Source organism: Bacteroidales bacterium (assembly GCA_029210725.1).
Lineage (GTDB): Bacteria > Bacteroidota > Bacteroidia > Bacteroidales.
This window is the reverse complement of the sequence record JARGFM010000027.1, coordinates 1-47,137: the sequence shown is the minus strand read 5'-3', so window position 1 is coordinate 47,137 and position 47,137 is coordinate 1. Positions and strand designations below refer to the sequence as shown.

General features: G+C 48.8%; 42 protein-coding genes. 16 read left to right on the top strand and 26 right to left on the bottom strand.

All coding sequences use genetic code 11. From position 1 onward, the window contains the following. The 4 genes from P1P86_13380 to amrS form a co-directional block, all read right to left on the bottom strand. A partial coding sequence (locus tag P1P86_13380; protein MDF1576174.1) for a hypothetical protein occupies nt 1-479 on the bottom strand: 479 nt, incomplete at its 3' end. 405 nt (nt 480-884) lie between these two features. Beyond that, entirely contained in the window at nt 885-1,448 is a 564-nt protein-coding gene (gene amrA / locus P1P86_13375) for an AmmeMemoRadiSam system protein A (protein MDF1576173.1), read from the bottom strand. Then, complete coding sequence (gene amrB, locus P1P86_13370) at nt 1,445-2,275, bottom strand: AmmeMemoRadiSam system protein B (GenBank protein ID MDF1576172.1); 831 nt, start codon at nt 2,273-2,275, stop codon at nt 1,445-1,447. Before amrB ends, amrA begins: the two co-directional genes overlap by 4 nt. Then, nucleotides 2,272-3,291: an AmmeMemoRadiSam system radical SAM enzyme gene (amrS, locus tag P1P86_13365; GenBank protein ID MDF1576171.1), complete on the bottom strand. Its 1,020-nt coding sequence runs from the start codon at nt 3,289-3,291 to the stop codon at nt 2,272-2,274. Before amrS ends, amrB begins: the two co-directional genes overlap by 4 nt. A gap of 163 nt (nt 3,292-3,454) precedes the next feature. Here amrS and msrA point away from each other — a divergent pair, with 163 nt between their 5' ends. Next, entirely contained in the window at nt 3,455-3,994 is a 540-nt protein-coding gene (gene msrA / locus P1P86_13360) for a peptide-methionine (S)-S-oxide reductase MsrA (protein ID MDF1576170.1), read from the top strand. Here the strand turns inward: msrA and P1P86_13355 are convergent. Then, nucleotides 3,975-6,011, bottom strand: a complete 2,037-nt coding sequence (locus P1P86_13355) for a tetratricopeptide repeat-containing sensor histidine kinase (GenBank protein ID MDF1576169.1) — start codon at nt 6,009-6,011, stop codon at nt 3,975-3,977. The genes msrA and P1P86_13355 overlap by 20 nt on opposite strands. A gap of 127 nt (nt 6,012-6,138) precedes the next feature. Between P1P86_13355 and P1P86_13350 the strand changes: the two genes are divergently transcribed. The 5 genes from P1P86_13350 (at nt 6,139) to P1P86_13330 (ending at nt 10,269) form a co-directional block, all read left to right on the top strand. Then, the gene (locus P1P86_13350) at nt 6,139-6,795 is read left to right on the top strand and encodes a hemolysin III family protein (GenBank protein MDF1576168.1); all 657 of its coding nucleotides are present in this window, start codon (nt 6,139-6,141) and stop codon (nt 6,793-6,795) included. 82 nt (nt 6,796-6,877) lie between these two features. Beyond that, on the top strand, nt 6,878-7,069 hold the full coding sequence (locus P1P86_13345) for a cold shock domain-containing protein (GenBank protein MDF1576167.1): 192 nt from the start codon (nt 6,878-6,880) through the stop codon (nt 7,067-7,069). A gap of 109 nt (nt 7,070-7,178) precedes the next feature. Continuing rightward, nucleotides 7,179-7,997 (top strand): ThuA domain-containing protein, encoded by an 819-nt coding sequence (locus P1P86_13340; GenBank protein ID MDF1576166.1) that lies wholly within the window; start codon nt 7,179-7,181, stop codon nt 7,995-7,997. 257 nt (nt 7,998-8,254) lie between these two features. Further along, nucleotides 8,255-9,631, top strand: a complete 1,377-nt coding sequence (locus P1P86_13335; GenBank protein MDF1576165.1) for a TrpB-like pyridoxal phosphate-dependent enzyme — start codon at nt 8,255-8,257, stop codon at nt 9,629-9,631. Nucleotides 9,632-9,702: 71 nt separating this feature from the next. Then, nucleotides 9,703-10,269 carry a TIGR00730 family Rossman fold protein gene (locus P1P86_13330; protein MDF1576164.1) on the top strand — a complete coding sequence of 189 codons (567 nt, stop codon included), beginning with the start codon at nt 9,703-9,705 and terminating at the stop codon, nt 10,267-10,269. 6 nt (nt 10,270-10,275) lie between these two features. Here the strand turns inward: P1P86_13330 and P1P86_13325 are convergent, their stop codons facing one another. Together P1P86_13325 and P1P86_13320 are read right to left on the bottom strand one after the other, a co-directional pair. After that, complete coding sequence (locus P1P86_13325; GenBank protein ID MDF1576163.1) at nt 10,276-10,698, bottom strand: OsmC family peroxiredoxin; 423 nt, start codon at nt 10,696-10,698, stop codon at nt 10,276-10,278. Between the two features lie 95 nt (nt 10,699-10,793). After that, complete coding sequence (locus P1P86_13320) at nt 10,794-11,270, bottom strand: hypothetical protein (GenBank protein ID MDF1576162.1); 477 nt, start codon at nt 11,268-11,270, stop codon at nt 10,794-10,796. Nucleotides 11,271-11,429: 159 nt separating this feature from the next. On the opposite strand from P1P86_13320, the gene P1P86_13315 reads away from it, so the two are divergent. Next, nucleotides 11,430-12,089, top strand: a complete 660-nt coding sequence (locus P1P86_13315; protein MDF1576161.1) for a hypothetical protein — start codon at nt 11,430-11,432, stop codon at nt 12,087-12,089. Here P1P86_13315 and P1P86_13310 read toward each other — a convergent pair. The 3 genes from P1P86_13310 to P1P86_13300 all read right to left on the bottom strand — a co-directional run bounded on the left by P1P86_13310 (nt 12,086) and on the right by P1P86_13300 (nt 13,685). After that, nucleotides 12,086-12,466, bottom strand: a complete 381-nt coding sequence (locus P1P86_13310) for a hypothetical protein (GenBank protein MDF1576160.1) — start codon at nt 12,464-12,466, stop codon at nt 12,086-12,088. The two genes, P1P86_13315 and P1P86_13310, sit on opposite strands and share 4 nt — an antisense overlap. A gap of 61 nt (nt 12,467-12,527) precedes the next feature. Further along, the gene (locus tag P1P86_13305; GenBank protein MDF1576159.1) at nt 12,528-13,526 is read right to left on the bottom strand and encodes a glycosyltransferase family 39 protein; all 999 of its coding nucleotides are present in this window, start codon (nt 13,524-13,526) and stop codon (nt 12,528-12,530) included. Nucleotides 13,527-13,538: 12 nt separating this feature from the next. Next, nucleotides 13,539-13,685 (bottom strand): hypothetical protein, encoded by a 147-nt coding sequence (locus P1P86_13300; GenBank protein MDF1576158.1) that lies wholly within the window; start codon nt 13,683-13,685, stop codon nt 13,539-13,541. A gap of 215 nt (nt 13,686-13,900) precedes the next feature. Here P1P86_13300 and P1P86_13295 point away from each other — a divergent pair, with 215 nt between their 5' ends. Next, entirely contained in the window at nt 13,901-14,896 is a 996-nt protein-coding gene (locus P1P86_13295) for an aldo/keto reductase (protein ID MDF1576157.1), read from the top strand. Nucleotides 14,897-14,906: 10 nt separating this feature from the next. Here the strand turns inward: P1P86_13295 and P1P86_13290 are convergent, their stop codons facing one another. Next, the gene (locus tag P1P86_13290) at nt 14,907-16,283 is read right to left on the bottom strand and encodes a sulfatase (protein MDF1576156.1); all 1,377 of its coding nucleotides are present in this window, start codon (nt 16,281-16,283) and stop codon (nt 14,907-14,909) included. A 31-nt stretch (nt 16,284-16,314) separates the two neighbouring features. Then, nucleotides 16,315-19,125: a glycoside hydrolase family 2 TIM barrel-domain containing protein gene (locus P1P86_13285; protein ID MDF1576155.1), complete on the bottom strand. Its 2,811-nt coding sequence runs from the start codon at nt 19,123-19,125 to the stop codon at nt 16,315-16,317. A 129-nt stretch (nt 19,126-19,254) separates the two neighbouring features. Between P1P86_13285 and P1P86_13280 the strand changes: the two genes are divergently transcribed. Then, nucleotides 19,255-20,925 carry an FAD-dependent oxidoreductase gene (locus P1P86_13280; protein MDF1576154.1) on the top strand — a complete coding sequence of 557 codons (1,671 nt, stop codon included), beginning with the start codon at nt 19,255-19,257 and terminating at the stop codon, nt 20,923-20,925. After that, nucleotides 20,903-22,696 (top strand): FAD-dependent oxidoreductase, encoded by a 1,794-nt coding sequence (locus tag P1P86_13275; GenBank protein MDF1576153.1) that lies wholly within the window; start codon nt 20,903-20,905, stop codon nt 22,694-22,696. Before P1P86_13280 ends, P1P86_13275 begins: the two co-directional genes overlap by 23 nt. Before the next feature lie 62 nt (nt 22,697-22,758). On the opposite strand, the gene P1P86_13270 is transcribed toward P1P86_13275, so the two are convergent. Both P1P86_13270 and P1P86_13265 read right to left on the bottom strand, forming a co-directional pair. Continuing rightward, complete coding sequence (locus P1P86_13270) at nt 22,759-23,412, bottom strand: hypothetical protein (protein MDF1576152.1); 654 nt, start codon at nt 23,410-23,412, stop codon at nt 22,759-22,761. 161 nt (nt 23,413-23,573) lie between these two features. Beyond that, nucleotides 23,574-24,821, bottom strand: a complete 1,248-nt coding sequence (locus P1P86_13265) for a PQQ-like beta-propeller repeat protein (protein MDF1576151.1) — start codon at nt 24,819-24,821, stop codon at nt 23,574-23,576. Between the two features lie 50 nt (nt 24,822-24,871). On the opposite strand from P1P86_13265, the gene P1P86_13260 reads away from it, so the two are divergent. After that, nucleotides 24,872-26,254: a Xaa-Pro aminopeptidase gene (locus P1P86_13260; protein ID MDF1576150.1), complete on the top strand. Its 1,383-nt coding sequence runs from the start codon at nt 24,872-24,874 to the stop codon at nt 26,252-26,254. On the opposite strand, the gene P1P86_13255 is transcribed toward P1P86_13260, so the two are convergent. Beyond that, nucleotides 26,251-27,474, bottom strand: coding sequence for a DEAD/DEAH box helicase (locus tag P1P86_13255; GenBank protein MDF1576149.1), 1,224 nt, complete (start codon nt 27,472-27,474; stop codon nt 26,251-26,253). The genes P1P86_13260 and P1P86_13255 overlap by 4 nt on opposite strands. A gap of 270 nt (nt 27,475-27,744) precedes the next feature. On the opposite strand from P1P86_13255, the gene P1P86_13250 reads away from it, so the two are divergent. The 3 genes from P1P86_13250 (at nt 27,745) to P1P86_13240 (ending at nt 30,743) form a co-directional block, all read left to right on the top strand. Beyond that, nucleotides 27,745-28,989: a DEAD/DEAH box helicase gene (locus P1P86_13250; protein ID MDF1576148.1), complete on the top strand. Its 1,245-nt coding sequence runs from the start codon at nt 27,745-27,747 to the stop codon at nt 28,987-28,989. Between the two features lie 47 nt (nt 28,990-29,036). Continuing rightward, the gene (locus P1P86_13245; GenBank protein MDF1576147.1) at nt 29,037-29,342 is read left to right on the top strand and encodes a hypothetical protein; all 306 of its coding nucleotides are present in this window, start codon (nt 29,037-29,039) and stop codon (nt 29,340-29,342) included. Between the two features lie 267 nt (nt 29,343-29,609). After that, nucleotides 29,610-30,743, top strand: a complete 1,134-nt coding sequence (locus tag P1P86_13240; GenBank protein ID MDF1576146.1) for a DUF5009 domain-containing protein — start codon at nt 29,610-29,612, stop codon at nt 30,741-30,743. An 18-nt stretch (nt 30,744-30,761) separates the two neighbouring features. Here P1P86_13240 and P1P86_13235 read toward each other — a convergent pair whose 3' ends face one another. The 9 genes from P1P86_13235 to P1P86_13195 form a co-directional block, all read right to left on the bottom strand. Further along, nucleotides 30,762-31,508, bottom strand: a complete 747-nt coding sequence (locus P1P86_13235; GenBank protein MDF1576145.1) for a DeoR/GlpR family DNA-binding transcription regulator — start codon at nt 31,506-31,508, stop codon at nt 30,762-30,764. 1 nt (nt 31,509) lies between these two features. Beyond that, nucleotides 31,510-32,469, bottom strand: a complete 960-nt coding sequence (locus P1P86_13230) for an ROK family protein (protein ID MDF1576144.1) — start codon at nt 32,467-32,469, stop codon at nt 31,510-31,512. A 4-nt stretch (nt 32,470-32,473) separates the two neighbouring features. Continuing rightward, nucleotides 32,474-34,894, bottom strand: a complete 2,421-nt coding sequence (locus P1P86_13225; protein MDF1576143.1) for a glycyl radical protein — start codon at nt 34,892-34,894, stop codon at nt 32,474-32,476. A 1-nt stretch (nt 34,895) separates the two neighbouring features. Further along, the gene (locus tag P1P86_13220; GenBank protein ID MDF1576142.1) at nt 34,896-35,786 is read right to left on the bottom strand and encodes a glycyl-radical enzyme activating protein; all 891 of its coding nucleotides are present in this window, start codon (nt 35,784-35,786) and stop codon (nt 34,896-34,898) included. Between the two features lie 73 nt (nt 35,787-35,859). Further along, nucleotides 35,860-38,283, bottom strand: a complete 2,424-nt coding sequence (locus P1P86_13215) for a polysaccharide deacetylase family protein (protein ID MDF1576141.1) — start codon at nt 38,281-38,283, stop codon at nt 35,860-35,862. A 131-nt stretch (nt 38,284-38,414) separates the two neighbouring features. Further along, complete coding sequence (locus P1P86_13210; protein MDF1576140.1) at nt 38,415-40,616, bottom strand: transglycosylase domain-containing protein; 2,202 nt, start codon at nt 40,614-40,616, stop codon at nt 38,415-38,417. Between the two features lie 51 nt (nt 40,617-40,667). Beyond that, nucleotides 40,668-41,993: an amino acid permease gene (locus tag P1P86_13205; protein MDF1576139.1), complete on the bottom strand. Its 1,326-nt coding sequence runs from the start codon at nt 41,991-41,993 to the stop codon at nt 40,668-40,670. Nucleotides 41,994-42,004: 11 nt separating this feature from the next. After that, nucleotides 42,005-42,667, bottom strand: coding sequence for a class I SAM-dependent methyltransferase (locus P1P86_13200; protein ID MDF1576138.1), 663 nt, complete (start codon nt 42,665-42,667; stop codon nt 42,005-42,007). Nucleotides 42,668-42,771: 104 nt separating this feature from the next. Next, entirely contained in the window at nt 42,772-43,659 is an 888-nt protein-coding gene (locus P1P86_13195; protein MDF1576137.1) for a dienelactone hydrolase family protein, read from the bottom strand. Between the two features lie 181 nt (nt 43,660-43,840). Between P1P86_13195 and P1P86_13190 the strand changes: the two genes are divergently transcribed. Further along, the gene (locus P1P86_13190; protein ID MDF1576136.1) at nt 43,841-44,737 is read left to right on the top strand and encodes an MBL fold metallo-hydrolase; all 897 of its coding nucleotides are present in this window, start codon (nt 43,841-43,843) and stop codon (nt 44,735-44,737) included. A gap of 102 nt (nt 44,738-44,839) precedes the next feature. After that, the gene (gene nadE, locus P1P86_13185) at nt 44,840-45,817 is read left to right on the top strand and encodes an NAD(+) synthase (GenBank protein MDF1576135.1); all 978 of its coding nucleotides are present in this window, start codon (nt 44,840-44,842) and stop codon (nt 45,815-45,817) included. Nucleotides 45,818-45,894: 77 nt separating this feature from the next. Here the strand turns inward: nadE and P1P86_13180 are convergent, their stop codons facing one another. Together P1P86_13180 and P1P86_13175 are read right to left on the bottom strand one after the other, a co-directional pair. After that, a complete protein-coding gene (locus tag P1P86_13180) occupies nt 45,895-46,215 on the bottom strand; it encodes a nucleotidyltransferase domain-containing protein (GenBank protein MDF1576134.1) in 321 nt (106 codons plus the stop codon). Next, entirely contained in the window at nt 46,194-46,694 is a 501-nt protein-coding gene (locus P1P86_13175) for a HEPN domain-containing protein (protein MDF1576133.1), read from the bottom strand. Before P1P86_13175 ends, P1P86_13180 begins: the two co-directional genes overlap by 22 nt. Nucleotides 46,695-47,137 lie beyond the last annotated feature (443 nt).

Sequence of the window (47,137 nt, the reverse complement as noted above, 5' to 3'; positions counted from 1 at the left end):
GTGGGGTAGGCGTAATGGTAGTAATTCCCTCCGTAATAGGCCCTGTTATCATAGATCCTGGACTTCACGGGTGCACTGTAGCGTGCCTCGGTCGTGATCTTGTTATTGGGCCTGCGATAGGTACTGCGAGGATTGTTCGAAGTGGACATACTCACAGGTTTGCGAACCCGATTGGTTTGAACATTTCGTTCGGGCTCGACAGTCCGGGCATTCTGCTTACGAACCTGGGGGTTCTGTACTTTCTGAGCCGGCTGTGCCGGTCGGGCATTCTGCTTACGAACCTGGGGGTTCTGAACTTTCTGAGCCGCTTGGGTACTTTTCGCTTTTTGGGAGCTGCTTTCCCTGGTATAGGTCTTTGTAACCTTGGCCCGTTCTTTTCTTTCTTCAGGGGCGGAACGACGTGCTGATTGTGCCTGAATATTTGTTGAGGCAAAAACCAGTGCGATCAGCAATCCGATGGTATAGTTTCTGGTTTTCATGATTTCCCTGTTTTAAGTTTTACATCTTTGCTGCTTGTAATTCAAAATCAGTGCCAAATTAAGTAAGTGTATCTTGTACGCCTGGGAGATGGCAGGCGTAAAAGTCAGGATACCAGTATGATCGTGATAAAAAGAAAATCCCGGCTCATTTCGGAACCGGGATCCTCTTTCACAGATTCAGTTTTAGGGTTAGTGACTATTTTGTGCTAGTCTGTAACAGTTCTGTGTTAGCAAATATAGAGGTTAATTTTTAATATCCAAATCATAGTGATCCAATTCAAGCCTTATGTAATCAAGCTTCACCGCCAACTCTGCCCTGATCTCTTCCCGGTCGTTCTCCTTGAAGGCCTCCTGAAGCGGTCGACCATGCTGCTTGTTGAGACAGAACCACGATTTGCTCCGTGTTCAGATTCCTGCAAGGGTTTCTGAGCTGAATACAATGGCCTCGTACGTATAGAGTTCCGCATTTTTCCATCCATCCCAAGCCAGGCCGGCCTTGTATTTGGAACAGTTGCCCAGGAAATCCTCTGTGCTCCACTCCTGATTCGCGGCCACCTGAGGTAACAAGGTGCCTCTGCCGGACCCATGTTTCATATATATACCATGCCTACCGATAACAATTTCGGAAGGATCGTATATTCTCTTTCTCGGAGTCAGGATACTGATTTCTATGACTAGCCGGTGGAGTTCTTCGGGATGAATGCTGGTAAATCTTAAATCCTCACTGGCCGCGGAAACTGCCATTTTTTCGACATTTTTATACAGAGGTGCCTCTTCAGAAAAGGTTCCTATGCATCCCCTGAGATTCTGATCCACATACACGGATACAAATGCACCGCATTTGCTTTCAATTACATCTGTTATATCTGGCGGGGAACTGACAGGCCGGTTCATGGGATCGATCCTCACAGAAATGGCATCGAAGGCTATGTGGAGCAAGGTCTGCTTCTCCTTTCTGGTGATTCTCATGCATAGACGATTAGAGAAATGTAACTCACTACTTCAGGGGAAGGGGAAACCTCACCGGAATGACCTCTTGCCAGAACCTCGATCTTATAGCCGGGAGATTCTGAAGCGGCATACTCCATCAGTGCCATAATGGGGCCATAACCACATACAGATACATGCTGCTCTGCGACTGTGCGTTCAACACCGGGAGCATTTCGTTCCATGATGCGGTCCAGAATATACTGATCCTTTTCCCATCCTTCGGAAGGGGACAGAAAATGTGAAAAGTCACAGGATGCCAGAACCATGATTTTCCTTCCGGTTTGTGCCACTCCCCGCCTGATTCTTTTTGCAACAAGAGCCGCTTTTGTATGCGCCTGATCCAGCATACAAACCGGAACAATGGAAAAGGGATGGTCGTTCAGAAAATACTGGATAAAAGGAATGATCACTTCTGCCGAATGTTCCAGGGCATGGGCTCTTTGATCAAAGGGCAGGTCCATGGCAGCGGCAAACTCCCTGTCCAGGGGCACCTCTCCGACGGCATTGGACCAGAGGGCCGAGTCATCGATGGCGAGCGGGGCGCCATGACCCGAGTGATTCGGATGTACGATCACAAAAGTATCGGGGAATAAACGATGTCTTCTGATGAGTTGAAAAAACGGAATGGTCTGGTAACCTGAATAGAGATGGCCTGCATGGGGCAACACGGCACCGTACACACCTTTGGGCGACAGATCAGGCTCCGGATACCTGCCCGATTGTTCAATCTCCATGATCTGGTCAAAAATTCGGCTTTTGGAAGAGGGATAAAACCTCCCCTCGACTGCTGCATTTCGGCTTCTCATCTGGCTTCGTTATTAAAGACTCCAATAATTTCTTTTTTACAGCCTGTACAAAATCCCCCCGGTCCTATACCCTTAACAGTGGCCTTATACAGAAATCTTTCAATTAAAAGATTTCCGCATGAGGGACAATAAGTGTGGTTGTCAAGTTGCGGTGTATTTCCCGGGTACACATAATCAATCATTTCTCTGGCATGCTCCAGGAACTCTTGAATAGTGGAGAGAGGAGTGGGGGGGGTATGCATCTGATAATTGGGATAGTACCTGCTGACATGCAATATGGTCTCCCTTCCGCAATAATCTGATATCCATTTGATCATATCTCTCCACTCTTCCCTGTCATCATTATGGTCCGGTATTATCAGGAAAGTGAGTTCCAAATGTTTACCGCTTCTGGCAATGCTTCTGATGGATTCAAGCACAGGGTGAAGACTGGCTCCAGAACGCTCTTTATAGAAAAGGTTCCTGAAGGATTTAAGATCTATATTAAAGCCATCCATCAGGGGGAGCAGGTCCTCCAGGGGGGCGGGATTTATATAAGCATTGCTAACCATTACATTGCTCAAATTGTTCTCTTTGATCAGTGTCGCGCACCGGATCATATACTCATAAAAGACGGTGGGTTCATTGTAGGTATAGGCCAGACCAATATTATTCGGATGCAATAAGGCCTTTTTCACCATGTCTTCGGGCTTTTGGAAAGAATGCCGGGAAAATATCTTTTGATCAATCTGACTAATTTCGCAATTCTGACAGAAATCACAGTTCAGGTTACAGCCAAAACTCCCGATAGACAAAATATGACGTCCCGGTTGAAAATGGTAGAGAGGTTTTTTCTCTATGGGATCTGAGGAGATGGCAGAGAGGATTCCGTAACTCTCGGTAAAAAGGATTCCGCCCTGGTTCACCCGGGTGCGGCATTTACCATACTGACCAGGTTCAATCTTGCATCTGTGCGGGCAGAGCTGGCATTGTACCTCCTGATTATCCAGTTGCTTGTAGTATAAAGCCTCCTGCATGAGCTAAAGTTACGACGAAATTGCGATGAATTCCACCATTAAACAAAAACACCGCTATGTGGTTAATATATCATGTATATTTAAAAAGCTCAGGATGAGAAAATACTATTTGTCTGCATGCTTCAGTCTATTATTTATTATATCCCTTTTCGGAAACTCTGATATGAAAAAAAACTACGAAATTGCGACTTTAGGTGGCGGATGCTTCTGGTGTGTCGAAGCGATATTTGAACGTGTACAAGGAGTTCAACACGTGGAATCCGGGTATTCAGGTGGAAATGTACTGAATCCCGATTATAAAATGGTTACAAGTGGCAGTACCGGTCATGCAGAGGTGGTGCAGATTACCTTCGACCCGGAAACTGTCTCCTACCTGGAACTTCTGGAGATTTTCTTCAAGACTCACGATCCAACCACCCTGAACCGGCAGGGGGCTGATGTGGGCACACAGTACAGATCCATCGTTCTCTATCACAACGAAGAGCAAGAAAGGCTTGCCAGGCAAGTCATCCGGCAGCTAGATTCAGAGAGGATATGGACCGGTCCGATCGTAACCATGGTGGAGCCGTTTGAGGCCTTCTACAGTGCCGAGGCATACCATCAGGAATACTATGAAAACAATCCCAATCAGGGATATTGCCGGCTGGTTATCACGCCTAAACTGGAGAAATTTGAAAAAGTCTTCAGGGAGAAGCTAAAATAGGATCATCGGTGTTTCTGGCCGGGAGACTGACAATGAATGTGGAACCATTGCCCGGTTCACTTTCAACGCGGATCGTGCCCTTGTTTCTTTCCAGAAATTCCTTACATATCAAAAGACCCAAGCCTGATCCGGATTCGCCGGTTGTACCCGGTGTAGAGACCACCTCACTGGAAGTAAAGAGTTTCTCCTGTATTTCAGGCTGAATTCCTATGCCTTCATCCGAAATCAGGATTTTACATTCCTCCGGAGCAGCTTCCGATTTAAGCCGGATTTTCCCACCGGGAAAACTGAATTTAATGGCGTTGATGATCAGGTTCCTGAACACGGTACGGATCATGGCCTTATCGGCAAAAACCACACAAGCCTTGTCCATATTAACCAGACAATCTACTTTTTTATGGTCCAGGTTAGCCTGAAGCTCTCTGACACACTCCTGGAGCAGCCCTTCCACATGAATGGTTTCCGGTTCATATTTAAGGGCTTTCATTTGTGATCTGGCCCAGATCAGCAGATTTTCAAGCAGGTTCTGAATCCTTTGGGTTCCCTGAAGAATCTGAAGGAGATACTCTTTTTGAGTTTCTTTGGTAAACTCTTCAAAATTGTCATAAAGAAGTTCGGAGAATCCTGTAACGGCAGCCACCGGATTCCTGAGATCGTGTGCCACCACTGAGAAAATGCGGTCCTTGGATCTGTTCAGATTCTGCAGTTCGTTTTCAGATTCACTGATTTTTTGTATGGCATTTGAGAATTGCAGGTTTCGTTCTGCCAGCATCTGGTTGGTTCGTTTTTTGGACCGGAGGTTGATGGCAATGAAAATCGCCAGGGCGACTATGATCACAATGAATATAATGAATAGCTTATTCAGCATCTTTTGCACCTGTGATTCTGATTGCAGCTGCTGGATCTCTTTTTCGCTGATCTCCTGTTCATATCTGCTCCTGAGACGCATGATCTTCTCCGACTGGTCTTCATTAAAAAGCGCTTTGTAGAGCGTATCGTACCTTAACTGCCAGTTATAGGCAGATGCATAGGAACCCGGTTTCGCATGGAGCCTGGCCAGCTCCTCGTATACCTCCAGCTCCAGGGAGCGAAATTTACGCTGCTGGGCTATTCTGAGTGCCTGGTGCAGATACAGGAGTGCAGAGGCCTGGTCTCCAATCTCCCCATATAAGGATCCAAGGTTCACATATACAGTTCCCGCAGTATTCTGATCGTTTGCCCGGATGGCCAGATTCAGGGCCTTTCTGAAATAGTCCATTGCCAGCTCCTTCTCGTTCAGCTCATCGTAAGTCAGGGCCGAATTATTGTATACTCCCGACAGGATATAATACTCCACGGAGGAGGCAAGAGAATCGGGATCAAGCTCATTCATCACTTTCTGAAAATAGAACAGAGCCGAATCGTAAAGCTCCCGTTCGTAGAATATCATCCCTAAATTGCTTAAGGATCCATACTCTTCCGCAGAAAGCCCGATTTTACGGTAAATGCTATAAGCTTTCAAATAGTGCTTTTCCGCCTCATCCCATCGTTGCATATCATGAGATACATTACCCAGATTGTTCTCCATCTGGGCGATGCCCATCCGGTCATTCTCCCTTTCATAAGCATTCAGGCTCTGCATGTAGAAGAAATACGCCTCACTGAAATTGGCCATATCATAATAGAGGTTTCCCATCTTCAGGGCACAATCCCCTATCTGGTCGAAATCCTCCAGCCTGATAAACTCATCATAGGCCTTCCTGTAATATAGCAGGCTGCGCTCGGTAAGGAGTTTTAGTTCATAAATCTGTCCTTTACTCTTATAAATAAAGGGAAGAAGAGATTCCGGATCGTTTCTCTGGAGAATCAATTCTGCCCGGTTGGCAAAATAAAGTGCGCTATCCGGAAAATCCTTCTGCAGTGAAAGAGAAAGTTCATAATACGTAGTGGCCTGTTCATTATCGGTTCTGTAATCCTGGCCATGGAGATTCCCGAATGGCCAGGATACAATGCAGAACAAAACCAGTATTCGATTCATGGGCTGAAAGGGCTTCTCTGGTAGAGTATAGACAAATATACTTATTTTGGGATGAAAACAGGCATGGGGGGACCGCTGAAAACAACTCTTTAAGCAGGCTTGCTTACTTTTGGGAAAACCTGTTTTCATGGAAAAAAATCAGAAGTTTTCCCGTGGTGAAGAGCTGGCTAACGCGGCCTCTCATTTTTTGGGATCCCTGCTGTCAGTGGCCGCTTTGATATTGATGGTTGATTTCTCGATCCTCCATGGAACCATCTGGTATGTGGTAAGCACCTCCATTTTTGGAGTATCTATGATCGTGCTTTATTTCTCCTCCACACTGACCCATATCCTTCCCATGGGTAAAGCCAAGGACCTGTTTTTCAACTTTGACCGGATCGCTATCTATCTGCTGATTGCCGGGACCTACACGCCCATCGCTCTGCTCACTTTACACGGGCCCATCGGCTGGGTGATATTCGGGATTGAATGGGGACTGGCCATCCTGGGGACGGTCATGATCCTTATGCGACCCGGTGATTTTAATGACGGGGTGAGCACCTTTTATGTGGTTTCCTATGCGGTAATGGGCTGGCTGATCCTGATTGCTGTTGTACCGTTGATCCAGCGACTGCCCCTGATGGGGAGCCTTTGGATCCTCATAGGCGGTTTATGTTATACTCTGGGAATTCTCTTTTACAAGGTCATACGTTTTCCTTATCACCATCTTGTATGGCATCTGCTGGTACTGGCAGGAACTGTTTCACACTTCTTCGCTGTATTTTTCTATATGATCCCAAGGTAAATGGAGAAATGTTCATTCTCCTTGTGCTTTTGGTTTTAATTTATATTACTTTTGTAGTGTTATTAATTATCAATTTTTTACAATGAAAGAAGGTAAAGTAAAATTCTTTAACGAATCCAAGGGATATGGGTTTATTAAGGACGTCGAATCCGACGAAGAGTATTTTGTCCATGTATCAGGTCTGATTGACAAGATCAAGGAAGATGACAATGTAACTTTCGAACTTTCCGAAGGACGAAAAGGATTAAATGCAGTGAATGTCAAACTTATATAGTTAAACATATCATCTCATATTAATCTGAACCCTTCGCATTGGGGCGGGGGGTTTTTTTGTTTGTTGGTATATTCCGGTTATTTTTATGGCCAACTCAAACTTTCAACAAATGAAACTAGATCGCCGCCGCTTCCTGTCCAGTACGGGAGTCATTGCAGCAGGAGCCTCCCTGGGGCTTCATGCCAGCGAGCACCAGAAATCCAGAATCCTTCCTGTCCAGCAGGAGCTTCCATCGCTGGAAGGTCGTAAAGTTTTATACACGTATGGCGGGTGGAAAGGACATGAACCCGATCAATCCCTGGAACTTTTCAGACCCTGGATGGAGAAGGAGGGTGCCAAAGTGGATGCTTTTGATACTCTGGAACCTTATGAAGATGAAGCCTATATGAATGAGGTCGATCTGGTCATCCAGGTTTTCACTATGGCCAGCATCACCGGGAGTCAGGAAAAGGGACTTATTAAGGCGGTCTCTTCAGGTTGCGGCCTGGCAGGCTGGCATGGAGGGCTCTGCGATTCCTTCAGGCAGAATGTGGAATATCAGTTTATGACAGGAGGACAATGGGTGGCCCATCCGGGAGGGGTGATCGATTACCGGGTAAAGGTGACGGACCATGAGGATCCCGTCACCAGGGGACTGTCTGATTTTGATATGCACAGTGAACAGTATTATTTGCATGTGGACCCCAATATGAAGGTGCTTGCCACAACCACTTTCGGGGCCGATCATGCTCCCTGGATCGATGGCTGTACCATGCCGGTGGTCTGGAAGAAGATGCATGGCTCCGGACGGATATTCTATTCTTCGCTGGGACATGTCATGAAGGACTTCGAAGTGCCGGAAGCCCTGGAGATTATGCAGCGAGGCATCCGGTGGGCCTCTGCCAGCAGATATGCTCCTGCTGAAGCATGGAAGAACCCTGTCTATTAAATCTGATTAAATCAATCTTAGTTGTGATGGGATTTCTGAAAATAATGCTTAATTTTCAGGCTCACTTTTAAGAAAATGAAAACTGGGATCAATCATATTAGCTGGCGTTGGCTTTGGTGGAACTACCGGACAAGTGCTTCGTGGGCAGTGGTTGGGCTGTAAAACAGACAGATCACAGAACAAAATACGCGGGGCATGTTAGAGATAACTGCCCCTCTTTTTATTGCATAAATATTTCACCCTCTAAAAACACAGTTATGAACAAAAGCAAAAAGATCCTTCTTAGTGAAAAAGAGATGCCCAGGCAGTGGTATAATATTGCAGCAGACCTTCCGGGAACCATTAATCCCCCATTGGGGCCTGACGGAAATCCCATCGGGCCTGAAATGCTGGCACCGGTTTTTCCCATGAACCTGATTGAGCAGGAGGTCAGTACCCAAAGGTGGATTGATATTCCAGAAAAGGTGATGGAGATGCTAAGCATCTGGCGCCCGGCACCCCTGGTCAGGGCCTTTGCCCTGGAAGAGGCCCTGGGCACTCCTGCCCGCATCTATTATAAGAATGAGAGTGTCTCCCCGGCAGGCAGTCACAAACCAAACACCGCTGTGGCCCAGGCCTATTATAATAAGGAGTTCGGAATCAATAAACTGACCACCGAAACCGGAGCGGGACAGTGGGGGAGTGCCCTTTCTTTCGCAACCTCCCTGCTGGGAATGGAATGCAAAGTATTTATGGTGCGGGTAAGTTTTGACCAGAAGCCTTTCCGTAAGATGATGATGGAGGCCTGGGGCGGTTCATGCATTGCCAGTCCAAGTAATGAAACAAAAGCCGGGAGAGATGTCCTGGCTGAACATCCCGACACCCCCGGAAGCCTGGGTATCGCTATCAGTGAAGCGGTTGAGGCTGCGGTGACCGATGAAAGCGGTCAGACCCGCTACTCCCTGGGGAGTGTACTCAACCATGTGATGCTTCATCAGACCATCATTGGTCTGGAAGCGAAAAAGCAACTCGAAAAAATAGGGGAGAAGCTCCCCGATGTAGTGATCGGATGTGCCGGAGGAGGCAGTAATTTTGCCGGTCTGGCCTTCCCCTTTATGCAGGAGAAAATCCATGGTGCAAACATGGAGATTATTCCTGTGGAGCCCGCAAGTTGCCCCACCCTCACCAAAGCTCCCTTTGCCTATGACCATGGCGACCTGGCTAAATTAACCCCGCTGCTTGCCATGAATTCACTGGGACATGGATTTATTCCTCCCCCAATCCATGCAGGCGGTCTTCGCTACCACGGCATGTCACCGCTGGTGAGCCATGCGGTTAAAGAGGGACTGGCAACACCCGAGGCCATCCATCAGCTGGAGTGTTACGAGGCAGGAATACTCTTCGCCCGCACCGAAGGAATCATTCCGGCTCCGGAAACCACTCATGCCATCGCTTCAGCCATCCGGCAGGCCAGGCAGGCAAAAGAAGAGAGGAAAGAGAAGGTAATCCTGTTTAATTTCAGCGGTCATGGATTGATGGACCTGGTAGGTTACGACAAGTTCCTGAAAGGTGAGCTTCGGGACCATGAACTCTCCAACGAAGAATTTGAACAATTTACAGCCGTATTGAAGAATCACCCTTCACCGGTGATCTGAGTATTGATCCCAAAGATCCAAAAGCTGTCCCGAATCCGAAAACTGGATGGCTTTTTTATTAAATTCACCGCATGAAAAGGATCGCAGTTTATTGCGGGTCAAGCAGCGGAAATAATCAGGTCTACAGGGAGCAGGCAGCCGCTACCGGAAGATTCCTCGCCCGGCAGGGTATGGAACTGATCTTTGGTGGAGGGAAAGTGGGTTTAATGGGGATGCTGGCCGATGCTGCCCTGGAAGCAGGCGGGAAAGTTACCGGTGTCATTCCCCGTTTCTTAAAAACCAGGGAGGTGGCCCATGATAAACTGACCGAACTGATTGCCGTGGAAAGCATGCACCAGCGTAAAGCCCTGATATATGAGATGAGTGACGGGTTCATGGCCCTTCCGGGCGGATATGGCACAATGGAAGAACTCTTTGAGATGTTAACCTGGGGGCAACTTGGATTACATCCAAAGCCCGTCGGGCTATTAAATGTGGAGGGATTTTTCGATCATTTGCTCTATTCCCTGGACCATATGGTCCAGGAGGGATTTCTGCACGAGATCAACCGCAACATGGTCCTGTGCAGCCGGAAGCCGGAAGAACTGCTGGAGCTGATGATTGCCTATGAGGCCCCGAAGGTGCCCAAATGGCTGTAAGCTGAATTAGCCTTCCAGCGTGGCTGAAAGCTTAATTTCAGCAGCTGCCACCAACCTCGAAACGGGACAGCCCTCTTTGGCCGCTGCGGCCAGTTCTTCAAACTTTTCCCGGGACAGCCCCGGGCATTTCACGTGGCTTTCCAGTTCAATACGGGTGATCAGAGGCCCTTTATCATCCCGTCCCAAATGAACCTTTGCCGTGGTCTTCACGCTCTCCGGAGTCAGATCCTCTCCGCTGATCAGAGCTGCGAGAAACATGGAGAAACAGCCTGAGTGGGCTGCCCCAATGAGTTCTTCAGGGTTGGTTCCGCTACCCTCTTCAAACCGCGATTTAAAGGTGAAGGGGCCGCTGTAATTACTGAAATTCATCGAACCCTTACCATCCTTAAGGGTTCCTTTCCATTCTGATTTTGCTGTTCGAACTGACATATTAATGATTCTTATTAACAAAAAAAGTGTCTTACAAATAACCTGCACGACACAAAATTGTTCAGATGCAGGAAGTAAATATCCTGCAAAATAAATTAACTCCTTCCGCGGCCCCTTTCAGGACGTTCTTCCTGAGAGCCTTCTCCCCCAGGATTGCTCTGCTGACGCAGCTCACGCATTTCACGCATACGCTGCTCCTGGAGATCCGTAAACTGCTTAAACTGATCCGGGGTGAGGACCGCTTCATAGGCTGCATTGCGCTCTTCCCGCATCTTCATCATCTTCTCACGCATCGCCTCACGATCACCGGGAGGTCCGCCGGCATTACTCATCTTCTGAAACTCAATCTGCCTTTTGTTATAGAAATCCATTTCCACAGCCAGCACCTTTTTATGCTGTTCATCGTTCAGCTTTAGTGCCTGCGCGGTATTCTGAACCTGCTCTTTGATATCCTCCTCGGTCATCTGGAAGCCACGGCCCGGCCCGCCAGGACCCTGTGCCGAAATATTCAGAGCAAACAGAGAGACAAGGAGTGCAAGTCCGGGAATTCGAAAATTCAGTGCTCTTTTCATTTTTTCTTATTTAATAAGGTATAACTGTATCTATGATCAATATAGTACAAAAAGGTTTAATTTCACTATTGGAATATTCCTGTAACACGGTTAAACCTTGTTGCGTCGTAAAAGTCAAAATCCAACAAAAGGAAGTCCGGCGACGGAGGAACACAGTGGATGCGCTTTCACTGGTGGGGCATCCTGGGGCTCATTGGCTGGGGCTACCTGGTGGCTGCTCTGACCTTTCTGTTTCTTGGCAGGCGGCCGGCCTGGATTGCCCTGGCTTTTATCGCTCTTATCATTCTGAATATTAATGAATTTCGAACGCCGCTCCCATTCAGCATCAAACTGGTTGTCAGCGCCTCCAACCATGCCCTGGTGATGGGAGGGGTGCTGGTCACCTCGGTAATGATCCGCCTGAAGGAACAGGAGCGCATGCAGTTTCTGGTGCCATTTTTGCTGGGTTTTTCACTCCTGCTCTTGCTGTTCGGATATCTCAGCCGCCCCCTCTGGGGCATTTCCAAGATTCTGGCCACACCCTCGTGGACCAGCATTTGCGCCGCCATCACAGCACTCTCCTTCGGGGGATTGTACCTGCTGACCGATCAAGCCGGAAAGTTCCGGTGGGCAGCCCTTATTGAGCCGGCCGGGTCCATGACCCTCACCTGCTACCTGGTTCCCTACTTTGTGTATGCCTTCAGGAATATTCTGAACATCCGGCTGCCGGAATCCATAACCACGGGAGGTGCCGGCATTCTGAAATCGATCCTCTTTGCCATCCTGATCATTCAACTGACCGGCCTGCTGGGAAGGCTGAAGATCAAACTGAAAATTTAGCTTCCGGGCGGATTGTTCTCCCCGGTGATCAGGGAAAGTCGCAGTTTTCGGTTTTGAATTCTCGATTCAAATTCCATCAGCTTTTTCTCTCCTTCCCGGAGGGGATCCTTTGCATCAAAAATATAATAGGTGCCAGTTTTATACTCTCCGTGTTCCTTTCTCAGGATCTCATTTCTGGCTGTACTCAAATAATAAATGAATTCTATGCTGGCAGGGGTAACAGGATGCATTTTGAGCTCACTGTTCCCTGTGATTTGAACAATCTTTTCAGCAGCCTGTATTTCCTTAAACTGAGGAGTTCTTTCCAACCTGTCCGGCAAAACAATGAGATTGAAAAACACCCTCAGGCAGAGTAAAATAATAATCAGCAATTCCATTCTGATTGTATGTATCTTCCACATCCAGAAATACACGGTGAGGATGACGAAGAGGAATATGCTAAAAATAAGCAGGGACCTCCCCGAACCGGAAATGCTGTGCGTTAAGAAATACCAGGTTCCGAATACCAGTGCCAGTCCGAAAAAAACAAAAACCATCAACCAGAAGGCCCAAGGGGTCCCTGTCTTTCAGTATCAGGTAGTAATGGACCAATAAAATAAGCAGGATGGGGTACAGCATAAAAAGGTATCTTGGATGGGTTCCCACCGATGCCCAGTAAACCGGAATATTCACCAGAAAGACCAGCGCCAGATATCCCGCATACTTATTCTCCCTGAGATGGCCGTAAAATGATTTCCTGAAAAGAAATATAAACAACAGGGACCAGGGAAGGAGATGGTAGACCTGGTCAAAGGGAAAGAAAAACAGGTGCTTTATGGTGCTCCATATACCATGATTAACAATGGTCCTTTTAGTTGATTCTGACACCAGGCGCCTGAAAAATTCAGGTTCCTGGCTGTTTTCCCATAAAAGGAAGTAGTATCCGCCCACCAGAATGACAAAGATCATAAGACCGGCCAGGTGCGCAGGATGGAATAATTTCTTGAAGGATTTAAAACAGGCCAGGGCGGTGCACAGGGTCAGGCCCTGAAAAATCACAGCAGGTAATCTCTTCATCAGGAATGCCACGGATGCGAGAAAATAGCTCACCATATAGAGCGGCAAATACTTCCTCCTGGCCAGAAAATAGTATATCAGGTAAAAATTCAGAAAAACTACCAGGGAAAAGCTCAGGTCTATCAGTCCTCTCATGGAATCGTAGAAAAGGATCCGTCCGCAGCTGATAAATAGCAGGGAACTCAGAACAGCCACCCTTGTGCCCAGTTCCTTTCGGGTGGTGAAATAAATGATCACACCAAAGAGCAGTAATGAAATTACCGCAGATAGTCGCAGGACTAATTCGGAATGTTGATTAAAAAGATTAAAGAATCCCAGTAATATCCAATTGTAAAGGGGAGGCTTGTTGAAATAGTATTCTCCATGGGTCGTAGGGGTGATCAGCTCACCACTTTACTGCATTTCAAAAGCGACCACCCCTCTGGTAGCTTCATCTGCAATTAATGGAGACATTCCCAGATTTATAAACAGTGCCGGAAGGAGCAGGAGCAGGATGGTCCAGACCAGATATTGCTGTTGTCCGTGGCTTTTCTCAGACATAAAGAAGGCAAAAGAAATTCATCCTGGAGTAGTCTGGCTATTTATGACAAAATATAAAGAAATCAACAATATTTCAAATGTGTTTTTCTTTAAAAGCAGGCGGGCATATACCTGGCCTGATTACCCGCCGGCAGCCCTGCGTTTGTATGTTCGGAATGAATGGAAAAAAAACGTATTTTAGAAGGAAGCAATCGAATCTTTCAAACAGCTGAATTATGAAAGCCATTACCCGCAGGCAATTTGTACGGTCTACTGCAGCTGCAGCAGCCACGGTAGCTATAGGACCTGTAGCCGGATGCACCACCCCGTCGCCCTATGACCCCAAAGGATTACCCACCGTAACTCTTGGCCAGACCGGGGCAGAGGTCCCGCTGATGGGCTTTGGGTGTGGCAGCAGGTGGATGGCCATCCCCGATGATGAAATGGCCCTGGAGATCCTGGAATCCGCATTTAACCAGGGCCTCTATTACTGGGATACGGCTTCCAGCTACGGGAATGACAAGATCAGCAGCGAGGAACGCATTGGCATGATACTGAAGGAGCGGAGAGGAAAAGTTTTTCTCTCCTCAAAAACAGGTGACCGGGACGGGGATCAGGCAAAAAGGAGCGTGGAACGTAGTCTGAACAGGCTCCGGACCGACCATATCGACCTGCTGCATGTACATGCGGTCTCCTCCGTGGAAGATGCTGAAAAACTGGGAGAAAAGGGGCAGGTGCTGGAGGTGCTGCAGCAGTTCAAAAGCCAGGAAGTCATCCGGAACATAGGATTTTCAGGTCATGCATCGGCCGAAGGGATGAAAAGAGCCATTGAGCTCTATGACTTTGATGTTATGATGATGGCTCTGAATCATCAATCCGCTGGCGGGAGTGAGGATTTTGAAGGTCTTCCGGCCCCCCTGGCCAGGCAAAAGGGAATGGGCCTTGTGGCCATGAAGGTGATCCGGCCCAGGGAAACCATACCCGGCCTGCCTGCCGGGGATCTGATCCGCTATGCTTTGACCCTGAACGAGTTCCATATGATTAATATCGGAACCGACAGCAAGGAGGTGCTGCATGCAAATCTGGAGATCCTGCGGGATTTCACTCCTCTTGGGGAAGAGAAGATGGAAGAGATCAGGTTGGCACTGTACCCTTTCTACCAGGGCAAAGGCCTGGCCTGGATGCATCCGGCCTACCAGGACGGCTGGAACCAGAATATCCGGCTGGCCTGAGAGCTTCTGCTTACCTGCCGTAGAATTTGTTGTAGTGACTTTCTGCCAGGCTGATCAATTCCGCTGCAACTTCCGGGTACTCCGAAATCACATTGGCGCTTTCCAGGGGGTCAACTTTCATATCAAAAAGTGCGGTATCGATCCGGGCCGTCCCGTACTTGCCGGGCAGGCCGTCTGCCCCTTCTGTTTCAAGGATGCGATAGGCATGGGGCAAATGTAATTTCCACCTGCCGTCCCCGCTCAGTACCCCTTCGAAGTTGCTGTTATTTGAAAATGCATAATAACGATGGGGGTTCACAGCGCCTTCCCTACCGCTGACCAGGTCCCAGACGTTCTCCCCGTCCATATCATTGGCAGGCAAAGGAACCCCGGCCAGCTCACACAGGGTAGGGAGGAGGTCCACCGAAGCAAAGGCTCTTTCTGAAACGGCTCCCGAAGGAATTCTCCCGGGATACTTGATGATGCAGGCCGAGCGCACTCCTCCGTCAAAGCTGGTGCCTTTGGCCTCCCTGAACGGGGTGGTCCCGGCATGGTTTCCGTAGGATATCCAGGGTCCGTTGTCCGAAGTGAGAATCACGATGGTATTGTTTTCCAATCCCTGCTCTTTCAGGGCCCTGTTGATCTCACCCACACTCCAGTCGATCTCCAGCATTACATCCCCGTAGGTGCCCAGGCCCGATTTGCCTTCAAATTCTTCACTGCAGTAAAGAGGAACGTGTGGCATACTGTGGGGAACATAGAGCAGAAAAGGATTGTTCCTCTGACGCCGGATAAAATCAACAGCGTGCTCCGTGTAGGTTTTGGTCAGAATCTTCTGATCGGCATGATCCACCTCTTCGATGGTCACCTGGCCATTCTCCCAGAACTGCAGGGGCCATTGTCCCCAGTATTCGGGCGACTCGGGGTGATGCTTCCACATATCATTCGAATACATCAGTCCGCATGTTTCATCAAAACCACGGGCATGCGATCTGGTCTCCGGCTGGTCCCCGCAGTGCCATTTCCCAAATGCAGCCGTGACATAGCCAGCTGCTTTGAATACTTCGCCCATGGTGGCATAGGCGGTATCCAGGCCCCATGCATCAGGGCCGTGGGCCCCAAAGACCTTAGTACGCCCCGGATAACATCCGCTCAGAAGAGCAGACCGGGAGGCTGAACACACCGCCTGGGGTACATAGAAGTTATGATAGGCGGTTCCCTCAGCTGCCAGCTGCTTTACCCGGGGAGTTTCCCTGGCAGATTCTCCAAAAGGCTCAAAATCGGACCAGCCCGAATCGTCCAGGAAAATAATGACCACGTTTAGTTTATCAGGCCCTTCCCCCTGATTGCAGGAAAGCAGTCCCAGGAGACTGAGCGATAACAGGAAAATGCATAAGTTACTTTTCATTTTGCTTTTTCTTTTTTGATTTGGAGGCTCATCACTCTTCGTGCCTGAAGTCAAAGGTGAGTTCTATATGAAGAGCACCATCCATCACTCTAAGCTTCGAGTAACAATAACTATCTGACTGTGGTCCAAGATCTTTTGCCTCTTTAAATTTTGTTCCAATGGCCGGAATTCCCAGCATAAAGGAGAGGTCTCCGGGAGGATGTGTCACCGTGGTCTTTGCCGGATCCGGAGCTTCTTCCGGTGTAAACAATCTCAGGTAAAGATCCTTTGTATGGCTGTAAATGGTAAAGTGTCGGTTCCGGGGATCCGTAATCCTGCTCCAGTAAAGGTTTGAATAGTATCCCCTGAATTCAGGATATTCGAAGCCGGAATGTCCGATAATGGTATTGTTGGGCGTTTTCTCCCAAACATTGAACTCCACACCCGTTTTCCGGTTCTTCCAGACCCGGTAGGGTCCGTTCCCCAGGTAAGTGACCGATTGCACCTCCTGTTCCGGGTAGGAAAAGGATGCTCCCGTAAAGGGTACCCGGGGGCCTTCAGGCTGATAGTGCAGCTTCATATCCACCACTCCGCCTGCATGCATAATCCATTCGAGGGTTCCAGTTGCTCCGAAATCAATCCGAACATGATGTGCTTTCTCTTTGGCAAAATGAGAAAATGACCTTAGCGGTGGCATATCACTTCTGAAGACAGGCCCCTTCGAAAGAGGAATCCGCCAGTCGCCCGAATTCACCTGCAGCAGTAATCCATCGGTTTTGGAGAGCTCCAGTCTTACTGTTCCCGATTCCAGGATCAAAGTTGCATCCGACTCAGAAACGGTAATGGAATCAGCCTTCTTTGGAGGCAATAGCTCTTCCATGGTCCGGACAGGCGTTTTAACGGGCCAGCTCCAGGCATGTATCAGTCGCCCGAATGGATCGAAGGCCTCCAGGTATAAGGCATCACAGTTTTGCCAGCCTTCAGACAGGGGCACTTTCAGTTTCCCATTCTGACCAGGTGCCAGGGGATCAGCTACCGGTATCCCAGAATCCATCACTCCGGCGAATTCATCAGATCCCTGTTCTTTTACTCCCGGATTTCCGGGCCCCTGCATTCTCATCCAGCTATAACGAAAGTGGCATTGATCCAGATTGGTAAAATGAAAACGGTTCTGAATCCGGAATACCCCGTTAAACTCTTCGGTGATATAGCGTTTTTCCACATGGACCGGCGACCAGATCTCCCGGACCGCATAAAAACTTCCTTCCTTTTCATGATAGGGGCCCAGAATACCATCCGGTGCATGGTTGCCATCCGAATCCAGCATGCCGCTATCGGTCCGTTTAAGCGATTCATCGGCAAACACCCAAAGAAACCCTCCTGCACTAAGGGGATGTTCCCACATCCGCAGCCAGAAATCCTCCAGGCCTGCTCCCAGTCCGCCATCATACAAACCATGAATCATCTCCGTGGGGAAAAAAACCTGTCTGGGAGCAAAATGGTCCATGGCCAGGTACTTATAGTCCACATAATGGGCCGTATTGGTCAAATCGTGATAGCCCCAGGGGTGGATTACCCCGCGCTGCTGGATATCCAGCTCCCTGAAATCCTTATCATAGGCTGTGTTCCATCCTCCTTCATTGGCATTGTCCCACAGCACCACACTGGGATGGTTCACATCCCTGGCGATCATTTCACCCAATAGCTTCCGTCCCACCACCGAATCGTAGGATGGACGCTGCCAGCCTGCCAGCTCATCCAGGACGAAAAGCCCCAGAGAATCGCAAACATCCAGAAAATGTTCGTCCGGCGGGTAGTGTGACATGCGCACTGCGTTCATATTCATATCCTTGATCAGGTTCACCACCTCAATACTGAAAGCTTTACTTGAAGTCCGGCCGTGATCCGGATGAAAGCTATGCCTGCAAACTCCTTTGAATTTGATGCGCTCCCCGTTCACATAAATCCCATCCTCGGCCCGAAGCTCCACCGTTCGAAAACCAAAACTTTCTGTCATCCGGTGGATCAATTTGCCATCTGTATCCAATAAGCTGAACCGGGCTTTGTAGAGATGGGGATCCTCCGGATTCCAAAGAAGCGCCGAATCCAGATTCCCGGAGATCCTGATTTTTCCGGCTCCAGGCGCTGCCGAAGAGATAAAACGTGCTGCTTCGGCTCCCTCCGGGTCTGTTATCTCCACCTGGACCCTGCCACCCTCCGGATTTCCCGCCAGGTAGATATCTGACCTGAAAAAACCATCGGCGGAGGCATCTATGGCCACCCGCTCCAAATGGCTCACCGCTTTAATTTCCAGTTTTACCGGCCGGAAGATCCCTCCAAATACCCAGTAATCGGCCTTCCGTTCGGCCTGGTTAACAGACTCATTATCTGAAAATTTCTTTACAAAAACTTCCAGCTTGTTTTCCCTGCCATAGCTCACAAGCCGGGAGATATCATAACTGAAACGGTAAAATGCACCCTGATGAACCTCCCCGGCCTGCTTACCGTTCACCAGAACACGGGCATCGGTCATCACCCCCTCAAATACCAGGTCCAGCCGCTTTCCCTTCCAGCTTCTGTCTGCTTCAAAAAAGTAACGGTAGCGCCCTTCTTCCTTCAGCCTGTCTTCAAAAGGAACATGGCCGTAGTTATACTCACCGAAGCCCTGTTGCTCCCAGCAGGAGGGAACCTCTATAGTGGTCCAGGCTTTACTGTTCATCCCGTCAGTACAGTAAAAATCCCACTCTGCGGTCCGGTCAAACCCGGTTCCGGAAAGATAAACCACCTCTGTCTCCTGAGCAGACAGGGCCGCAGACAGCAGGCTTGATATCATAAATACGAGGAAGTAAAAGCGTAAAGTCATCTGGAAAAAGTTTAGCCGTTTAAAAATCGTTTTATGTTTTTAAGTTTTAATTCAGAATACTTGCTTCATATGGACCTGGCTTAGCTCAGATTTTCTTATTTTTCATCATCAATCCTAAATACTACACTAATGACCTGCAAAACCTTTCTTTCAAACTCCGTTTTGGTTCTACTTTTGCTGCTGCTGATCAACTCCTGTGAAAATAGGCAAAAATCGGCCGTTGACAAGCAATATTCCGCAGATGTAATCATCTACGGGGGAAATTCTTCTGCTGTAATCGCTGCGGTTCAGACAGCCAAAATGGGCAGGAAGGTGATTCTGGTCTCGCCGGATAAGCATCTGGGTGGACTTAGCGCTTCGGGACTGGGATGGACTGATACGGGAAACAAGGCAGTTATCGGGGGACTTGCCAGGGATTTCTATCACCGTCTCTACCTGCACTACCAGCAGGATTCGGCCTGGAGATGGCAGGACAGAAACGAATATGGAAACAAGGGACAGGGAAATGTGGCCATTGACGGCGAAAACCGGACCATGTGGATCTTCGAACCGCACGCAGCCGAGCAGGTATTCGAACAGCTGCTTGCTGAAAATGAGATTCCTTTATACCGTGAATCCTATTTGGACAGGGAACAGGGAGTTGAAATGCAGGAGGGGGTCATTGTTTCCATCCGAACACTGGATGGCAAGCGTTTTAAAGGGAAGGTATTTATTGATGCCACCTATGAGGGAGATTTGATGGCCGCTTCAGGAGTCAGCTATACCGTGGGCCGCGAATCGATCGATCAGTATGGGGAAGACTGGAACGGAGTCCAGACAGGGGTTTTGCACCATGGGCACCATTTTAAAAGCGATATCAGTCCTTATGTAATCCCGGGAGATCCCTCCAGTGGTGTATTACCCAGGATATCCACGGATGATCCGGGCGAATATGGCTCGGGAGACCATCGTGTTCAGGCTTACTGTTTCAGGTTGTGTCTGACCGACCACCCGGAGAACAGGCTGGCCATCAGCCGGCCGCAGGACTATGACTCCACGCAATACGAATTGCTCCGAAGAGTGTTTGACTCGGGATGGCGGGAGGTATTTTCTAAATTTGATCCCATTCCCAACCATAAAACCGATGTCAATAATCATGGTCCTTTCAGCAGCGATAATATCGGCATGAATTATGATTATCCGGAGGCCTCTTACGACAGAAGAAGGGAGATTATAAATGAGCATACCAGCTATCAGAAGGGTCTGCTTTGGTTCCTTGCCAGCGACCCGGCAGTCCCTGAAGATATTCGGAAGAAGATGAGTCAGTGGGGCTACTCAAAAGATGAATTTACCGACAACGGTCACTGGCCCCATCAGATTTATGTGCGTGAGGCCCGAAGGATGGTGAGCGGTTTTGTGATGACAGAACATGAGGTGCTGGGCAGATCCCCTGTGGAACAGCCGGTGGGTATGGGTTCCTATACCATGGATTCCCATAACATTCAACGCTATATCAAACCGGACGGTTATGTGCAGAACGAGGGCGATATCGGGGTTCATCCAGGCGATCCCTATCAGATTGATAAGCGCGCGCTCCTGCCCTCCAGTGCAGAATGCTCCAACCTGCTGGTGCCGGTCTGCCTCTCCAGCTCCCATATAGCCTATGGGTCCATCCGCATGGAACCGGTTTTTATGATCCTGGGGCAGAGTGCAGCCACCCTGGCTGTACTTGCTATTGATGCGAAAAGCAACTTACATGATATACAGTATGAAGAACTTAAACAACAACTTCTAGAGGATGGACAGGTACTTCAGGAATAAAAACGCTGTCCGGTGGATCTTTGTGCCAGCCTTATTGCTGCTGTTGTGTGCTTGCCATAAGGAGGTATTTGTGGAATGTGAAAGCTTTGACCACAAAGGTGGCTGGGTGGTAGATCCTCAGTTTGTGGAGCAGATGGGATCGCCCTATCTGATGGCTCATGGCCTGGGGAAAGCGGTGGAGGATGCCTCTACAAGCATGGAACTCTCCTCAGGGGGGAAGTATCATGTATGGGCCCGCACCACAGACTGGGCTTCCGGACCCTGGGAAGCACCCGGACAATTTAATATATGGCTGAATGAAGTCAAACTGCCCCATACCATGGGCAGCTACAGGGGATGGGGATGGAATTATGCCGGCAAAGTCAAACTGAAGGCCGGGGAGCTTACAGTCAGGCTGGAGGATCTTACCGGATTTAACGGTCGTTGTGATGCCATATACATCAGTAATAAATACCGGACCCCTACCAACCAGCAGGAATATCTCGAAGATATGCGAAACCGTTTTGCCGGATATGTGGATAAACCGGAGGAGACCAGGAGTTTTGACCTGGTGGTGGTGGGAGGGGGCCTTGCCGGTTGTGCAGCATCCATTGCAGCCGCAGAACAGGGATTGAAGGTGGCCCTTATCCACGACCGGCCGGTTCTGGGAGGCAATGCCAGCAGCGAGATCAGGGTTCATACTCTGGGAATCTATGGACATTTCAGTAGAATTCTTAAAATGCTTGATACGGAACACTACCCCAATGGATCACCGGAAGCCCTGGCAGATGAGAAGAAACGGCATCAACATGTGGAATCTTATTCCAATATCAGCCTGTTTCTGAATTTCAGGGCCTATCAGGCCAATACGGAAAAACAGCTAATTAGCTCGGTGGATGCCAGGCATACTTCCACCAGTGAGGCCCTCCGCTTTGAAGCTCCTTATTTTGTGGATTGTACCGGTGATGGATGGATCGGTTACTGGGCAGGAGCCGAGTATAATTACGGCCGGGAACCAGATTCCCTGTACGGAGAAGCCTGGGAGCAGCACGGAGAATTGTGGAGCCCGGTCAGAGGGGATCACCAGGTGATGGGAGCTTCATTGCTCTGGAGAACCATGAACGCAGATACCGCCTGTGAATTTCCGGAAGTACCCTGGGCCATGGAGGTTTCGGGCTCCTATTCGGCCCGTGAAGGAACCTGGAACTGGGAGCTTATCAGTGAGCGCTGGCACCAGACAGACCATGCCGAACAAATCAGGGATCATATGCTGAAGGCCATTTTCGGTTCATTTTACAACGAAAAGCAAAAAGCCGGGAACGATTCCCTGAAGCTGGAATGGGTCTCTTATTTGCTTGGTAAAAGGGAGTCGCGGCGCCTGGTGGGTGACTATCTCTATACCTTTAACGATATGCGTGAATCCAGGAGCTTTCCGGATGCGGTGGTGCACGAAGTCCGGGAGGTGGATGTACATTATCCTCAGAGCAAGCTGGACGAAAGCAAGCCTGATTTTCTCTCGGAAGCCATGTACTACCCGGCCCGGCCTTACCAGATTCCCTACAGATCGCTTTATTCAAAGAATATCGGGAACCTGTTTATGGCAGGCCGCTGCTTCAGCTGCAGTCATATAGGTTTGGGCGGACCAAGGGTTATGAGGACAACGGGACAGATGGGTGCGGCAGTCGGTTATGCAGCCTCCCTTTGTAAGCTGCATCAGTGCACCCCCAGAGAGCTTTATGAGAACCACCTTGCCGCATATATGGAATTAATCCTCACTTCAGACCGTCAATGAATATAAGCCTTAAGGTTTATTAATGATCTGTATAAAAGCATCAGCGTGCCACTAATTTTACATTAAACAATCCAGTGATCCAGCTTCATTAAATCGAAGAAGAATATACCCTGAAGCACAAAACGAAACAAGCGGGCCAGGGCAAAAAGCAGAAAATTCCGGAAGGGGTAGTGAAAAAGAGTAAGCGCGATAACAACCAGGGAAAAAGGGGTAAAGGGAAACAGGGCGGCAATTACAATAAAAGCACCTCCCCACTTGCGTACAAAGCTAATATATCCTTGCAGGCGGCGCTCTGTAAAGGCTTTTATACGGGGTCTTCCGGCAATCCACAGTCCAATCCCGTAAGAGATCACCCCACCGGCATAGGATAGCGCCCCCAAAAGTGCCAGCCAGGGCAGCGGATGCTCAAATTTCCGGGTCCATATTACAAACAGATCCACCGGGATCATCCCTGTGAAGGATTCCGAGAGAAAGAACAGAAGAACCACAAAACGGTTCGAAAGCCGTTCTATAATCCCCTCAAAAAAGGTGTTGAAATCGATCAGGTATTTCCCGGCCAGGAAAACAATCAGTATGACCAGCAGGTAAACCGATAAGATCAGAAGAACGCTGCGCCCCACATACTTAAAGAAGCTTCTCTGTCTGAGATTGGCCAGGGATTCTTTCAGGCGGAATCCTCCTTTATCTTTAGCTGACTCAGCTTGCTGATCAATCATGGTTTGGCTGGCGATATCTGCATAATAAATTACGGAATATGACCAATAAATCAAAAGAATCTGGGTTCAGGATGCACGGTTATAAAAAAAATTGCAATTTGAATCCAATTATTAAATACGGCTATGAAACGAATGCTCTCCCACTCTTACCGAAGCACCTCTCAGGAAGCAGGCCGACGAATATCAAATGCCATGAGGGCATCGCCACGGCGCTGGTACAATACCCCGCGGTGGATCACAGGATGCGAGAAATGATGCCCGCTACCTTTATTTATCCTGAAGGAACTTAACTCTTTAAGTTTACCCTCCGTATGACTGATCAGGTACATCTGGCCCCGGTGATTGTAATAATACAACCTTTCATCGGCAGCAATCAGAGCACCCTGTCCGATATGCAAGGAGTCTCTAAGGATTCCGGTGGTGGCGTCAATGGAATATAAATACTGCCTGTGCGTACCGCTGGTATAGAGGTAATTGTCAATCAGAACCACTCCGCCAAAAAAACTATCAAATCCAGGATTGCGCCAGGCCTGGGTAAAAGCACTGCCATCTTCCGAGAGATCGAGTCTGACACCGCCATTACCGTCACCGGCAACATAAAAGATGGATCCGTCCCGATAGACCACAGAGTTTGCATGGGAATCCCCAATTCCTATTTTCTCGCGCTCCTTTTCCGTATAAACATCCTGATGGTGCGACCACAATAATTCTCCGGTTTCCGCATCCAGTCCCAGTAATTTGGCAGCCGTAAAAGTAACAAAGAGCTCCCGGCCATGATGTGACAGCAGTTTTCCGGGATTGTAACCCGAACGCTCCCCAAAGCCAGGATTGCTCCAGATCAGCTCCCCGGTCATGCGGTTCAGGGCAACCACATTATGAACCGGACCGCCTGGGGTCCAGAATACCCTGTCTCCCGAAATCACTGCTGCCTCAGAGTGGCCGTGCAAGGGATACACTCCCTGAAAGTCCCTGACAAAGTCTTTGGACCACTCCAGACTGCCATCGGCTTCATTCACACAGTAAAGATCACCCATACCTGTGCCAATATAGATCAGCTTTTCCACGATGGTGGGTGCCGAACGGGATCCGGGATAGCTGGAAACCCATTCTTTTCCCAGGGGGCTTTGCCATATTTTATTTCCATCCAGATCAAAACAGTATAAGTGGGCCATGCTATCCACTTCACCTGTGACAAAAAAACGCTCTCCTTTGAACTGCGGAGATCCAAAACCCCTTCCCAGCTTATCAATGGCCCACAATTCCCGGGGGCCTTCTTCAGGCCATTCTTTCAGCAGGTTTGTATCCGGATAGATGCCCATGCGATCAGCTCCCCTCCATTCATATACTTCAGGTTGAGATCCGGAGCAGGAGAAAAGCAGGATAAAAAAAGGAATAAAATATTTGGTCATAGCCGCATACTATTATGGTTTGAAAGGTCCTAAGTTACTATTTTGTGCAAATGTTTAGCAAAGAAACTTACACAGCACGCAGGAAGAAACTGGCAGATACCATTTCAGGCGGGATTATCCTGCTTCCCGGGAACGAAGAGTCCCCCATGAACTATACCGATAATACCTATCACTTCAGGCAGGATAGCACTTTTCTGTATTACTTTGGGATCGATCAGGCTTCCCTGGCCGGAATCATTGATGCAGATAGTGGAGAATCCATGCTTTTCGGCGACGACTACGGGATTGATATGATCATATGGACCGGCGTGGTTCCAGGCCTTGCCTCCCTGGGTGAGCGGGTTGGAGTTAGAGCTGTTTTCCCTTTATCCTCTCTGCAATCTGTTGTTTCTGAGGCAATTTCTAAAAACAGACCGGTCCATTTCCTGAATCCCTACCGGGCCGATATCCTGATCCGTCTGGCCGGACTCACACAGTTAAAAGCAGGGTCTGTTTCTGAAAAAGCCTCTCTGGAGCTTACCAAAGCCATAGTGGCTCAAAGGGAAGTGAAAACTGCTGAGGAGATAGCCGAGCTTGACAAGGCGGTAAATATCAGTGCAGATATGCATCTGGCCGGAATGCGTTATGCCCGGCCGGGAATGCGCGAATCGGAAATCGCCGCCAAGGTAGCGGAAGTGGCATATGCCGCCAATGGAAATCCATCTTTTCCTATCATAGCTACCATCAAGGGACAAACCCTCCATAACCATCACCACGGCAACACTATAAAAAGTGGAGATCTCTTTCTGCTGGATGCCGGAGCGGAGACTGAAATGCACTATGCCGGAGATCTTTCCAGCACCTTCCCGGTGGATCCCGCCTTCACCCCGCTTCAGAAAGAGATGTACCAGTTATGCCTGGATGCCCACATGAACGCTGTCGCCATGCTGATACCTGGCATTGCCTTTAAAGAAGTGCATCTGAGCGCCTGCAGGACCATCTTCGAGGGGCTCAAAGCTTTCGGGCTCACCAGAGGAGACACGGAAGAGGCTGTGGAAGCAGGGGCCCATGCCTTATTCTTCCCCTGCGGTACCGGACATATGATGGGGCTGGACGTTCATGATATGGAGAACCTGGGAGAACAGTGGGTCGGCTATGATGGCGAAGCGAAGTCCACACAGTTCGGACTGAAGTCCCTCCGGCTGGGGAAAGAGCTTCGAGCGGGTTTTGTGCTGACCATTGAGCCCGGGATCTATTTTATCCCCGAGCTGATTGAGCTCTGGAAATCGGAACAACATCTGTCCCAATTCCTGAATTACAGCGAAATAGAAAAATTCAGGAATTTCAGCGGCCTGCGCAACGAGGAGGACTTTCTGATTACCGAAAATGGATCCCGCCGTCTGGGCAAGCCACTTCCGCTGACCATAGAGGGAGTGGAGGCACTCAGGGCTTAGGCCACAAAGGTATAGGCTTTCCCGGTTTTCCCGGCCCTGCCGGTCCGGCCAATACGGTGAACATAACTGTCATGGGTCTGTGGTACCTGGTAGTTGATCACATGTGACACATCCGACACATCCAGTCCCCGTGCGGCCACGTCGGTGGCAACAAGCACCTGCACCCTCCCTTCCTTAAAAGCTTTCAGAGCACTTTGACGGGCATTCTGGCTTTTATTACCGTGGATCTGGTCTGCTCTGATTCCAGCCTTGTTCAGTTTTATGCAAAGACGGTTCACCTTGTGTTTGGTCTCCTCAAAGAGCAGCACTTTGATAAACTCTTCCTGCGAGAGCATCTCATTCAAAACCATGAACTTGTCCTGTCCCGGTTTCAGCCTGATTATCTCCTGTTCAATGGCATCGGCCGAACTGTTACCGTTGTTCACCTTCACGGTCACATGATTCGTAAGTATATGATTGATCATTGTTTGCTGCGATTTATCCAGGGTGGCCGAAAAGAGCATGGTGTGGCTGCGCTGTTTCATTCCATCCAGGATCCTGTTTACATCGCGGATAAAGCCCATATCCAGCATGCGGTCGAACTCATCCAGCACCAGGGTCTTAAATTTACCCAGATCAATGGCCCGGCGGTCTGCCAGATCAAGCAACCTGCCCGGGGTGGCAATCACCACATGGCTGTTCCTGCGAAGAGTCTGCAGGTCCCTGTTGATATTGGTACCTCCGATAAAACAGGCACTGTAAAGACCCAGTCCCCTGGACATACTTTTAAACTCATCCTCCACCTGGAGTGCCAGTTCGCGGGTGGGTACTACGATGAGTGCATAAGGATTAATTTGTTTATGCAGCAGCTTCTCGATAATGGGGATCAGGAAGGCGGCTGTTTTTCCGGTCCCTGTCTGTGCAATTCCCAGAAGGTCCCTGCCCTCCAGAAGTGTCTCCAGAGTTCTGTCCTGAATCTCGGTTGGCCGGTCATAGCCCTTCATTGCCAGGGCCTGCTTCAATTTTAAATCGACTGGCAGTTCACTGACCATGCGCTCTGATTGATAGGCTTTGTCAATGATGGAATGATCCGCTTCCTTTACCAGGAGAGAAGGATCGAGTGTGGAGGCTTTTTTGGCCGGCCGTGCATGGTTGCGGTTTGGCTGGTTGGAGCTATAAACCCTTCTCCTGCCTGAATTTGAATGCGTACTTTGTCTGTTGTTTACTGTGGTATTATTCATATATAAGTTTTTGAACAGCCTTTTTTAAGGCTGCTATATTGTTTAAAATGACGAACTTCGAAGAGTGCGCCGCCTTAGCTGAATCAGAAGAAATAGAGAGGGATCCCTGAATAACGGAAAAACTGCCTAATTGAAAAGTCGGCTAAGAAATCGGGGCAAAGGTAATCAAATTATCCACATTCCGCCATGGGAATCCTTTTTAGCCACATAAAAGGGAAAGATTTGAACTTTGTCTGGAATAATATGACCTTTGCAACAAATTTGGAATAAATGAAGTTTGAAGAGTACCCGATTGCGGATGGGATCAAGAACAGTATCTCCAAGCTGGGGTATAAGAAACCCACCGATATTCAGTTTAAGTCCATTCCACCCATTCTCAGAGGGGAGGATGTGCTGGCTATCGCCCAGACCGGGACTGGCAAGACTGCTGCCTATGCCATACCGCTTCTTCATATCCTGCAGGAACGCAAAATCAAGGGGCGTCCCGACGGAGTCAAGTGTCTGATCATGGTGCCTACCCATGAACTGGCCCTTCAATCCGAGAATGTGTTCAGGGTCCTGGGAAAACATACCAGGGTAAAAGCATTCGCCATTCACGGAGGGGTGGATCAGGACCCGCAAATTGCACAATTGAACAGGGGAGTGGATGTGCTGATCGCCACACCTGGCAGAATGTTCGACCTGGTAAGCCAGGGGGCGCTCCAGCTCCAACGGGTGGAGATCCTGGTGCTGGATGAGGCCGATCATATGCTGGACCTGGGCTTTATCAAGGATATCCGCGACCTGATGCGCCATCTGCCCGGGAAAAGGCAGACGCTTTTCTTCTCTGCAACCATTGATGAAAAGATTAAGAAGATCGCCTACTCCCTGGTAAATGATGCCATTCGCATCCAGATCTCACCCAAGGATCCGGTGGCCAAAAACATCGAGCATGCTGTAGCTTTCATTGAGATGGATGACAAACGCTTTTTCCTGGAGAATGTGATTGCCAACCATCCGGATCAGAAAATCCTTGTATTTGTAAGAACAAAAGTGAGGGCGGAACGTGTAAAAAAAGCCCTGGAAAGGGTTGATATACAGGCAGAGACCATCCATGGCGATAAGGAGCAGGAGCAACGTCAACGCATCATGCAGCTTTTTCATAAAGGAGAGATAAAAGTGCTGATCGCCACAGATGTCAGTGCCCGGGGAATTGACATTCCCGATGTGGAACTGGTGGTAAACTTTGACCTTCCTGAATCCCCTGAATATTATGTACATCGGGTAGGGCGGACTGGCAGGGGGAGAAACAAAGGACAGGCCATTTCCTTTTGCAGCAAGGAAGAAAAGGAGATGCTGGCCACCATTGAAGAGCAACTGGGGAAACCTGTCTACAGAATTGAAATTTCCAGGGGCTTCTACAAAGACACCCTGGCATCTTCCCGGGAGAATGAAGAGACCGACTGGCAGTCTTTACTGGACCAGGAAGAGGACTTTCAGAAGAACCGCAAAAAGAAAAGAAAGAACAGACGCTGATCTTTCTGTTCAAATAGCCGAATTTTTTCTTATCTTTAAAGGAAAGCATGGGCAAACTCATCTTCATCAGCCTCCTCGTCTTTCTCCTGAATATCCCCTTTGGATACTGGAGGGCCAATGTGAGACGCTTTTCCACTCAGTGGTTTCTGGCCATTCATATACCGGTGCCCGTCATTATTGCCCTGAGGCTGGTCAGCGGAATCGGGTTCGGCTGGTACACCTATCTGTTCCTGATAGCCGGATTCTTTCTGGGGCAACAGGCCGGTTCCTTTCTCATGAAACAAATCCATAACTACTGTCACCAGGAGAGTTCCTGCCTGGTTATGGACCTGATCCGTTGTTCCAGGGCTTAATCCCCGGGAGTGCTATTCATGCCTGAGCGATTCGGCCGGGTTCACGTTGGCTGTCCGCAGCACCTGGCCTCCCACGGTCAGCAGGGTGATCAGGCCAACCAGCAGGTAGTTCCGGAACATAAGGCGGTGGATATTTCGACTGATAAATATTACTTCATAAAACAAAGACGATGGAAAAGGCAAATGATTACAATTTACAAATTGTAGCCGGTGAGGTGGTACATCAAAAAAACTTTTAGCTACTTTAGAAGCACTAAACGAAACAACATGCCAGCAAAACAAACAACACAGACTCTTCGGACGGAGACTAAAGAAAGACTGCTATCCCTGGATACCCTGCGGGGCCTTGATATGGCCATGCTCGTGGGAATTGGAGGAATCATTATCGCCCTGGCCGAGCTAACCGGGTGGGGATGGATGGAAGCGCTTGCCACTCAGCAACACCACGTTCAGTGGGAAGGCTTCCGGTTCTACGATCTGATTTTTCCGCTTTTTATGTTTATCAGCGGAGTGGCCATCCCCTATGCCATTAATTCAAAAGTGGAAAAGGGGATAGCCAGATCCAAATTATTGCGGAAAATATCGGTGCGCCTGCTTGCATTGGTTTTACTGGGAATCCTTTACAATGGAGCCTTAAGCAGAGGCTTTACGAACCTCCGGTATGTGAGCGTGCTTTCACAGATTGGATTCGGATACTTCTTCGCGGCACTGATCAGTCTCTATTCCAAAAGCATTAAAGGTCCTGCCTACTGGATGGTGGGCATCCTTGCAGGTATTGCTGTTTTGCAGTTATTGGTGCCGGTGCCGGGTTACGGAGCCGGAACCTTTGAGCCCGCCACCACCCTCAACGCATGGCTGGATCAGCTTTTGATTCCGGGCCGGCTGAATGATGAGGTATTTGATCCGGAAGGGGTCCTATGTATCGTTTCAGCGGTCTCCATCACCCTGATGGGAACGCTCTCGGGCCATATACTCAGGAGCTCCAAGGCGGCACCGGCCCGGAAAGCCCTCTATATTGCCCTGGCCGGTGTGGGACTGATCGTGATCGCCCAGGCTCTGAGTCCTGTTTATCCCATTATCAAGAAAATGTGGACCGCCACCTATGTGATGAAGGCTGGCGGTGTCAGTGCCCTGTTGCTGGCACTCTTCTATTTTGTGATAGATGTGAAAGGATCAAAGAATTGGACGCTTTTCTTCAGGGTGTTCGGAATGAACTCGATCACCATATACATGGGACACCGGATTATTGATTTTTACGACATCAGCCGCTTTTTTCTGAACTGGACCTCCGTTCATATCAATGAGCAATGGGGGGCGGTGTTTATCACCACCGGTGTACTGATGATCCAATGGGCCCTGCTTCTATTTTTATACAAAAAGAAAATTTTCCTGAGAGTATAGCTGCCCGCAAGGATCTGGTCAGGCCAGGATCAGATCGATCCCGGCATCCCGGAATTCATCCACATAGACCGCATCCAGGTCCGGGTTTGTGGCAATGTGGTGGATATCCTTCAGGCGACAGATGTTGGTAAGGCCTGTTGCTCCAAATTTACTGGAATCGGATACTACAAACACATCCTCTGCTTTCCGGATGATGTGACTGGAGATCTCAGCCCTGAACATATCCCGCAGGGTAAAGCCATTCCGGGTCGTGTACCCGTCTATCCCGATAAAGGCCTTCCGGATATTCAGCTGGTCGATACACGACCTGGTCAGCTTTCCCACCAGGGTTTCGCTTTCCGGCTGGTAGATGCCACCCAGGATCACCACATTGGCCTGGCTGTTTGTTCTGAATTGCCGGGCTATGTACAAATTGGTGGTCATGATGGTGACCTTCCTGATCTTAACCAGTTCCCGGGCGAACAGCACATTGGCAGATCCCGATTCAATCAGTATGCTTTCCCCTTCATGCACCATCGTAGCAAGTTTCCTGGCAATCCGGAGTTTTTTTTCATAATTCTTAGCCAGACGGTTATCCAGATTTTCTCCATCCTTCAGTACCGCGCCCCCATGCACCCGTTTTAACAGGCCTTCGGCCTCCAGGAAGTTCAGATCCTGCCGGATGGTCACCGAAGATACCTCCAGCTGTCGCGAGAGCTCACTGACGGAAGTCTGATTGTTTAATCCCAGGATCTTCAGAATTCTGTTCTGTCTTTCATTCAGCATTTTATTCCAGGCTTAGAGCAGCGGCACCAATCACTCCGGCATCGCCGACAATATCCGAAAGTACGATCTCAATGGGATCAAAGATCATATCGCGGGCCAGTTCATAGAAAGTCTCCTTAATCTTATCCAGGTAGAACTGCCCCCAGTTGGTCAGTCCCCCGCCCAGTACAATCAGGGACGGATTGAGGACCTGGAACAGGTTGTAGAGTCCGATGCCCACGTAGTAGGCACTGTCCGAAATCACTTCCCTGGAGAGGGGGTCATCCATGTCCAGCCCCTTTTTCAGGGTCTGCCCGTTTATTTTTGAGAGTTTAAAGTTGGGAGGCATCTTCAGGTAAGTCACTTTGCCTTCTTTCAGCTTTTTTTCAAACATATAGGGAAGAGCCATTCCACAGGCCAGGGCCATGACACAGCCCCGGTTTCCGCAACTGCATACCAGCTCACTGCCGGGATCCACAATGGTATGGCCGAATTCGCCGGCCGTGCCGGTATTTCCCCTGTACAGCTTCCCGTTGATCACAATTCCTGCCCCGATACCCGTACTGATGGTCACAAAGATCATATCGTTGTATCCCTGTCCCGCTCCGAATTTATACTCCCCGAAAGCCTGTGCATTGGCATCGTTATCCAGAATCACCGGGATATCGAAATGGGCCTGCAGCTTTGCGCGCAAGGGGTAATTTTTAAATCCCTTCAGATTGGAGGTGGTGATGATCACCCCGTCGCTATAGCGGATATGTCCCGCGCAGCCCACTCCGATGGCTAGCAGATCATTCTGATTCAGATGATTACGCTTCATAATTTCCTTCACCTGACCCGCTATCAGACTTACCATTCCCTCTTCGTCCTGTTCCACATGGGCGCAGGTGTATATTTTATCCAGGATTCTTCCCTTTTCTTCAATGAGGGCGATGGAACATTTGGTTCCCCCGATGTCGACTCCGCAAAGTACTCCAGGCATGGGTTCAGAAATTTAAAGTATGTTCGGTACGTGCAATTATATCATCCTGTGTATCGGGAGATAAAGTAGTAAAAAATGCGGAATAACCGGCAATCCGGACCACCAGGTCGCGGTATTTTTCCGGATCCTTTCTGGCAGCCAGCAGGGTCTCCCTGGACACAATGTTATACTGTACGTGCCAGCCCTTCAGATCGGAAAAAAAAGTGCGTATGATGGAAATCAGTTTATGTTTATCCCTTTCCTTCTGAATGGCAGCAGGGGAGAGCTTCTGGTTCAGCAGCACCCCGCCCATGATCTTTTCCGTGGGCAGCTTGGAAACCGATTTAAAAACCGCGGTGGGCCCCAGCAGGTCGGTCCCGGAAGAAGGAGAGCTTCCTTCGGCCACCGGGGTATGGGCCAGGCGACCGTCGGGAGTGGCGGGAACAACCGCCCCGCTGGGCACATTGGCAGAGATGCTGGAGGTTCCTGCATAGTACCTGCAACCGATGGGCCCCCTGTTATAACGGGTCGTATGGTACTTATCCAGTTCCCTGATAAATTCCATATAGGCATCCCTCAAAAGCAGGTCCACATAGTCGTCATCGTTCCCATACTTGGGAGCATAGTTGAGTAAGAGCTGCCTGATTTTCTCTCCCTCCTTGCCTTCAAAATTACCTTCCAGGGCCTCAAGCAGTTCCTCCGGACCTATCTTTTTCTCCTCGTAGACCAGCTTTTTAATGGCAGCCAGGGCATTTCCAAGGTTCGCAATGCCCACCTGCAATCCGGATATAAAGTCATATTTGGAACCTCCCTCTTTAATGGTCTTTCCCCGGGAAATACAGCTATCCACAAAGGCCGAGCAGAGAATATCAGGCACATGCTCCTCCAGGGCGATATCAACAGCCGTATCAATCTCCACGGTTTTCCGTGTATAATATTGGATCTGCTGCTGCCAGGCCTTAAACAGCTCCTCGTAGGAATCAAAGTCCGTAAAGTTCCCGGTTCCCTTGTGAAAAGTTTGTCCCGACGGGCTGTCATAACCGTCATAAAGAGTGGCCAGAAAGACCCTCATCAGGTTCAGAAAACTCATGCCGGTGCAGCGGTAGCCCCATTTTCCGGGCACCGCAATCTCGATGCAACCAATGGCCGAGTAGTTGAAGGCATCTTCCTGCTCCACACCCAGATGGATCAGTTCCGGGATGACCACTTCATCGTTGTTAAAGGAGGGCATTCCAAAGCCTTTTTCAATCACCCGGATGCAGGCCATCATAAATTCCTCGCTGATCCCTTTGTGAAAGCGTACCGACAAATTGGGCTGGGTCAGTTTCATATTTCCCACCGATTCAAGAATCAGGAAACTCAGCTCATTGACAGCATCTTTCCCATCCGGGGTCTGTCCCCCGATGGTCACATTCTGATAGAGGGGTCCACCGGCCGAAAAGCGGGTATGAGACCAGGGCCTTATCTTATTAATAGAAAGCAATTTAATCCAGGTATTCTCAAGTAATTCTATAGCTCGTTCCTGAGAAATTTTTCCTGCTGCCAGATCCTTTTGATAGAAGGGGTAGAGGTACTGGTCGAGCCTTCCCAGGGAAACCGAATGTCCGTTGCTTTCAATCTGCAGGATAAGCTGCACAAAGTAAACCAGCTGAAGCGCCTGGTAAAAATCTTCCGGGGGTCTTTCCGCAATAGCATGGCAATTATCAGCAATAAGCTGTAATTCACTGGTTCGTTGAGGGTCGTCGCTCTCTTTGCTCAGATAAACGGCCAGATCGCGGTAGCGCCTGATAAAGGACTGAAAGGACTCCAGACCAATAGTCAAAGCCGTATAGAACTTGTCTTTCCGGATCCCTTCCCGGTCGGAGCGGTCCACCTGCTTATGGTACCGTTCAATCTCCCTGAAATAACCTCTTAATCCCACCTCCAGGATTTTCTGAAAATCCACGGCGATATGAGCGTCTCCGGAAGTGAGGTTCCCGGTAGCTTTAATAATAGCCGAATCCTGAAGATCGCGCAGTTCCTGGCTCATCAGGGCGCGGCCCCGGTCCCAGAGCACCTTGCCCTTCCACCAGCTGGCTATCTCCTTCAATTCTTCTTTATGTTCTGCAGTAATGAAAAAAGCATCTCCGGGACGCTTATCCAGATCGTCCATCTCCTCCGGAAGCCAGTCCACAGCATATTCGGGAAAGATAGGGGCGGCGCGGCGACAGGAAGAATGGTTTCCCACAATCAGCTCGCCCTTTTCGATAAAAACAGTCATCTTCTCCAGGGTCTTCTGCAGGGCCAGAGCCCGTTTAATAATCACCGGCTGATCTTCATTCTCCCGGTACACCTCGGTATAAAAACGGGCCCTTTCGGTGCAAACGGTGGGTTTGGTACTCATCACTTTCTCCCTCAGATAAGCAATCCGTTCCGAGATCTCTTTGGTCTGTTCAGCAGCTATCATCCTATCCTCCGATTTTTGTTATAAAACCTTTTGATTCTGCATAGTGCACATAAGGCATCAGCTCTTCTTCGCCGACCTGTTTGTGGTTGTTATACAGATATTCCATTCCCAGCATCTTATACTTCTCCACGCCAAAGGTATGGTAGGGAAGGAAGTGGATTTCCTTAATCCCCCTGATGTTCCGGAGGAAGTCTACCATGGACCGGATTTCCTCCGTCGAATGATTAAAGCCGGGGATCACCGGTATCCTTACCACTACATGAGCCCCGAAACAGGCCAGCTTCTCCAGATTTTCCATAACCAGTCTGGCATCTCCCCCGGTAAATGCCCTAAACTTCCCCGGATCCGTATGTTTCAGGTCCACCAGGAAGGCATCTATCAGTCCGATGCACCTTTCAGCCAATTCCCAGCTCACATGCAGCGATGTTTCCATGTTGGTGTTAATTCGCCGTTCATGCAGGACCTGCAGCAGAAGAACCAGCTCGGCGTCCTGGGCCAGCGGCTCGCCACCCGTAAGGGTAACACCGCCATCGCGGTGGTAGAAGGGAAGATCCTTATCAATCTCCGCCATTATTTCGTCCACTCCGAGGGGCTCCCCGGATATTGTAAGTGCCTTTGCAACACAGAGGTCCTTTAACTGCTGCGCATCGGAGATGCGCTCTCGCTGAATATGTAAAACCCCGCCAGCAGAGTGAGATATGGCGTCGGGCATGGTGTTGACACAATCTCCAAAATGCTTGCAACTTCTTAAATCATAGAGAATACTCCGGCCAAAGGACTGGCTCTCCGGATTGCTGCACCACTGACACTTCAGGGGACATCCCTTATAGAAAATCAGCGTGCGGATCCCATCTCCATCGTGGGTCGAAAAACGCTGGATATTGAAGATCATGGTGCAGTCCGTTTGTTTTCAGAACAAAGATAATAACTTTCATATGAAAGCGCATTAACTTTCGTTTAAAATTTTATTCGGCTATGATTTTCAGAAATGCACCCTTTTTTCCAGGATCGACCAATTGAATCAAATACATCCCGGGGGACAGGCTTTCACGGCTTATCTGTATGGAAGTGCCGTTAAACTCCCTGATCTCCCGAATGCTCCGGCCCTGAATATCCCGGATGATCAGACAGGTATCCCTGCCTGCTTCTCCCGAAAGAGTAATCCGTGTTTCGTGCAGAAAGGGGTTGGGGGCCGCACGCAGGCTTATTTCCAAGGGCCTGGCAATACGTTCTGCCACGGCCGTTCCGGGAAGTCTGCCCTCAAAAACCTCAAGGCTTGTTCCGCTAACGGGTAGCCAGTCGTACAGAAAAAAACTGCCCTGTTCATCCTCCCGGATCCTGAAATAAGAGTATTCACCCTCAGAACCCACGCTAACCGTATCTTCCATCCAACTACCGGGTAAAGAAATCTTTAAAGTAAGCTCTACGTCGAAGATCGAATCGATCAGTCCGTCATCCGCCTCAAAAGAGAAGTGGCCCGATGGCCCCTCCATATTTCCAGTTTCAAGCCGGGAGATCTTCAGAGCATTTCGTTCCCTGATGTACTTATAAATCCGTTCATGGGTTTCGATCCAGAGATTCCTGCTGAGTGCATCCTGAATGGTTTGAAAAAACAGCTCCCGGCTGTAGGTGTAAATAAGCGAAGCTTCATCAAAGGGCTCATCCAGCATATCGTGGTACATGAGCGGGAGATAGGTGCCATATCCTTCGGCCGTCGAGAGAAGGCTTTCCACATAAGCGGGGGAGGTGGTACTCAGTACCGGCCAGGATCTAAGGGCATAAAAGTCATAGGGAGTGGCCAGGTTGAATCCAAACTGACTGCTTCGGGCCGAATAAAAGTACTGAGAAATGTAATCCAGGGTTTCATAACGAAAACTCCCGAATGGAATGGACATGGTCAGGGTATGCTGATCAAAACGTTCATTAAGCAGTGCCACCGATGCCGACAGAACCTGGTTCAGGGAGTCCACATCCCCCGATTCTGTCAGAAAGCCCAGATTCGCATGATTAGAAGTATGGGAAGCGATCTCATGGCCCTTGTCCCTGTATTCGCGGACCAGGCTGGTACTGGCCAGCTCTCCGTTATAAACGGCGCTTGTATCGGTAAAAATGTAAAAAATCCCTTTTAGTCCGGCCGCTTCCAGTTCCGCCCCACCATATTCAAAAGCGCCCCTGTACCCATCATCAAAGGTAAAGGACAGGGCTCCCGTCATATCATCCTTCCACGTGGTCGCCCGAACCAAGGGGTGGTGCACAAAGGCTCCGCTTCGAACCGTCGTAATGGCTTCCAAATCCAGGGTTCCCGGATCAGCACTGAAGACTGTTTCAGGGGCTTTAAAAGTGCCATGATCACTCTCGAGCACTATGATTTCCTGGCTGCCGGTTCCCGGATTATCATAGAAAAGAGCCAGATCCGTCGCGCTGTCTCCCGCAAATTCTCCTCCCGCTGCATGCAAGACCTGCATGAGCCAGGGTTCAATGTCCGCATAAGAGACATAGTCCACAGGGGTAAGCAGGCCGTCTGCCGATCCTTCAAAGACAGTGATGAAAAGATCCAGGTCGGCGGGATCCTCGTGCAACACCGCAATATCAGAAAAACCATCCAGGTTATAATCCCCCGCCAGTGCAAACTTCATACGGGAAAAATCATAGGATGCCTTTGTTGCATCATAGGCACGCGGGAGCAGTGCCAGCGTATCTGCTTCGGCCTCAAACAGAAACAGAGACTGCCTGGTGCCGGGTTCCGTTCCAAAATAGTTGTAGAAGACCAGAATACCGGGCTTTCCGTTACCGTTGAAATCGCCCGGACAGGCAAATTTCAGAGCCGTGAAATTAAATTCGTTCCTCGCCACACGGTACCAGGCCCGGGCCTCTGCAAAACCTGACCCTGTAGATTCCAGCAGGTAAATGGTCGACTGATCCAGGGACGGATCATTATAGAACAGAGCGATATCACATAAGCCATCCCCGGTAAAGTCCCCTGCCACCGAAAAAGAGACAAATTCAAAATCCAGCTGAGAGTCCGGGCATGAAAACCAGCTACCCGCCGGAAGGAACTGTTCGCCGGTGGAGCGATAAACCGATACCACCGAGCAGGTAAAGGCCGGATTCATATTGGGAGTATATTCCAGATCGTTGAATACGGCCAACTCATCCACTCCATCGCCCGTAAAATCGCCGGAAACCGTCAGATACGGATGATCCCGGGCCAGATCCGCACTTCGTGCCTTAAATGCCTCCTGGACAATGATATCGGCTCCATCCTCAGTAAAGAGGAGATAGGTGACCGGTTCGTCCGCGGGCGCCAGTATTGCATTCAGATGAGTCTTCTGTCCGAAGAGGCTCAAGACTGAAAAGAACAGGAATATGAGCGGAGTAACTAATCTCATCCCAGACTTAACGAATTGCAGGAACATTTGTTTCCATGATTCTAAAATAGAAAAAATTACAGGACAGATCCCCGAAAGCAGATATTGCAGCTGTGAAACAGATGAAAAACAGGTTTTTCTGACCTCAGGGCTTATTTTCTTTTCCGCCTGAACAGATTCCTGAAGATCCTTTTCTCCTTCAGTTCCCGGAAAGGCCTGAACTGAAAGGGTTTCTTATCTTTATAATCGTCGCATTGCAGAAGCTCCCGGGTATCCGGATGAATCCGGAAAGTGTCGGCCCGGAGGCTGCTCCAGTGTTCATCCCGGAAGCTGCTCTTCATAAAACCGGCCCATATGGGCAAGGCTGTATAGGCACCCTGGCCGTAAGCCATGTTCTGAAAACGCACGTTCTGAAGGTCGCCGCCCACCCAGGCACCGGCCACCAGGCCCGGTGTAAATCCTATAAACCAGCCATCCGTGTATTTTTGAGTGGTTCCGGTTTTACCGGCAATATCCTCCAGAATCCCGTATTTCATGCGCAGGCCGGCCGCCGTCCCGTTATTCACCACTCCCCTGAGCATTTCTATCATAATCCCGGCATTTCCGGGGGTACAGATGGCAGTCCCCTGACTATCCGGAATTCTCTCCTCCAGCACCTTTCCGCTTGCATCTTCTATCCGGCTGATATAGACGGGTTCCTTATAAATTCCCATGTTAGCAATGGCCTGGTAAACACCCACCATTTCAAACAGGGAGACATCCCCTGTACCCAGAGCCAGGGAGGGGACGGCCGGCAGGGGAGAGTTTATACCCGCCTTTTGGGAAAGCTCCAGAACGCTGTCGATCCCTACCTGCATCAGCAGATCAACACTTACTGTATTTACGGAGTGAACCAGGGCCCCGTTCATGGAGTAGTACCCCCCGTATGCGTGATCCGCATTCTGTGGAGTCCAGTTATTGTACTCCTCATATACCACACTGTCGTTGGGATAATAATCGCAGGGCGAGAAGCCCTGTTCAAGGGCCTCCAGGTAAACCAGCGCCTTGAAAGTGGAGCCTGCCTGACGTTTGGCCCGGACATGATCAAATTTGAAATACTGATAATTGATTCCCCCCACCCAGGCCCTGATCTCTGCAGTTTTTACATCCATGGCCAGGAATCCTGCCTGCAAGTACTGCAAATAGTGTTTGATTGAGTCAAGGGTACGGTAATCTTTCTCCTGCAAGCCCTCCCAGGTGAATACCTCCATTTTCCGGGCTTCTTCGGAAGCCATGCCCTCCCGGTATTCCCCATCAAAATTTATAAGAATCTGCTTCTCGGTTAATCCCTTCCAAAGATCCTCGCCGCTCCACTGCTTTTCAAACATCTTCTGAAGATGGGCCATATGCGACTTCATGGCCTCTTCCGCATAGCCTTGCAAACGGCTGTCAATGGTGGTATATACCTTCAGGCCATCGGTATAGAGATTGTAGGGCTCAGAACCGGATTTAATATATTCTCTGCACCATTGGTCCAGTTCTGCCCGGATAAACTCTCTGAAGTAGGGGGCAATACCTGCATTATGGGGCAGGGGATGGTAATCCAGCTCCAGAGGAGTTTCCTGCAGGGAATCCGCTTCGGTCTCTTCCAGGTAAGCATATCTGGCCATCTGTTCCAGCACCACATTTCGGCGGGTACGCGCCCTTTCCGGATGTCTGACGGGATTATAGCTCCCTGTGGCTTTCAGCATTCCGACCAACACCGCAGACTCCTCCGGTTTAAGTTCCTCAGGTTCTTTGTTAAAGAAACGGCGCGAGGCCGCTTTAATACCAAAGGTGTTCTCCCCGAAGGGGACCGTGCTCAGATACATCTCCAGGATCTCATCCTTGGTGTAAACTTTTTCCATGCGCCGGGCGACGGCCATCTCCTTTACCTTAATTACGGGCATACTAAAGGCTCCTTCATTCCTGCGTGGATAGAGGTTCTTGGCCAGTTGCTGAGAAAGTGTGCTTCCGCCCCCCGAACCCTCTTTTCTCAAAAGTAGGGTTTTAAAAAATACCCGGAAAAGACTGCGGGGATCTATGCCCTTATGCTTGTAAAAACGTACATCTTCGGTGGCGATCAAAGCATTCCGGATACTTTCCGGTATTTCCGATGGATCCAGATACTGTCTGTTTTCAATATTATAGGTTCCCATCAGCACCCCGTCAGCGGTATAAATTTCGGTAGCAATGGGATTCTGAATTTGTTTCAATTCCTTAATATCCGGGATTTTACCAAAACCTCCCACCAGGACGAACACTACAAATAAGCCCTGCAAGATTATAAAGGCGATCAGTACATAAAGTATTCCTTTCAGAAATATAAGGCGCATGGTCCGGTGTGACAATTCCTGTTTCCTAACTAAAACTCAACATGGATGGTTCTAGTATGTAATACTTCGTTTCAAAAGAAAGAATGCAGGGATTCCTGCCAGAACAACTCCAATGGCAACCGATGACTCAAGGGGTCTCTCCAGAAATGCCAATCCCAGAATTCCTAGGGAGCTTAATATAAAAAAGGCAGGCAGCAGAGGATACCCGGGTACCTTAAGTATGGATTGTTTTTTTAAGCGAAGTTTGAATACCCCGATCACCACCAGGATGGGGAAAATCCCCAGGGAGAAACTCAAAAAGGTAATGATTTGTTCAAAGGTTCCGGAGAGCACGTAAATGATGGCCAGAGCGCTCTGCAGCAAAATGGAAATCCCGGGCACCCTGGCGCGGTTAATCCTCCTGGCAATCCCGAAAAAATGTCCGGACTGGGCCATCGCAAAGTAAACCCGGGGACCTATAATAATCAGTACACTGATGGCAGATAGCAGGATCAGGGCGATAAAGAGGGAGAATAAGCGATCCATGGACAAATTGAAGAGATTATTGGCCGCCAGGCTGCCAATGGGAATAACCCCCTCCATTTCAACAGGGGCCACAGCATAAACATAAAGCACGTTCAGGAGGAGATAAATAGCAGTGACTGAGAAGGTTCCGATAATCAGCGAACGGGGTATGTTTTTCACAGGCTTATACACTTCCGAACCCATATACGTAGAGGCGTTCCACCCGCTATAGGCAAACATGATCCACATCAATGCCAGCCCGATTGTTTTCATGTCTGCACGAGCAAAAGAAGTACCCTCCTGAGGCAGGAAATGCCCGAGACTGCCCTCTCCGAAAGTAAATCCGACAGATATCAGCACTATAATTAACCCGATCTTCAGTACGGTTAGAATATTCTGAACTTTCGAACCCGAATTTAGCCCGAAGTAATGAATCAGTGTAAATATTAGAATGATCCCAACGGCAATGGCCTTCTTCGTAAGTACAAGTTCCTGGGGCAGATTTTCCTCTGGAAGAATGCGGATCAGATATTCGCTGAAAGCCAGCGATGAGGCCGCAACGGGCGCCGAAAAGCCTACCAGGAATGATACCCACCCGCTCAGAAATCCTGCCAGGGGGGTGAAGAGCCTGGTTAAAAAAATATAGTCCCCCCCGGCTTCCGGGAACCGCGCGCCAAGCTCCCCGTAGCTAAGCGCCCCGCTTAAAGCTATGGCTCCACCCACGATCCACAGCAGCAAAAGAAGCACAGGATTATGAAGCTGAGCCAACAAAAGGCCCGAGGTGGTAAAAATTCCCGCCCCGATCATGTCCCCGATGACGATGTTGGTCAGCGAGAAAAGCTTCAGCTTCCGGGGTAATAAGGGTTCTGCCATTTTCTGGAATACTATTCAGCTCGTTTATAGCTGATCAATACTCCACCACCTTCAGAATTTAGAGTAGTTTCGTAATTCTCCAGGCTCCTGACATAATCCAGATAATCCTGATTTCCGCCTCCTCTCCGGCCATAGCTGCTTTCACGAATATTATGGGTGGTATAACACCCCCCAACCACCAGTTTGGGATCCACATCGATGAAGTAGTTCTTATACCAGTTCTTATCGGCATCGCTGAATACAAAGTCGAATGGCCCTTCCAGTTCCCTGACCAGGGTATGGGCATCGGCCAGCCTGGCATCAATGTACTCGGACAGGCCTGCCTTTTTGAAATTTTCCACAGCAGTTTTGTAACGACCTTCATCAATATCGATGGTAATCAGCTTCCCGCCTGTTTTACTGAGTGCCCAGGCAATCCATATCCCGGAGTGTCCTGTGGAAGTCCCTATTTCAAGGGCACTTTTATAATTCCCCTTTATGATCAGCTCATAAAGCAGTTTCCCGTCGGATGAGGGCACATTCATATCGTACCAGCGACCCGAGGATAGAAATTCCTTGACCTTCCGGTCCAGTTCAGGATTTTCTTGCAAGGCCTGAGCTGATGCAGATGCAGAAAATAAGGCAATTGCCAGAAATAAACTAAGCGCGTAAACAAAATTGGGCGTTTTTTTCATGTCCTTCCAGTTTTAATGGTTATCTGACTGTACAAGGTATAGTGCAAAGGCTATATACTTTCAGACTCTCTGCCCCCGCCATAGTTTAATCTTGTGCAGCTTCCTCAGCTCAAATTCTTTTTGAAAAAATCAATGGTACGTTTCCAGGCCAGTTCCGCTGCATCTTTGTCGTAGCGCGGTGTGGAATCATTATGAAAGCCATGATTCACCTCGGGATAGATGTAGGCCGTATATTCCTTATTATACTTTTTCAAGGCTTCCTCATAGGCAGGCCAGCCTTCATTGACCCGTGTATCCAGTCCGGCATAATGCAAGAGGAGGGGGGCATTGATCTGTGGTACCGATTCAGCATCGGGCTGACCACCGTAAAAGGGGACTGCAGCATGGAGCCCGGCCACTTTCACGGCCATCATATTGGAGATCCATCCTCCGAAACAGAAACCAACAACCCCAATCTTCCCGGTGCAGCGCGAATCCGCCTTCAGGTATTCGTAGGCAGCAATAAAATCTTCCAGCATTTCATCCCGGTCACGCTGACGCTGCAGGGAACGTCCGTCATCATCGTTCCCGGGATATCCCCCCAGTGGGGTCAGGGCATCGGGAGCCAGGGAAATAAACCCTGCCAAAGCAGCTCTTCTACCCACATCCTCAATATAAGGATTCAATCCCCGGTTCTCATGTACGACAACAATTCCGGGCAATTTCCCATCGGATTCTGCCGGAAGAGAGAGCAATCCCTTGATCTCACCTCCGCCTTTCGGTGATTTGTACGTGATGTAATCCGACTTCAACCGGGGGTCATTGGGTTGAATTTGAAGCGTATCCTGGTAGTTAGGCATCACAAAACCAAGCAGGGAAGATACCGTTATGCCTCCAATGGCGTAAGCAGAGAGCTTATTTATGAATTGCCTGCGGTCTATATGGTTGTGCGCGTACTGGTCATAGAGATCAAACACTTCCTGGCTGATGTCTTCTTTCCTGATTTCTTTCATTTTAATGATGTATTAAGGTAGATAAGAATAACAACAGCTAAGAAAGAATTGTTTAAGATATATCTCCGGGACTGGAAAAAACAAGGTCCGGACCGGAGATTCGAAAACAGGGTCATCCTTTTGCGCATCTCTGATAAATAGGCCTTATATTTACTGTAAATATTCCTGTAAAACCAAGATCATGAAGCGATACCATTCAACAGAAATCCTCCTTTTGTTTCTGATTCTATTATCCACTGTCTTTCTCAAAGCCCAGGAAAGAGAAAGCCCACCGGTATCCCTGGAGAAGATCACAGAGCGGATCTATCAGATAAACGGGGGACAGGGATCAAATGGTGGTGTAATTATCGGCGACAGAGAGGTGCTGGTCATTGATTCGAAAATGAACAAAGAGTCGGTCGATCAAACTCTGGCTGCCATTCAGGGTCTTACCGATAAGCCCGTTAAGTATCTGGTGAATACCCATAGCGACGGCGACCATATCATGGGAAACAGGTATTTCCCGGCTTCAGTCACTTTCATAGCACATATAAACTGCCGGGATGATTTCTTCAAGGAGAATTTTGGCCGCGCCCCGGACTGGGGAGAGCCTGAATTTTATCCCTTTACGCCCTCCCTGACCTTTCAGGAAAACCTGAACATCTGGATGGGAGAGGATAAAGTGGAACTCCATTACTTTGGTGTGGGCCATACCACGGGGGATATCGTAGTGTATCACCCTGAAGATAAGGTGGCCTTTCTGGGCGACCAGTTTTTTAGCGGAAGACCGCAACTCATCCATTCCAACAAGAACGGCAACTCCTTTCAGCATGTGCTGACCCTGACAAAGATGCTCGAAACACTGGATGCTGAAGTATTCCTGAGCGGCCACAGTGATCCTGTCGGACGCGGGGAAATTCAGCAGCATATCCGGCAGATGGCAGACAGGCAGGATAAAGTCAGGGAACTGATCAGCCAGGACAAAAGCCTGGAGGAGACCTTAAAGGAATTTGATGAAAACGAAACACGCCTGGTAACATCCATCTACCAGGAGATTACGGGGAAGGGCCCGGGTCAGTCCAATGAGAATCCTTATTAAGGGCAAAGCCGCTGGACCTTCGAGGTCTGCTGTGCATCAACTTCATCAAAACACTCAGAAAGCTTTTATAATAAATGACAACACTTTAAAAGGACTTATCCCATGAATTTTAATCTCGATGTACTGAAAATTGATCCCGCCAGGGAGCTGGACAGGCTCTCCGGTTTTATCGTGGATCAGATGAATGCCGTTTATCGTAAAAAAGGAGTGATTGTGGGATTGAGCGGCGGAATTGACTCTGCCTGTATTGCAGCTGTTGCCGTCCATGCCATCGGTAAGGAAAAAGTTCTGGGACTTGTCCTTCCCGAAGCAGAGTCAAATCCAATCAGTAGTGAATTTGCAATTAAGCATGCTAAAGCCCTGGGGATTGAACATCGAGAAATCGATATCACGTCCACGGTGGATAGTATTGTAAAATATCAATGGCGGGATGAATTCCTCCAAAAATTGATTCCCGAATACAAACCTGGATTAAAATATAACATTGTCCTTCCTACGGATCTTCTGGACCGGGCCAGTTTCAGTTTCTATCGTCTTCAGGTTCAGCTTCCGGATGGAGAATTGAAGAGTAAAAGATTATCGCACAGTGAATTACTCACAATAACATCCTTTGCAAATATTAAAATCAGGGCCCGAATGCTGCATCTTTATACAGAAGCAGAAAGGAGAAATCTCCTGGTTGCCGGTACCACCAATCGCACTGAATTTATTCTGGGAGATTTCTGTAAATACGGGGATGGGGGCACAGATATTGAACCATTTACCCATCTATATAAGAACCAGATTTATCAGCTTTCCGATCATCTCCAGGTAATTCCGGAAATTATTAAGCGTCAACCCAGTCCCGATACATTTAGCCTTCCTGTAAGCGACCAGGAATTCTTCTTCCGGATTTCATTTGATCAACTCGATCATCTCCTGTATGCCTGGGAGCATGAAGTTCCCGCTAAAGAGGCAGCCAAAGTATTGGATCTTTCTGAAGAGGCGGTTGATAGAGCCTATAAAGATTTTGCCTCAAAATTCCGGGCGACTGCTCACTTACGCGAACTTCCGCATACTCTGGAACAGGAGCAGCAATAGCTTCCCGATAATCGGCGGCAGAAAGATGCGTTGCGAAGCAACGTGAAATGGGTGTTAAGCATAAACTAATCAATGTGCTACAATATTGAAATCCCTTCTTTTTTTACGATCTGAAGCAAGGGTAAGTTTTCGTCATTGTCAAAACGGGAAAGACCTACAGCAAAAGGTTCAATTCGGGTGTCAACCTTACGAGTTAATCTCCAAATCAATCCAAAAGCCTTATCGTCAGAACTGTCATCAAACCTCTTGGATACGAGCATTACATCAATATCACTTTCTTCACGTTCCTCATTCCGTGCTGCACTTCCAAAAAGAAAGGCCTTCTCGATCTGCAAACCTGACTCGTTCAGGATCCTAACATATTCTGAGACTTTGGTTATAGTTTCCTTTCGATCCATATCAACATCTCCTTTGTTTTATTCAGATAATCAACGACTTTATCTTTTGCAGGAATTGCAGGATTGTAATCGGGATACCGACCTTCGAGCTGATATTTCATCAGAATCCCAAGAAAATCCTCGAAAATTTCTTCAAACTCAATATTGGAAAGACCCAGTAGATATATCAGGTTGTGTGATTTGGGAGGGATATTACCAGTGGCTTTTATTACATGAGCTTTTAATCCTTTCTCAATAGCCAGATGGCAAAAGAATAATCCATGGATAAACCTGGATTCCCGGATTAACAGTTCAGCAGTATCAAGATCAGATTTTGCAGAAATGATCCAGTATTCTATTTGTTTCCCAGTATTTAGCACTTCCGCAGTTTTGCTAAAATTACAACATTTATCAGAAAAACCTTGCGGGCTGGCTCTGTATAATCCATAGCGGAGGCAGAGGGAAGGCCTGTGAGCGAGAACCGAGTTGCAATTTAACATAGTGCCTGAACCGAAGCTTAGCGAAGCTCACGAAGGCGGAGCCGAGTAACCGGAGCTCGACGAAGTCAATTATAGTGACAGAGCAGGATCCTAAGAGCAAAGCCAGAAACTCGCAGTTGTCCTATAATGTACTTGGATTATGTTCATTTAGCTTTGATTCGAAAGCAATATTTATTAATCTGTTGCAAGTTCAGCGTACTTTTCATTTGATCCTGGAAGGGGAGAGGTTCTAAGGTTTTGATGAAGCATTCGAGGATACACTCTTTTTGCGTTGCGAAGCAACGTGAAATGGGTGTTTTGATTAGGGCTAATAAAAACATAATAACCCAGGAATTGAAGCTGATAGCGAATATAATTAACTCATTAATTAAAGTTTCGCACTTATTCTTTAAGCACATGATTTCAACCAATTACGGTTTGACTTCATATGATATGTGTTAGTA

Excerpts from the sequence above, each read along its gene's own strand:
- P1P86_13355 (MDF1576169.1), bottom strand. The coding sequence starts at position 6,011 with ATGAATCGAATACTGGTTTTGTTCTGCATTGTATCCTGGCCATTCGGG.
- P1P86_13310 (MDF1576160.1), bottom strand. The coding sequence starts at position 12,466 with ATGGAATTGCTGATTATTATTTTACTCTGCCTGAGGGTGTTTTTCAAT.
- P1P86_13175 (MDF1576133.1), bottom strand. The coding sequence starts at position 46,694 with ATGTTAAATTGCAACTCGGTTCTCGCTCACAGGCCTTCCCTCTGCCTC.
- P1P86_13350 (MDF1576168.1), top strand. The coding sequence starts at position 6,139 with ATGGAAAAAAATCAGAAGTTTTCCCGTGGTGAAGAGCTGGCTAACGCG.
- amrB (MDF1576172.1), bottom strand. The coding sequence starts at position 2,275 with ATGAGAAGCCGAAATGCAGCAGTCGAGGGGAGGTTTTATCCCTCTTCC.
- P1P86_13280 (MDF1576154.1), top strand. The coding sequence starts at position 19,255 with ATGACCTGCAAAACCTTTCTTTCAAACTCCGTTTTGGTTCTACTTTTG.
- P1P86_13230 (MDF1576144.1), bottom strand. The coding sequence starts at position 32,469 with ATGCCTGGAGTACTTTGCGGAGTCGACATCGGGGGAACCAAATGTTCC.
- P1P86_13290 (MDF1576156.1), bottom strand. The coding sequence starts at position 16,283 with ATGAAAAGTAACTTATGCATTTTCCTGTTATCGCTCAGTCTCCTGGGA.
- P1P86_13270 (MDF1576152.1), bottom strand. The coding sequence starts at position 23,412 with ATGATTGATCAGCAAGCTGAGTCAGCTAAAGATAAAGGAGGATTCCGC.
- msrA (MDF1576170.1), top strand. The coding sequence starts at position 3,455 with ATGAAAAAAAACTACGAAATTGCGACTTTAGGTGGCGGATGCTTCTGG.
- P1P86_13260 (MDF1576150.1), top strand. The coding sequence starts at position 24,872 with ATGTTTAGCAAAGAAACTTACACAGCACGCAGGAAGAAACTGGCAGAT.
- P1P86_13325 (MDF1576163.1), bottom strand. The coding sequence starts at position 10,698 with ATGTCAGTTCGAACAGCAAAATCAGAATGGAAAGGAACCCTTAAGGAT.
- P1P86_13250 (MDF1576148.1), top strand. The coding sequence starts at position 27,745 with ATGAAGTTTGAAGAGTACCCGATTGCGGATGGGATCAAGAACAGTATC.
- P1P86_13295 (MDF1576157.1), top strand. The coding sequence starts at position 13,901 with ATGAAAGCCATTACCCGCAGGCAATTTGTACGGTCTACTGCAGCTGCA.
- nadE (MDF1576135.1), top strand. The coding sequence starts at position 44,840 with ATGAATTTTAATCTCGATGTACTGAAAATTGATCCCGCCAGGGAGCTG.
- P1P86_13180 (MDF1576134.1), bottom strand. The coding sequence starts at position 46,215 with ATGGATCGAAAGGAAACTATAACCAAAGTCTCAGAATATGTTAGGATC.
- amrS (MDF1576171.1), bottom strand. The coding sequence starts at position 3,291 with ATGCAGGAGGCTTTATACTACAAGCAACTGGATAATCAGGAGGTACAA.
- P1P86_13335 (MDF1576165.1), top strand. The coding sequence starts at position 8,255 with ATGAACAAAAGCAAAAAGATCCTTCTTAGTGAAAAAGAGATGCCCAGG.
- P1P86_13210 (MDF1576140.1), bottom strand. The coding sequence starts at position 40,616 with ATGCGCCTTATATTTCTGAAAGGAATACTTTATGTACTGATCGCCTTT.
- P1P86_13300 (MDF1576158.1), bottom strand. The coding sequence starts at position 13,685 with ATGTCTGAGAAAAGCCACGGACAACAGCAATATCTGGTCTGGACCATC.
- P1P86_13235 (MDF1576145.1), bottom strand. The coding sequence starts at position 31,508 with ATGCTGAATGAAAGACAGAACAGAATTCTGAAGATCCTGGGATTAAAC.
- P1P86_13195 (MDF1576137.1), bottom strand. The coding sequence starts at position 43,659 with ATGAAAGAAATCAGGAAAGAAGACATCAGCCAGGAAGTGTTTGATCTC.
- P1P86_13275 (MDF1576153.1), top strand. The coding sequence starts at position 20,903 with ATGGACAGGTACTTCAGGAATAAAAACGCTGTCCGGTGGATCTTTGTG.
- P1P86_13215 (MDF1576141.1), bottom strand. The coding sequence starts at position 38,283 with ATGAGATTAGTTACTCCGCTCATATTCCTGTTCTTTTCAGTCTTGAGC.
- P1P86_13245 (MDF1576147.1), top strand. The coding sequence starts at position 29,037 with ATGGGCAAACTCATCTTCATCAGCCTCCTCGTCTTTCTCCTGAATATC.
- P1P86_13205 (MDF1576139.1), bottom strand. The coding sequence starts at position 41,993 with ATGGCAGAACCCTTATTACCCCGGAAGCTGAAGCTTTTCTCGCTGACC.
- P1P86_13265 (MDF1576151.1), bottom strand. The coding sequence starts at position 24,821 with ATGACCAAATATTTTATTCCTTTTTTTATCCTGCTTTTCTCCTGCTCC.
- amrA (MDF1576173.1), bottom strand. The coding sequence starts at position 1,448 with ATGAGAATCACCAGAAAGGAGAAGCAGACCTTGCTCCACATAGCCTTC.
- P1P86_13220 (MDF1576142.1), bottom strand. The coding sequence starts at position 35,786 with ATGATCTTCAATATCCAGCGTTTTTCGACCCACGATGGAGATGGGATC.
- P1P86_13240 (MDF1576146.1), top strand. The coding sequence starts at position 29,610 with ATGCCAGCAAAACAAACAACACAGACTCTTCGGACGGAGACTAAAGAA.
- P1P86_13200 (MDF1576138.1), bottom strand. The coding sequence starts at position 42,667 with ATGAAAAAAACGCCCAATTTTGTTTACGCGCTTAGTTTATTTCTGGCA.
- P1P86_13285 (MDF1576155.1), bottom strand. The coding sequence starts at position 19,125 with ATGACTTTACGCTTTTACTTCCTCGTATTTATGATATCAAGCCTGCTG.
- P1P86_13345 (MDF1576167.1), top strand. The coding sequence starts at position 6,878 with ATGAAAGAAGGTAAAGTAAAATTCTTTAACGAATCCAAGGGATATGGG.
- P1P86_13340 (MDF1576166.1), top strand. The coding sequence starts at position 7,179 with ATGAAACTAGATCGCCGCCGCTTCCTGTCCAGTACGGGAGTCATTGCA.
- P1P86_13330 (MDF1576164.1), top strand. The coding sequence starts at position 9,703 with ATGAAAAGGATCGCAGTTTATTGCGGGTCAAGCAGCGGAAATAATCAG.
- P1P86_13255 (MDF1576149.1), bottom strand. The coding sequence starts at position 27,474 with ATGAATAATACCACAGTAAACAACAGACAAAGTACGCATTCAAATTCA.
- P1P86_13320 (MDF1576162.1), bottom strand. The coding sequence starts at position 11,270 with ATGAAAAGAGCACTGAATTTTCGAATTCCCGGACTTGCACTCCTTGTC.
- P1P86_13315 (MDF1576161.1), top strand. The coding sequence starts at position 11,430 with ATGCGCTTTCACTGGTGGGGCATCCTGGGGCTCATTGGCTGGGGCTAC.
- P1P86_13190 (MDF1576136.1), top strand. The coding sequence starts at position 43,841 with ATGAAGCGATACCATTCAACAGAAATCCTCCTTTTGTTTCTGATTCTA.
- P1P86_13225 (MDF1576143.1), bottom strand. The coding sequence starts at position 34,894 with ATGATAGCTGCTGAACAGACCAAAGAGATCTCGGAACGGATTGCTTAT.